We start from the raw sequence: 57671 nt of genomic DNA on the forward strand, positions 1-57671 counted from the left end.
AACCCCCAGGAGCCGAAACTGAATTACTCAGTCCAACTCCCGGGGGTCAGTTCACGGTGCTCCGAGGCATCCGCTCGTCCGGGGCATCCGCGCCCCGTCCACCGACCCGTTTCCTTGCTCAGGAAGATCGCCGCAGCGAACGGCGAGCCGCACGTTCGATCGCGGCGCGTCGCAGCATTCTTCCTGAGTGAGAAAAGCGCCCGCGGCCGCGGTCCGCGCGGGGGCACGTAACAATGCCGATCGTTCTGCCGATGTCCGCGAGAATCGAGAGCATGGACTGGCAGCGGATGGCGGAGGCGGAGCCCGCGCGGCGCGCACCCGCGCTGCCGACGCCGGTCGCGCCCGGCCGGGCTCCGGCGACGGGGGCCTGGCGCGAGGGTGACCCGGTCGGCCACCGCCGGTTCGTGCGCATCGGCGAGCTCGCGCTCGAGTCCGGCGCGACGCTGCCCGACGTGCGGATCGCGTACGAGTCCTGGGGCGAGCTCTCGCCGGCACGCGACAACGTGGTGCTCGTGCTGCACGCGCTCACGGGCGACGCCCACGTGCGCGGCCCGGCCGGGCCCGGCCACCCGACCGCGGGCTGGTGGTCCGGCATCGTCGGTCCCGGGCTCGCCATCGACACGGATCGCTGGTTCGTGGTCGCCGCCAACGTGCTCGGCGGCTGCCAGGGCACGACCGGCCCCTCGTCGTTCGCCCCCGACGGCGTCGAGTGGGGCCCACGCTTCCCGTTCCTCACGATCCGCGATCAGGTGCGCGCGCAGCAGCGGTTCGCCGAAGAGCTCGGCATCGACCGGTTCGCCGCCGTCGTCGGCGGCTCGATGGGCGCGATGCACGCGCTCGAGTGGGCCATCATGGCTCCAGAGGCCGTCGAGCGGGTCGCGGTGCTCGCCGCGCCGGCGGCCGCGACCGCCGACCAGATCGCCCACAACTCGATGCAGATCGAGGCGATCCGCGTCGACCCGGCGTTCCGGGGCGGCGCGTTCTACGACGCGATCGACGGCGACGGCCCGAGCCGTGGCCTCGCGCTCGCCCGCCGGCTCGCGATGCTGAACTACCGCACCGCGGCCGAGCTCGACGAACGCTTCGCGCGCAGCTGGCAGTCGAGCATCGATCCGCTCGGCGGCGGCGGCCGGTTCGCGGTCGAGTCGTACCTCGACTTCCACGGCAACCGGTTCACCCGTCGGTTCGACGCGAACAGCTACCTCGTCCTGACCGAGGCCATGAACTCGCACGACGTGGGCCGCGGCCGTGGCGGTGTGGCGAACGCCCTCGCCCGGGTCACGGCTGCGAGCCTCGTGCTCGGCATCGACAGCGACCGTTACTTCCCGCTCGCCGGTCAGCGCGAGATCGCCGCGCTGCTTCCGCGGAGCGTGCACGGCGACGAACCCGTCGTCGTCTCATCCGAGTTCGGACACGACGCGTTCCTGATCGAGGACGCCGCCGTCGGCCGAGCGCTCGGCGAGCTCTTCGCCGCGTGACGGGCGGACGTGCTTCTCCGCTTACCGACGGCGAGGTTGTACGCTCGGTCCAAGGGCGGCACTCGTCGGCGCCTCGATCGATCGCGCGTTTGGGGGTGTAGTGAAGCGCATCCACAAGGAACGCGACCGGCTGCTCCGGCGCGTCTCGCGGGTCACCGGGATCACCGGCGCCGCCGTCGCGCTCGCCTGCCTCCTCGTGCCCGGCACGCTCTCCGGTCTGCTCCTGCTCGCGGCCGCGGCTGCGGTCGCGGCGGTCGGCGCCTTCGTGTTCCTCGCGACGCAACGCGGCTCGCTCGTGCTGTCCGCAGCCGCGGTCGCGGCCTCGATTGCGGCGATCGCGTTCATCGGCAGCGACGCGGGCGCCGACCCGGTCGCGCTCGCCGCGATCTCGTCGATCGCGGGGGTCGCCGCGGCCTCGACCGCCATCCCCGTCATCGTGCGACGGCACGGCATCGCCCTCGCGGTCACGTTCGCGGTGTCCGTCATCGTGACCCTGTGGGTGCTCGCGCTCACGGGCGAACCGGTCGCCACGCCCATCCTCACCGCGATCGCGGGCTGGCTCGCGTGCGGCGCACTCGGGATCTGGATCGACCGCGCCATCGCGCGGACCGCCGAGCGCATCGCCGAGGTCGGGCGCGCGCACGAGGCCGAGCGGCTGGCGAGCGAGCTCGAGGCGCAGCAGCGGCAGGACGCGCGCGTGCTGCACGACACCGTCCTGGCGACGCTCAGCCTGCTCGCCCACTCGGGTGTCGGGGTCGGGCCGGCCGCGCTCCGCCAGCAGGCCGGCGACGATGCCCGGCTGCTGCGGCTGCTCAGGCTCGGAGCCCCGCTCGACAGCGGCGGCAGCTCGATGTTCTCGCCCGACCAGGACGCCGACGCACTCGGCACGACGTTCGAGTCGGTCCGTCAGCGGTTCGCCCGCATGGGGCTCGACGTGAACTGGCACGGTGCCGGTCAGCTGGTGCTCCCGCGGGACACGCTCGACGCGCTGCTCGGCGCACTCGGCGAGTGTCTCGAGAACGTCCGCCGGCACTCCGGCGTGAACGAGGCCGACGTCACCGTCACCGACGACGACCACACCGTGCGGGCGATGGTCTCGGACGCGGGGACCGGGTTCGAGCCCGCACTGATCGACTCGGGACGCCTCGGATTCGCCGAGTCGGTCGTGGGCCGGCTCACGTCGGTGGGCGGCCGCGCCCGGGTGTTCTCATCGCCGGGTGCGGGCACCACCGTCATGCTCGAGGTGCCGAAGCCATGACCGGCGGATTCGATGAGGCGACCGCCACGGCGGGCCGCGAGCAGAGCTTCCGGCGCCCCGCGCGTTCGGCGCGTGCGGCGGTCGACGCGTACGGCAGCCACGGCGGCACGCGGCTCGCGCTCGGTGCGGCGGTGGCCGCGGGCATCCTCATCGCCGCGCAGCTCGTGCATGCCGTGGCGATCGCCCCGTACTTCCCGCCCGGCCCTGGTCCGTGGCCCGCATGGATCGCGCTCGCAGTGGTGCTGGCCGCCGGCGTGACCACCGTCGCCGCGCTCTCCTACCGCGTGCCCGACTGGCTCTTCGGCCTGATCCTGGTCGCGCTGGCCGTGCCGGTCGTGCTCGATGTGGCGACGACCGCGACGCTGCTGCATGTCGGGGTGACCGCGACCGCGGCTCCCGCCGCGGCCATGGTGCTCATGCCGGTCGCGGCGCTTCGCGGCACGGCCGGCCCGCTCGCCGCGACGTCGGTGCTGGCGGGGGCGCTCGCGGTCGAGGCCCTGCTGCAGCTCCCGTCGGCGGGCCGGAGCGTGGTGTTCGGGCTCGCGGTCGCGGGCACGGCGCTGCTGCCGGTGGCGCTCACCGTGATGACGGTGCGCGGGTTCCGGCGGCTCGCGCGCCGCGAGGTCGACCTGTCGCTCGTGCAGTCGACGGTGGCCACGCCGCGCACCGCGGTGGGCATGCGTGCATCCGAGGAGCTCGCGCAGCTCGACTTCGACGCCGAGTCGCTGCTCGAGGACGTCGGTGCGGGGCGGGTGGCGATCCCGCTGCCCCCGGACAAGGCCGAGCTCGCGGGCCGGCTCGCGGCGCGACTGCGCATCCGGCTCATCGAGGGCCGGACCGATACGTGGCTGCGGCACGCGGTCGCCGAGTCCGCCTACCTGTCGGGGCGCGTCGAGGTCACCGACCCGAACGGGCTCGCCGGCAAGCTCACGCCGGCGCAGCGCGAAGGGTTGCTTTTCGCGCTCTGGCTCATCGTGGGCGAGCGCTCGCGACGGGCTTCGGCGCGCGCGACCGTGCGGGTGGGCCAGATCGACGCGCAGGCGGGACTGCCCGCCGGGTTCGCCGATGCCGGCGGCGCGCGCGGCGACGACCCGTACGGGGACCTCGGCATCGCGATCGGCATCTCGGGCGTCGCCCTGCGTCAGTTGGACGCGGCGATGTGGGATGCGGTCGAGAGCGTCGGGACCCACCGCACGACCACCGACGCCGAGCGCCTCCGCGTCGATATCCTCTGTCGAACCGACCAGCCGTCGCGCGCGTCCATCATGACGCGGGAACGCGGCGCGCGAACGAGGGAAACCTGAATGCCCGATTCCACCGCCCCCATCCGTCTGGCGATCGTCGACGACCACCGCATGCTGCTCGGCGCACTGAGCGAGTGGCTGCGCGGCGCAGCGCCCGACATCGACGTCGTCGCGGCCGTCCCGTCGTGGTCGGAGCTGCTCGCGCATCCCGCGTTCCCGGTCGATGTCGTGCTGCTCGACCTGGATCTGAAGGACAACATCCCGGTCTCGCTGAAGCTGTCGATGCTGAAGTCGGCGGACGTGCAGACCATGCTGATCAGCACCTACTCGGAGCCGGCCGTCGTACGTGAGGCGCTGAGCGCCGGGGCGCTCGGCTATCTGCCGAAATCGGAGCCGGTCGAGACGATCGTCGAGGCGATCCGGGCGGCGAAGCTCGGCGAGTCGTATCTCACGCCCGAGTTGCAGGCCACGCTCATCGAGGACGGTCTCGGCCCGAAGCTCTCGGCGCAGGAGCGCCGGGTCATGGCGCTCTACGGCGCGGGTCAGCCCGTCAAGGCGGTCGCGTTCCAGCTCGGCATCTCGGAGGAGACGGCGAAGAGCTACCTCAAGCGCATCCGCGAGAAGTACCGCGTCGCGGGCTACGACGTGGGCACCAAGGTCGCACTGCGCAAGCGCGCGATCGCCGACGGGATCCTGCTGCAGAGCGACTGACCGGGTCGAGCCGGCTCGCGTGGGCCGCCGCCGCGACGCCTAGTCCAGGGCGGGCGTCGCCGCGGTCGTCACCGACACCACGACCCCACGCCGACGGCGGGCCCGGTCGAGCCCGAAGCTCGCGACCGCGAGGCCCAGGCCGACGATGGTCAGCACCAGCCCGATCCACACCGGCGCGACGTACCCGAGGCCGCCCGCGATCGCGAGACCGCCGAGGAGCGCACCGAGGCTGTTGCCGATGTTCAGCGCCGAGTGGTTGAGTGCGGCGGCGAGCGATTGGCTGTCGCGAGCGACGTCCATGAGGCGCGCCTGAATGGTGGGCGAGAGCGCCGACGAGGCGCCCCCGATGAGGAACAACCCGGCGAACAGGCCCACCGGGTGAGCCGCGGTCAGGCCGAGCAGCACGAGCGCGCCCGCGAGCACGACGAAGAACACGTACATCGCGCGTCGCACGCTCCAGTCGGCGAGCCGGCCGCCGATGAGGTTGCCGATCGTCATGCCGAGCCCGACCGCGATGAGCGCGATCGGCACGAGGTCTTCGGCGAGTCCGGTGACGTCGGTCGCGAGCGGTGCGACGTAGCTGTACACGGCGAACAGCCCGCCGAACCCGATCGCGCCGATCCCGACGGCGAACCAGACCTGCGCGCGTCCGAACGCCGCGAGCTCGCGCCGCATCGTGGCTGCGGCGTCGCCCGGCTGCCATGGCACGGCGGCCAGCACGGCGACGAACGTGAGCGCGAAGATCGCCGCGACCGCGAGGTAGGCGACGCGCCATCCGGCGACCTGTCCGAGCCACGTGATCGCGGGCACGCCGATCACGTTCGCGATCGTGAGCCCCGAGAGCACGAGCGCGACCCCTCTGGCGCGTTTGCCGGGCCCCATGAGACTCGCCGCGACCAGCGAGGCGATGCCGAAGTATGCACCGTGCGGGAGCGCCGACACGAACCGCGCGATGAGGACGAGCTCGAAGCTCGGAAGCAGGGCCGACGCGACCGTGCCGAGCGCGAACGCCGTGATCAGCCACAGGAGCAGCCGCTTCCGCGGCCACCTGGCCGCGGCAGCCGCGATCGTGGGCGCGCCCACGACCACGCCGGCGGCGTAGGCGGAGATGATCCAGCCGGCTCGCGCGTTCGCCTCCTCGGGCGAGGTCGCGTAGAGCCCGGGCATGAGATCGGACGCGATGTTCGGCAGCAGGCCCATGGCGACGAACTCGGTCGCGCCGATGCCGAATCCGCCCAGGGCAAGCGCGAGCAGGGCGACACGAACACGGGCCGGCGACCACGTCGTCGGCCCGTCTGAGGTGAGGGTCACCGGTCGATCATCTCACGATTCGAATCGATTCGATCACGCCGAGGTTGGACGCCCCCGACGCGCATCGGCGCTCCGCCTCACCCGATCACGCGTCGAGTGCGGCCTCGAGTCGCTCGAGCTTCCCGTCGAGCTCACCGCGATACCCCGGCCGGATGTCGGCCTTCAGCACCAGCGAGACGCGCGAGCCGAACTCCCCGACCGCCTCGGTCGCGCGGCGCACGACGTCGAAGACCTCGTCCCACTCGCCCTCGATCGTCGTGAACATGGCGTCCGTGTGGTTCGGCAGGCCCGACTCGCGGACGATCCGGACGGCCGCGGCGACCGCGTCGTGCACGCTTCCGTCGGTGCGACCGGTGCCGCTCGGTGCCACAGAGAATGCGACCAGCATCATTCCTCCCCGGTGCGGACCGAGGCGGCCGGCCGAATGCCGCCGCCGGTCGCGGCCCGCTCGGTTCCAGCCTGCCACAGCGAGCGGATGCCCCAGCCGAGCAGGAGCACGAGGAGCGCCGACTTGCCCGTGAGCAGGAGCACCGAGCCCGGGCTCGCGGCCAGCAGCCACCCGTACCAGTAGGGGTAGATGAGGTGCGTGAACAGCGCGACGAGACCCGCGAGCACCGCGGGCAGGGTGAATCGCCGGGGCGCCGTCGCGAGCCCGAGCACGATCGGTGCGGCGAGCCAGGTGGCGAACTGGGGCGAGCCGACCTTGTTCGCGAGCATGAGCACGATGACGAGCGCAAGGGCGAGCGGAGCGAGGATGCGGCCGATCGGCGCGCCGCGCCTGACTGCGCGGATGCCCACGAGCGCGACGGCGAGCACGCCGAGCGCCATGAGCGGCGTCGTCAGCGCCGCGGCCGTCGCCACTCCGGGCCCGGTGATCTGGTAGGTCAGGATGTCGCGGTCGTACTCGATCTCCACGCCGCGCGTGCCGGCCACGATCTGCCAGAGCCAGGGCACGCCGATGGGCGCCTCGACCTGGAGCCCGCGCCCCGCCTGCTGTCCGATGAAACCGAAGACGTTCAGACCCGACCCCGCGAGCAGGCACACTCCGATGATGCCGACGCTGAGCGCGACGGCGACGGTCACGATCTCGAACCGACGCCGGTGCGCGATGACGAGCGCGGCGAGGAGGGCGGCCGGCCAGACCTTGACCCACGTCGCGACGGTGAGCAGAGCGGCGGCGACCCGCGGTCGCCCGGCGGCGAGCAGCAGCCCGACGAGCGCGATCGGCACCGTGACCGCATCGATGCGGCCGAGCGCGATCGGCCCGAGTGCGGCGAGGAAGCCGAGCCACCACCAGGCGGCGACCCGGCGCGGGCGCGACCAGCGTCGCCGGCCGAGCAGTACGGCGAACGCGATCGCGTCGAGGAGCGTCATGAGTGCGAGCCAGGTGACCGGGTACCAGGAGACTCCGAATGCGAGCGACGCCGTCATCGGTGCGAACGCGAGGATCGGGTAGACCCATGGCGCGTCGATGCCGACGCGCAGCCAGCCGTTCGCCGCCTGCTGCGTCCACATGAGGTAGACGCTCTCGACGTCGCCGAGCGGCCAGCCCGGCGCGAACAGGTTCAGCGCGGCGAGCGCCGCGTGCACGACCGCGAACGTGACCCAGAGCGCGGTGCGGCCGGCCAGCCCGCGGCGGATCACGCCCCGGTGCGGCGCGGCGGATGTCTCGCTCACGCCCCCTGCCGTCATGGCAGCGATCCTAACCGAGCCGGTTCCCGGCGATCGGATCGTCATATATCGCCGCGTGCCTTGCGCCGACGTCGAGTCTCGATGCGCGTCTTCGTGCCTCTGGCGCTACTCCACCGGCGTGGAGCTCGCGAGCAGCCGGCCGATCACGGACGGGACGGCCTCCGCGACGTCGAGCGCGGCGATGGGGCCGCCGTCGACGCGCTCGCTCGCGAGCCGGCCGGCCTCGCCGTGCACGAACGCGGCCGTCGCGGCGAGCCTGGTCAGCACCGTGGCATCCGTCATCACCTGATCGTGGTGGCTCGCGACGAGCGCGCCCAGCACGCCACCGAGCACGTCACCCGTGCCGGCCGTGGCGAGCCAGTGCGTCGGCGCGTGCACGCTGAGCCGGCGGCCGCCGGGGTCCGCGACGTGGGTCACGGCACCCTTCAGCAGGACGACGACGCCGAGCTCGCTCGCGGCGTGCGCCGCCCACCCTGCGGGGTTCTCGAGCACGGCGTCCTTGGTCGTGCGGATCTCGCGCGAGACCAGGAGCTTCGCGAGCTCCCGCGCGTGCGGCGTGATGACCGTCGGCCCGTTGTGCGTGCCGACCAGGTCGAGGCCGCCGGCATCGAGGACGACGGGCACACCGGAGGCGAGCGCGTGCTGCAGGTCGCCTGAGAGCACGAACGTGCGGTGCGAGGCATCCATGCCCGAGCCCAGCAGCCACGCCTGGACGCGACCCGACTGCGTGACCGTCTCGGGCCGCCGGAGCAGCACCGCGGCCCTGAGCGGTCGCGGGCCGATGTACCTGACCATGCCGATGCCCGCCCGGTGGGCGGCTTCGACGCCGAGCACCGCGGCGCCCGGGTACTCGGTCGATCCGGTGAGTACCCCGAGCACCCCGCGGCGGTACTTGTCGTCATCGGCCTCGGGTCGCCGGATCCAGCCGGCGGCGTCGGCCGCGGTCCATTCCTGCCACGCGGCGTCATCCATGCCACCACCCTATGGGCCGGGCGGCCGCGGCGGGCGGCGTCGCCGTCAGACCTGCACGCGATCCCCGATCGCGACGATGTTGCCCTCGCTGTCGGTGAACCAGGCGGTGCGGAGCCCGTCGACCTCGGCCACGTCATCGACCGTGGTCAGGCCCGGCAGGTCGTACTGGTTGAACTCGATCCCGAGCCCGCGGAGCCGCTCCATGTCGCCGTCGAGGTCGTCGCTCTCGATGCCGAGCACGGTGTTCTGCGCGGTCCCGGCGAACTGGGTGCGATACACCAGCACCCGGACCCCGCCGATCGTGATGAAGAACGCCTCGTCTTCGAGACTCATCTCGGGGTCGTTCCCGAGCAGGTCGGTCCAATACCGTCGAGCCCGGTCGAGGTCGGAGGCCGGCAACACCGCGTACGCTGACGCATTCTCGAACATGACTCACCCTCGATTCCTCGGGTCGGTCGGGAGTCTACGCCGGAGTCACCGCGTCCGCCTCAACGAGGGGTTCATCGGCGCCTCGTCGCGTCCTGCACCTCCCCCACCAGCTCCTCGATGATGTCCTCGAGGAAGATCACGCCCGTCGTCGCGCCCTGCTCGTCGAACGAGCGGGCGACGTGGGTGCCGAGCCGGCGCATGGTCGCGAGCGCGTCCTCGAGGTCGGTGCCGCCGAAGATGGACACCAGTCGCCGCACGCGCTTCGCGGGCAGCGGATGGTCGAACTCGCCGTTCTCGAGGTCGATCACGTCCTTGAGGTGGACGTACCCGGCCGGCTCGCCGTCGGCACCGAGCAGGACGTATCGCGAGAACCCGTGCCTGGCGACCGCACGCTCGACGTCGGCCGGCGTCGCCTCGGGCGGCAGGCTCACGAGCTGCGTCATCGGGACGGCGACGTCGCTCACGCGCTTAGTCGTGAACTCGAACGCCGCGGTGAGCGTGCCGCTCGCGTCGTCGAGCACGCCCTCACGCCGTGAACGGTCGACGATGGTCTGCACCTCTTCGAGCGTGAACGTCGAGTTGGCCTCGTTCTTCGGCTCGACGCCGAACAGCCGCAGCACGCCGTTCGCCGTGGCGTTCAGCGCGACGATCGCGGGCCGGAAGACGCGAGCGATGAACACCAGCGGCGGCGCGAGCAGGAGCACGGCCTTGTCGGGCAGCGAGAACGACAGGTTCTTCGGCACCATCTCGCCGAACACCACGTGCAGGTACGACACCAGCACGAGCGCGATCACGAACGCGATCGTGCCGATGACCTCCTCGGACCAGCCCGTCAGGTGCAACGGGATCTCGAGCAGGTGGTGGATCGCGGGCTCCGAGACGTTCAAGATCAGCAGCGAGCAGATCGTGATGCCGAGCTGGCTCATCGCGAGCATGAGCGTCGCGTGCTCCATCGCCCACAGCGCGGTCTTCGCCCGGCGGCTGCCGCGTTCGGCGAGCGGCTCGATCTGCGAGCGTCGTGCCGAGATGACGGCGAACTCGGCGCCGACGAAGAACGCGTTGCCCGCGAGCAGGACCACGAGCCAGGCGAGGCCGATCCAGTCGCTCATCGCAGCCCCTCCCGGGTGTCATCGGTCTCGTCGGGTGCGGGATCGGGGATGAACCTCAGCCGGTCGATCCGTCGGCCCTCCATGCGCTGCACCTCGAGCCGGCCGCCTTCGGCGGGCACCCCGTCGCCGACGACCGGCAACCGCCCGAGCTCACTCACGACGAAGCCGGCCACGGTCTCGTAGTCGCCGTCCTCCGGAACGCGGATCCCGGTCCGGTCGAGCAGCTCGTCGGGACGGAGGATGCCGGGGAAGCTGATCTCGTCGCCACGGCGTACGATGCCGGCTCGTGCCCGATCGTGCTCGTCGGCGACCTCGCCGACGAGCTCCTCGACGAGGTCTTCGAGCGTCACGACGCCCGCCGTCCCCCCGTACTCGTCGACCACGACCGCCATCTGATACCCACGACCGCGCAACTCGCCGAGCAGCGTGTCCAGGGTCATCGTCTCGGGGACGCGCACGACCTCGGTCTGCAGGGCCGACGCCGGCACGTCACTCCGGCGCTCGCGCGGCACCGAGACAGCCTGCTTCACGTGGACGACGCCGACGATGTCGTCGAGGTTCTCCTCGTAGACCGGGAATCGCGAGTACCCCGTCTGGCGTGCGAGATCGAGCACGACCTCGGTCGACTCGGAACGCTGCACGGCGGCGACGCTCGGCCGGGGCGTCATCACATCTGAGGCGTCGTGCTCGGAGAACCGCAGCGTCCGGCCGAGCAGGGTCGCCGTGTCCTGCTCGAGCAGCCCGGCGCTCGCCGAGCGCCGCACCAGGGACGACAGCTCCTCGGCCGAACGGGCGCCCGAGAGCTCCTCTTTCGGCTCGATGCCCATCGCGCGGAGGAGGGCGTTCGCCGATCCGTTCAGGAGCGAGATCGCGGGCCGGAAGACCCACGTGAACGCGGTCTGGAACGGGATGACGACCTTCGCCGTCGCGCGCGGCAGCGTGAGCGCGAAGTTCTTCGGCACCAGCTCGCCGATGACCATGGACAGGAGCGTGGCCACGACCATCGCGGTGATCGCCCCGATCGGGCGCACGAGCGCCTCGGTCAGACCGAGCGACGTGAGCGGCCCCGCGAGCAGCGACGAGATCGCCGGCTCCATGGTGTACCCCGTCAGCAGCGTCGTGAGGGTGATGCCGAGCTGCGCGCTGGACAGGTGCGTCGAGGTGATCTTCAGCGCGGCGATCGTGAGGCCGAGCCGCGTCTCGCCTTTGGCCCGCCGCGCCTCGAGGTCGGCGCGGTCGAGGTTCACGAGCGCGAACTCGCTCGCAACGAACAAGCCCGTGCCGATCGTGAGCAGGAGTCCGATGGCGAGCAGGATCCACTCAGACATCGGCGGCTGCCCGACCGGTCACGGGCGAGGGTCTGTGCCCGGGTGAGGTCGAAGAGGGAGGTTCGTCCATGGTCGCCTCAGTCTATCGAGTTCGCACGTCCCGAGACCGCGCGGTCACCAACTGACCGGCAGCGCCTTCCCCTCCTCGTACCCGGCCGCCGACTGGATGCCGACCCTGGCCCGCTCGCGGAACTCGGCGAGGGTGCGCGCGCCCGCGTACGTGAACGAGCTCCTGACGCCCGCGGTGATCATGTCAAGCAGGTCCTCGACCGACGGTCGCAGCGGATCGAGATAGATCGAGGACGACGAGATGCCTTCCGCGAAGAGCTCGCGGCGAGCCAGCTCGTACGGCGAGAGCCGATCGAACCGCTCGCGCACGGCCTTGGTCGACGCCATGCCCCAGCTCTCCTTGAACGCGCGGCCGGCGTCGTCGACGCGGAGCATGCCGGGCGCCTCGATGGTTCCGGCGAACCAGGACCCGACCATCACGGCGGAGGCACCGGCGGCCAGCGCGAGCGCGACGTCGCGCGGGTACCGCACGCCGCCGTCGGCCCACACGTGCGCGCCGAGTTCGCGCGCCGCCTCCGCCGTCTCGAGCACCGCGGAGAACTGCGGCCGGCCGACGGCCGTCATCATGCGCGTGGTGCACATCGCCCCGGGGCCGACGCCGACCTTGAGCATGCTCGCGCCGGCGTCCACGAGGTCGGCGACGCCGTCGGCGGTGACGATGTTGCCGGCCGCGATCGGCAGGCCGAGTCCGAGCTCGCGGACCGCGCGGATCGCGCGGAGCATCCCGTCCTGGTGCCCGTGCGCGGTGTCGACGACGAGCAGGTCGACACCCGCGTCGGCGAGGGCCTTGGCCTTGCCTGCGACGTCGCCGTTGATGCCGACCGCCGCAGCGACGCGCAGCCGCCCGTCCCGGTCGACGTTCGGCGCGTAGATGGTTCCGCGCAGCGCACTGCGCCGGCTCAGGGTGCCGACGATCCGGCCGTGGCGCAGCACGGGCGCGAACTCGAGACCGGCCTCGACCATGAGGTCGAACGCGGCCCGCGGCGAGTCGGCCTCGTCCGCGTCGATCGAGGCGAGCTCGCCGTGCACCAGGTCGCCGAGCCGGGCGTCGGGCAACGCGGTGCCCAGGCGTTCGGCCGGGATGCAGCCGGCGAAGCCGCCGGCGTCGTCCTCGAGCACGACCCCGTGGCCCGGCGCGGCGGGCAGCGCGAGCAGCACCTCCGCGGCGGACGCATCGGGCGAGAACACGTGCGGGGTGTCGTAGGCCACGGGCTGCGACTTGACCCACCGGATCGCCTGGGCCAACTCATCCACATGCAGATCCTGCGGGAGCACGCTGAGCCCGCCGCGCCGGGCCAGCGTCGCGGCCAGCCGGGGGCCCGTGACCGAGTTCATGTTGGCCGAGATCACGGGCACGCTCGCCCCCGAGCCGTCGTCGGTCGCGAGCGAGACGTCGAGCCGGCTCGACACCCCGGACCGGCTCGGCACCAGAAACACGTCGGAGTAGGTCAGATCGTGGGTCGGCGCCGTCCGGTAGAACTCCATGCATTCCACGCTACCTCGCCCGGTTGCGGACGCGGCGCGGCGCGGTGTGCCGAGGCGAGGCGGGCGGGGGTTAGGCTTGTTCATTGGGTGGTCGGGTCCAGCGCATCCGCGTGTCGTGGCTCATCGCCGTGTAGGCAACGAGCGTCAACGGAGAGAGTGGGCGAGAGGCTGTGTCGAGCCAATTGACCGGGTCGGGTTCTGAAGAACACACCGCGGCGGAGTTCGGAGCCAATGAATGGCTCGTGGACGAGATGTACGAGAAATACGTCGCTGATCCCTCGACGGTCGACCGGACCTGGTGGCCGGTCCTCGAGCAGTACCACCAGTCCAAGACGCAGGGCGCCGCCGACGGGCAGCCTGCCCCCACCTCGGCAGCCCCCGCCGAAGCATCCGCCCCGGCCGAGGCATCCGCCACCGAGGCCGCCGCCGCACCCGCGGCGAGCGACGCACCGGCCGCCGAGCCCGCCCCGATCACGGCGCCCGCGCCGGTCCTCGGGCAGGCGCCCGCCGCACGGACCACCTCGCAGGCCCCGCGCCCCGAGCCGGTCCCGGCCGATGTGCCCGTCACGAGCCCGCAGCCGGTCGTCGCCGACGAGGAGCGCCACGACGAGGTCGTGACCCTCAAGGGCATGCCGAAGGCGCTCGCGGCCAATATGGACGCGTCGCTCACGGTCCCGACCGCGACGAGCGTGCGCACCGTGCCCGCGAAGCTCATGATCGACAACCGGATCGTGATCAACAACCATCTGCGGCGTTCGCGCGGCGGCAAGATCTCGTTCACGCATCTCATCGGCTGGGCGCTGATCCAGGCGCTCAAGGAGTTCCCGAGCCAGAACGTCTACTACTCGGAGCCCGACGGCAAGCCGTCGCTGGTCCGCCCCGCGCACATCGGCCTCGGCATCGCGATCGACCTGCCGAAGCCCGACGGCACGCGCGCACTCCTCGTCCCGGCCATCAAGCGCGCCGAGACGATGACGTTCAACGAGTACCTCGCGGCGTACGAAGACCTCGTCTCGCGCGCCAGGAACAACAAGCTCAAGGCCGACGACTTCCAGGGTGCGACCATCTCGCTGACGAACCCCGGCGGCATCGGCACCGTGCACTCGGTCCCGCGCCTCATGAAGGGGCAGGGCTGCATCATCGGCGCCGGCGCCCTCGAGTACCCGGCCGAGTTCCAGGGCTCGAGCGAGAAGACGCTCGCGAACCTCGCCGTCGGCAAGACCATCACGCTCACGTCGACGTACGACCACCGCGTGATCCAGGGTGCCGGGTCCGGCGAGTTCCTGAAGAAGGTGCACGAGCTGCTCATCGGGCAGCGCAACTTCTACGAGGACATCTTCGCCGCGCTCCGGCTGCCCTACGAGCCGATCCGGTGGGCGCCCGACATCAACGTCGACCTGGCCAGCGCGATCGACAAGACCTCGCGTGTGCAGGAGCTCATCAACGCGTTCCGCGTGCGCGGCCACCTGATGGCCGACATCGACCCGCTCGAGTACGTGCAGCGCTCGCACCCCGACCTCGACCTCGAGAGCCACGGCCTCACGTTCTGGGACCTCGACCGCGAGTTCGTGACCGGCGGCTTCGGCGACACCCGCACGGCGCTGCTGCGCGACATCCTCGGCATCCTGCGCGACTCGTACTGCCGCACGATCGGCATCGAGTACATGCACATCCAGGACCCGGTGCAGCGCAAGTGGATCCAGCACCAGGTCGAGCGCAAGTACGAGAAGCCGAACCACAACGAGCAGATGCGGATCCTCCGCAAGCTCAACGAGGCCGAGGCGTTCGAGACGTTCCTGCAGACGAAGTACGTCGGCCAGAAGCGGTTCAGCCTCGAGGGCGGCGAGTCCGTGATCGCGCTGCTCGACGAGATCCTGCAGGGCGCGGCCAAGGAGGGCCTCGACGAGGTCGCCATCGGCATGGCGCACCGCGGCCGGCTGAACGTGCTCACGAACATCGCCGGCAAGACGTACGGTCAGGTCTTCCGCGAGTTCGAGGGCACCGCGAGCGCGCACGGGTCTGGCGACGTGAAGTACCACCTCGGCACCGAGGGCACCTTCACGGCCGACGAGGGCGAGCAGATCACCGTCTCGCTCGCGGCGAACCCGTCGCACCTCGAGGCCGTCGACGGCGTGCTCGAGGGCATCGTCCGCGCGAAGCAGGACCGCAAGCCCATCGGCACGTTCTCGACCCTGCCGATCCTCGTGCACGGCGACGCCGCGATGGCCGGTCAGGGCGTGGTCGTCGAGACCATGCAGATGTCGCAGCTGCGCGGCTACCGCACGGGCGGCACGATCCACGTGAACATCAACAACCAGGTCGGGTTCACGACCGTGCCGGGCGACGCGCGCTCCTCGATCTACTCGACCGACGTCGCGAAGACGATCCAGGCGCCCATCTTCCACGTGAACGGCGACGACCCCGAGGCCGTCGTCCGGGTGGCCGAGCTCGCGTTCCGCTACCGCCAGGAGTTCAAGCGCGACGTCGTCATCGACCTCGTCTGCTACCGCCGGCGCGGCCACAACGAGGGCGACGACCCGTCGATGACGCAGCCCCTCATGTACAACCTCATCGAGGCGAAGCGTTCGGTGCGCAAGCTCTACACCGAGGCGCTCGTGGGCCGCGGCGACATCACCGAGGCCGAGTACGAAGAGGCGCACCGCGACTTCCAGGACCGCATGGAACGCGCCTTCGCCGAGACGCACGCGGCGCAGACCGGGGCGATCCCGATCGTCGGCGGCTCGGGCGCCGACACCGACGGCGGCGCCGAGCCGGCCGCGGGCGAGCTCGAGACCACGGGCGTGCCCGTCGAGGTCGTGCACGCGATCGGCGATGCGTTCAACAACAAACCCGCCGGGTTCACCGTGCACCCGAAGATCCAGCAGCTGCTCACCAAGCGCTACGAGATGAGCCGCAACGGCAAGATCGACTGGGGCTTCGGCGAGCTGCTCGGACTCGGCTCGCTGCTGCTCGAGGGCACCCCGGTCCGGTTCGCCGGCCAGGACGCCCGGCGCGGGACGTTCGTGCAGCGCCACGCGGTCGTGCACGACCGTGCGAACGGCCAGGAATGGCTGCCGCTGCAGAACCTGTCGGAGAACCAGGCGAAGTTCTGGATCTACGACTCGCTGCTCAGCGAGTACGCCGCGATGGGCTTCGAGTACGGCTATTCGGTCGAGCGGGCCGACGCGCTCGTGCTGTGGGAGGCGCAGTTCGGCGACTTCGCCAACGGCGCGCAGATCATCATCGACGAGTTCATCTCGTCGGCCGAGCAGAAGTGGGGCCAGCGGTCGAGTGTCGTGCTGCTGCTCCCCCACGGGTACGAAGGCCAGGGCCCCGATCACTCGAGCGCACGCATCGAGCGGTACCTGCAGCTGTGCGCCGAGAACAACATGACCGTCGCGCGCCCGTCGACCCCTGCGTCGTACTTCCACCTGCTGCGCCGTCAGGCCTATGCGCGCCCGCGCCGCCCGCTCGTGGTGTTCACGCCCAAGGCGATGCTGCGGCTGCGCGGCGCGACGAGCGAGGTCGCGGACTTCACGACCGGCAAGTTCGAGCCGATCATCGACGACGCGCGCATCACCGATCGCGCGGCCGTGAAGCGGGTCGTGTTCCTCTCGGGCAAGCTCTACTACGACCTGCTCGCCGAGCTCGAGAAGAACCCGAACCCCGAGATCGCGCTCGTCCGCCTCGAGCAGCTGTACCCGCTCGCGGCGACCGAGCTGAAGGCGATCGCCGACTCGTACCCGAACGCGGAGCTGGTGTGGGCCCAGGACGAGCCCGAGAACCAGGGCGCGTGGCCGTACTTCATCATCGAGACGAACAAGCTCGGGCCGCGCGAGGTCCGCGTCGTGGCCCGCGCCGCGGCGGCCTCGCCCGCGACCGGGTCGGCCAAGCGCCACGCGGTCGAGCAGCAGGACATCGTGCGCCGCGCGCTCACCCTGTAGCGCGATACCACCACACGAAGAGAGCGGATGCCCCGGGGCATCCGCTCTCTTCGTCGGTCGAGTAGCGCGCGAGGAAGGTCTCGATACGGCGCTGGCGCGCCGAGATCTCGATACGCTGCGCTACTCGATCCGGCGCTCGACCGGCGAGGGGGCGCTCACTCTCTCGCGCTCGACCGGCGAGGGGCGCTTCCGGCTGAGCTTCGACGGCCACCAGATGACCCGCCCGAGGTCGTACGCGAGCGCCGGCACCAGCAGAGTGCGCACGAGGAACGTGTCGAGCAGCACACCGAACGCCACGATGAACGAGATCTGCACCAGGAACAGGATGGGCAGCACGCCGAGCGCGGCGAACGTCGCGGCGAGCACGAGGCCGGCCGAGGTGATCACGCCTCCGGTCAGGCGAAGGCCGCGGACGATCCCGGGACGGGTGCCGAGGAGCGCCGATTCCTCACGCACGCGGGTCATCAGGAAGATGTTGTAGTCCACGCCGAGCGCGACGAGGAACACGAACGCGAACAGAGGGACCGACGGATCGGCTCCCAGGAAGCCGAAGATCCCGTTGAACACGAGCGCCGAGACGCCGAGCGCCGCCGCGTACGACAGCACCACGCTCGCGATGAGCAGCACGGGCGCGACGATCGCGCGCAGCAGCAGCATGAGGATGAGCAGGATCGCGACGAGGACGAGCGGGATGATCAGCGTCCGGTCCGCGATCGACGCCTCGACGGTGTCGAGTGCGACCGCGGTCGGCCCGCCGACGAGCACGTTCTGACCGACCTCGTCGAGCTGCCGGCGGAGGTCGGCGACCGTCGCCTCGGCCTCGAGCGAGTCGGACGGGTCGGCGAGGGTGACCTGCAGCAGCACCTCCCCGTCGACGACGGTCGGTTCGGGCACGGGAGTGCCCGGAGGCCCGAACGCCTGGACGCCCTCGGCGGTGACGGGCGCCTGACCGGCGGGTGAGTCGGCGGCGAGCACCGCAACGGATTCGACCCCGTCGGCGTCGAGCGCGACGCCGGCCATGGCCTGCAGGTCGGCCTCGGGGCCGATGACGACCGCGGGCGTCCCCGAACCGGCCGGGAAGTGCTCACCGAGCAGCCGTTGTCCGTCGCGCGCCTGCGACTGCCCGAGCACGAACTCGCTCGACGCGACACCGTCGGCCTTCAGCTGCGGCAACCCGAGGCACATCGCCGCGAGCACGAGCACCGAGGCGATCCACACGGTCCGCGGGCGGCGGGAGACGAGGCGGCCGACGGCCGCCCAGACCCCGCGTTCACGGGCCTGCGCCCCGGCGTGGGCGCGGTCGGTGACGGGATCGATGACGGATGCCCCGCCCGGCGACTCGGCGAGGGATGCCCCGTCCGCGGCCGGCTCCGATGAGGCCTCGACCGAGGCATCCGCTCGCCCAACCTTGCGCGGCCAGAACGCGACCCGCCCGGCCCAGAGCAGCAGCGCCGGCAGCAGCGTGAGCGCCGCCAGGAGCGCGAAGACGATGCCGATCGCGGCGACCGGCCCGAGGATCTTGTTCGACGTCAGCTCGCTCGCGAGCAGGATGAGCAACCCGACGATGACCGTCCCGCCGGAGGCGACGATCGGCTCCCAGGCGCCCTTGAGGGCCGCCCAGGTCGCATCCCATTTCCGCTCGTGGTGTGCGAGGGCCTCCCGGTAGCGGGAGATGTACAGCAGCGCGTAGTCCGTCGCGGCGCCGATCACCAGGATGAACAGGATCCCCTGGGTCTGCCCCGAGATCGGCAGCACATCGGCGGCCGCAAGCGAGACCACGACCAGGACAGAGGCGCACAGCGCGGTGAGGCTCGTGAGCAGCACGATGAACGGCAGCAGCGGAGACCGGTACACGATCACGAGGATGACGAACACGGCGGCGAGCGCGACGGCGAGCAGCAGCCCGTCGATGCCGCTGAACGCGCCGGCCAGGTCGGCCGTGAAGCCCGCGGGACCCGTGACGGCCGCCTCGGTGCCCGGAACGGGTGACGTCTCGAGCAGTCCGCGCATCTCCTCCACGACGTCGCGGGGCCCGCCCTCGCCGTCGCCCGAGTCGATCGACGCGACGAACTGCGCCGCCTCACCGTCGTCGCTCACGATCACCGGTGAGGTCTCGTCGTCGACGACGCCCTCGATCTGCAGCACCTCGGCGCGAAGGTCGTCGACCGCCTGGAGCTGCGACTCGTCGAGCTCGTCTTCGGACGCCACGACCACGATCGCCGGGATCGCGTCGGAGTCGCGGAACGCGGCCTGCAGCTCGTTGACCTCGGTGGCCTCGGCGGACGCCGGCAGGAACTGGGCCTGATCGTTCTCGACGACATCGGAGAGCGAACCGAACGAGGCGCCTCCGGCGCCGAACAGCGCCAGCCACACGAGGATGAGCACGGCCGGGATCCCGGCTCGGAGCCAGACCGGCACGCGACCGGCTCGATGGCGGTGGTGCGGGTGGTGTTGGCGGTGCTCGGTCGTGTCCATCGGAGACGACGCTACGCGGAGTCAGCCGATCCGCGCCTCCACCGAACGGTTGAATGCGTCAGCCGGCTGAACGCGTCAGTCGACGACGAGGACGCCGTGCGCCTGGATCTCGCGGATCCGGGTGAGCACGACCGTGCGCAGCTCCTCGGGTGCGTTCTCGCGGCACGCGCGCTGCACCACCTCGGTGATGGTGATGCCCACCCGGAGCTCGGCCGAGCAGTCGGGGCAGTGCTCCATGTGCTCGCGGATGTCTGCCGCGTCCTCCCGGCACAGCTCGTTGTGCAGATACTCCTCGAGCTCGGCTCGGGCCTTCTCGCAACCGCAGTCGGTCATCTCTTGCTCCTGGTGGGTCGGTCGGCTACGGCGAACCCCTGGTCGCGGGCGTAGTCGGCGAGGGACTCGCGAAGCAGACGCCGGCCACGGTGCAGGCGGCTCATCACGGTCCCGATGGGGGTGTTCATCATGTCGGCGATCTCCTGGTAGGAGAAACCCTCGACGTCGGCGAAGTAGACGGCGAGGCGGAAGTCTTCGGGCAGCGCCTGCAGCGCGTCCTTCACCGCACTGTCGGGCAGGTGGTCGATCGCCTCGGCCTCGGCCGACCGGCTCGAACGCGCGGTCGTCGACTCGGCGCCGCCGAGCTGCCAGTCCTCGAGCTCGTCGATCGTGCCCTGGTACGGCTCGCGCTGCTTCTTGCGGTACGTGTTGATGAAGGTGTTCGTGAGAATGCGGTACAGCCACGCCTTGAGGTTCGTACCCTGGGTGAACTGGGCGAAGGCGGCGTACGCCTTCACGAACGTCTCCTGGACGAGGTCTTGCGCGTCTGCCGGGTTCTTCGTCATGCGGAGCGCCGCGGCATACAGCTGATCGAGGTAGGGCAGCGCCTGCTCCTCGAAGAGCTCGCCCAACGGGCGATCCGCTTCGGTCGCGACGGGCTCCGTCTGGTCGGCAGTCATCACCGGCCATCCTAGATCGTCCGGCGCCCGGAGACCCCGGACCGGCACGGTCGGCGAGGCCACCGACCGTTCGAGCACACTGATCGTCACCGGCACCGTTCCCTTCGTTCGCCTCGCGCTACTGTTGATAACCGATGCAGATTTCGAGGTATTCCGAACCAGAGTTCGATCCGTACGGCGACGCCCGGCAGACCGAGTCGGACGACGGCTGGCTCGCGCCCGTCGCGACCGGGCCGCTGCAGGCGGTCCTCTCGCTTCCCGGCTCGAAGTCGCTCACGAACCGCGAGCTCGTGCTCGCCGCGCTCGCAGACGGCCCCTCGACGCTGCACGCCCCGCTCTGGTCGCGCGACAGCGAGCTCATGATCGACGGTCTGCGTGCGCTCGGCACGCGCATCGAGCGAGCCGCGGGCTCGGGCGAGTTCGGCGACGACCTCGTGGTCACGCCCGCTGACGAGCTGACCGGGTCGACGACGATCGACTGCGGTCTGGCGGGCACCGTGATGCGGTTCCTGCCGCCGGTCGCCGCACTCGCACTCGGCCCGACGACGTTCGACGGCGACGAGTACGCCAGACGCCGGCCCATGAGCGGCGTGATCGAGGGTCTGCAGACGCTCGGCGTCGATCTCGCCGACGATCGCCGCGGCACGCTCCCGTTCACCGTGCACGGCACCGGGCGTGTGGGCGGCGGCGAACTCGAGATCGACGCCTCCGCGTCGAGCCAGTTCGTCTCCGCACTCCTGCTCTCGGCCGCGCGGTTCGAACGCGGCCTCGACCTCCGTCACCGCGGAGACCGGGTGCCGAGTCTCCCCCACATCGAGATGACCATCGCGACGCTCGCGGGTCACGACGTCGCCGTCGCGACACCCGAACCGGGCCGCTGGGTCGTCGAGCCCGGTCCGATCCGCGCCGCCGACATCGCGATCGAGCCCGACCTGTCGAACGCGGCGCCGTTCCTCATCGCCGCGCTCGTCGCGGGCGGTTCGGTGACGATCAGCGGCTGGCCCGCCGAGACGACGCAGGTCGGCGCACGACTCGCCGAGCTCCTGCCGCGATTCGGGGCACGCGTCGAACGCGCCGCCGACCGGCTGACCGTGCACGCGCCCGAGCGAGACGCGGCCGGGCGCGGCATCCGCGGTGTCGAGCTCGACCTCTCCGAGGCGGGCGAGCTCGTGCCGAACCTCGTCGCGCTCGCCGCGCTCGCGGACTCCCCGAGCACGTTCACGGGCATCGGCCACATCCGCCACCACGAGACCGACCGGCTCGCCGCGCTCGCGACCGAGCTCAACGGCCTCGGCGGCCGGGTGACCGAGCTCGACGACGGGCTGCACATCGAGCCGGCGCCGCTCACGGGCGGCCCGTGGCGCGCCTACGCCGACCATCGCATGGCGACCACCGGCGCCATCATCGGCCTCGCGGTGCCCGGCGTCGTGGTCGACGACATCGCCACCACCTCGAAGACCCTCCCCCAGTTCACCGAGCTCTGGGAGCGGCTCCGGGCATGAGCTGGTGGGACGCGGACGACGACGAGGACGACGAGGGCGAGTTCGACGAGTCCGACGTCCGCGTGCGGCCGAACCGGCGTGGCAGCCGTCCGCGCACCAAGGTGCGACCTGAGCACGCGGACGCGGTGCGCGGCGTCGTGCTCGGGGTGGATCGCGGGCGATACGCGGTCCTCGTCGACGAAGCGGGGCCTGCCGAGCGCGAGGTGACCGCCGCGCGTGCGAGCGAGCTGCGCCGGAAGTCGGTCGTGACCGGCGACCTGGTCGACCTCGTCGGCGACACGACCGCCGAGCCCGGCACGCTCGCGAGGATCGTGCGCATCGGCGAACGCAGCACGCTCCTGCGCCGCAGTGCGGACGACACCGACGAGGTCGAGCGCGTCATCGTCGCCAACGCCGATCAGATGCTCATCGTCATCGCCGCGGCCGACCCCGAACCGCGGGTGCGGCTCGTCGACCGCTACCTGGTCGCCGCGTACGACGCGGGCATCGTGCCGCTCATCTGCGTCACCAAGACCGACCTCGCCGATCCGGCACCCTTCCTCGAGAACTTCGCGGGTCTCGACATCCCCGTCTTCTTGAGTGGCCGCGAACGGATGCCTCTCGAGGCGATCGCCGAACGTCTCACCGGCCACCGCACGGTGTTCGTCGGCCATTCGGGCGTCGGCAAGTCCACACTCGTCAACGCCCTCGTCCCCGGCGCCGACCGCGCCACCGGTCGGGTGAACGTGGTCACCGGTCGTGGACGCCACACGTCGTCGTCGACGGTCTCCCTGCGTGTGCAGGTCGGCGAGCGGCACGGATGGGTCATCGACACGCCCGGCGTCCGCTCGTTCGGGCTCGGTCACATCGACCCGTCGAGCATCCTCGCCGCCTTCACCGACCTGGCACGTGTCGCCGAGGAGTGCCCGCGCGGGTGCACCCACCTCCCCGACGCCCCCGACTGCGCGATCGTCGAAGCCGTCGAGGCCGGTGAGCTCGGCGAGACCGGCCCGGCCCGGCTCGACTCGCTGCAGCGGTTGCTCGGCACGTTCGCGCCCGGACCGTGACCGCACTGCCTAGCATGGAGGCATGACCGAAGCTCGACTCGCCACCGGCGACCTCGCCCCCGACTTCACCCTCTCCGACCAGCACGGCTCGTCCGTGACGCTGTCGGACCTCCGCGGGTCGAAAGTCGTCCTGTACTTCTACCCCGAGGCCATGACCCCGGGGTGCACGACCGAGGCGTGCGACTTCCGCGACAACCTGAACTCGTTCGCGGCGGCGGGCGTGCGGGTGCTCGGCGTATCGAAGGACGACGTCGACAAGCTGCAGCGATTCGCCGAGCGCGACCGGCTGACGTTCACGCTGCTCTCCGACCCCGACCTCGCCGTGCAGCAGGAGTACGGGGTCTGGGGCGAGAAGTCGCTCTACGGCAAGATCGTCGTCGGCTCGATCCGCTCGACGTTCATCATCGACGAGAGCGGCCGGATCGAGAAGGCCATGTACAACGTCAAGGCGACGGGACACGTCGCGCGCCTGCGCCGAGAGCTCGGACTCGACTGAGCTCAGGCCACGCCGAGCCGGCCGGCAGACGGTCGGCCGGTCGGCAGACGGCCGGCCGGCAGCCTCACGACGTGGCCGTCTGCCGGCCGTCGTGCGAGTAGGCCTGCCGCACCGGCGGCCAGAGCAGCAGCCCGATGACCACGATCGCCGGCACGAGCAGTAGCCACCCGACATCCGGACGGGCGAAGAGGCCCTGGAACGCCCCGACGGCGATGGACAGCTGCAGCAGCTGCCACACGATCGACGACCCGCGCGACCATCCGGCGAGCCGGATCGCGCCCACCGCGTTCGCGGCCGCCCAGATCGCGCCGAGCGCCACGACCACGATCAGTGCGATGGCCGTCGCGTAGGACGACGGTCGGAGCACGAACAGGTCGACGATCAGCCAGCCGGTGACCGCGACCATGCCGGCAGCCTCGAGGACCAGCAGTGCTCGCACGACGCCGAGCGCCGCCCTCGGCCCCGCCGATCGACGCTCAGGACTGGATTCCGGAGCCGCATTCACAGCGATATCCCATGCACGACTATTGATTCGCCTTCCGCGCTATGCCAACATTTATGAGGCCGAATTGATGCTCACAGGGACGTGAGCCGATCAGTTCCTGATCCTACTTCCCGAGATTCGGCTTTCCCCCGCAGCACCCCGGAATCGGGGTGGCACGTGCGCGTGCCCGGGTCGGTGTGCCCGGGTCTGCGAAACGAAGTAAGCAAGGAGCATCTGCATGGATTGGCGCGACAAGGCCGCCTGCCTCACGGCCGACCCCGAACTCTTCTTCCCGGTCGGGAACACGGGTCCGGCCGTCGACCAGATCGAGAAGGCGAAGGCCGTCTGCGCCCGGTGCACCGTCACCGAGATCTGCCTGCAGTACGCCCTCGAGACCGGTCAGGACTCGGGCGTCTGGGGTGGCCTCAGCGAAGACGAGCGCCGCGCGCTCAAGCGCCGCGCCGCTCGCGCCCGCCGCGCGTCCTGAGCACCGAGCGGGGCGTCCCGCGAACCTCGCCGCACGCCCCGCACCCGCTCGCTCCCGCCGCGTTCGGCGGGTCAGCGCGAGGCGCAACCGCTTTTCGGCGGCCGCGCGTCAGCCCGTGATCCACCGAAGCGGGATCTCGATCGTCACCTCGGTCCCGCTCCCGACGATCGTGTGCCAGTCGATCGTGCCGCCGAGCTCGCCCTGGATGAGCGTGCGCACGATCTGCGTGCCGAGCCCCTCCCCGACCTTGCCCTCGGGCAGCCCGGACCCGGTGTCGCGGACCTCGACCGTCAGCATCTGATCGGATCTCGACGCGTTCACCGTGACCACGCCTTCTTGGCCGGCGAGTCCGTGCTCGACCGCGTTCGTCACGAGCTCGGTGAGTGCGAGCGCGAGCGGCGTCGCGTACTCGCTCGGCAGCACCCCGAACGTGCCCGTCTTCTTCGGATGTGCGGTCGTGTTGTGTGCGGCCGCCACCTCGGCGACGAGCAGCAGGGCGCGGTCGAACACCTCGTCGAAGTCGACGTTCTGCGTCAGCCCCTCCGAGAGCGTGTCGTGCACGACCGCGATCGCACCGACCCGGCGCATGGCCTGGGTGAGCGCCTCGCGCGCCTCGTCGGAGTGCGTCCGCCGGGCCTGGATGCGCAACAGCGACGCGACCGTCTGCAGGTTGTTCTTCACGCGATGGTGGATCTCACGGATCGTCGCGTCCTTGGTGATGAGCTCCTGCTCCTGATGCCGGAGCTCGGTGACGTCGCGGGTCAGGACGATCGCCCCGATGCGCTCGCCACGGTGCCGGATCGGGATGGTCCTGAGCGAGACGGTGACGCCGCGGGACTCCACATCGGTGCGCCACGGCGCACGCCCGGTGACCACGAGTGGCAGCGACTCGTCGACGACGAGCTTCCCGCTCAGGATCCGGGTCGTCACGCCGGCGAGCGTCTGCCCTTCGAGCTCGTCGTCGAAGCCCATGCGATTGAAGGCCGAGAGCGCGTTCGGACTCGCGAACGTCGTGACGCCGTCCACGTCGAGGCGGATCAGCCCGTCCGACGCGCGCGGCGCCCCTCGCCGGGGGCCCGTGGGCGCACCCAGGTCGGGGAAGTCGCCCGACGCGATCATCTGGAAGAGCTCGGTCGCGCAATCGTTGAACGTGAGCTCCTGGCGGCTCGGCGTGCGCGTCGCCCCGAGGTTCGTGTGCCGGGTGATCACCGCGACGGGCTCGGGGGCGAGCTGCGTGCCGGTCGTCGTGAGGCGGCGCATGACGGGCACCGCGCGCATGCGGGTCGGCATCTCCTCGTACCAGTCGGGCGACGACGAGTCGACGATGCGCGCGGTGTCGTACGCCTCGACGACGAGGTCGCGCCACTGCGCCTTGATGGCCTGACCGACGAAGTCGCGGTAGAACAGGGTGGCCGCGCTGGACGGCCGCGCATGCGCGACCGCGACGAAGTCGTCCTCGGCCGAAGGCACCCACAGGACGACGTCGGCGAAGGCGAGATCGGCGAGCAGCTGCAGATCGCCGACGAGCATGTGCAGCCAGTCGACATCGGCCTGACTGCTGCGGCCCTGGGCGAGGACGAGTTCACTGAGGGTCGACACGGATCCAGCGTAGTGCCGCTGCCTCACCGCGCTGACCCGCGCGGCGCGCGCGACCGGCCGAGCCCGGCGCGACGCCGCGAGGCGGCCTCGCGCGCAGTCAGGCGCTGGGCGGCGAAGTCGCGGATCGAGGCACGCAGCGTCGAGCGAGGCGCCGCATCGCGGAGCGTCTTCGCGATGCGGATCGCCGCATCGGCTGCGCGCGGTTCGTCCGCGAGGAGCGTGACGTCGCCGATGCCCGCGAAGCGACGCAGAGTGTGCCGGATCTGCACGTGCGCGTCGATGCCGAGAGTTCCGCTGCGCACCCGGTTCACGACGACCTCGACGCGCTCGGTCTCCACGTGCTCCGCGAGCTCGGCGTACCCTCGGACGAGTCGGGAGAGCCCGATCGGGTCGGCGAGCCCCACCGCGACGACGCGATCGGCGAGGCCGAGGGCGCTGAAGGTCGCGGCATTGCGGCGCGGCGCGAACTGGTCGCTCGTGAGCGCCTCGTCCCGCTCAAGGCTGAACCCGGTGTCGACGACCACCACGTCGAACCGGGCACGGATCTCGGTGAGCGCCGCGGAGACCCGATCGGCGCCGAGCTCGGGCCACCGGCTCGGGCCGACGAGCCCCGTGAACACGTCGAACGAGCCACGCGACGAGGAGTACCGCCTGGCGACGCGTTCGAGCTCGGCGCGGTCGAGCGCCCCCGACGCGGCCAGCCGGCACGCTGCGGCGAAACCCGGTGCCTCGTCGAGCAGTCCGAGCGCGGTGGCCACGGCACCGCCGTACGGGTCGGCGTCGACGAGCGCGACGTTTCGACCGGTCGCGGCGAGCTCGGCCGCGAAGTTGATCGCGAGCGTCGTACGCCCGGGCGCGCCCGCGGGGCCCCAGACGGACACCAGACGTACGGAGGCTGCGCGACCGCGGTCGCCGCCCGCCGGCGCCTGGCCGCTCGCGGGCTCCGCGCCGCCCGCACCGCGTCGTGGCGGCGCCGGCAGGCCGCCCCGGACGAGCCGCTCGAGCTCGCGCCAGTCGACGTCCGCGTCGAGCACCTCGTGCAGCCCGAGGCGTGTGGTCAGGGCACGGTCGCGGTCGTCGGCCGCGAGGGCGATGAGCCGGATGCCGCGCCGGTCGCAGCCATCGAGCAGTTCGGCGCTGAGCGTGCCGCGCCCGGCTCCGACGATGACCACGTCCGGTGCACCCTCGTCCAGCCGCTCGAGCACGTCGCGCCAGCCCACCACGCGCGCGAGCACCTGGTGGCCGGCTTCGACGAGGTCGGCGAGCACTCGGTCCTCGGTGCTGACGTCGAGGGCGACGATCAGCCGGGCCATTAGCCGACGGCCTCGGGCGGGGCGGCGGGGGGACGTTCGGCCTCCTCGAGCCGCGCAGCGATGAGGTCGAGCTCATCGCCGGCCGCGAGCGCAGTGAGCACGGGCCCCACCTGGTCGTGCGTCACGCTGAGCTCGACGGCGGCGTGATCGCTGGCGAGCAGACCGTCGGCGGTGACGACGGCGGCGATCTCGGCTCCCGCGATCAGCACCGCCGGCGCTCCGTGATCGCCGCCCTCGGTCGCCGGCGCACTCCAGACGTCGACGAGCGATCCGGGCCCGAGTCCCTTCGGGAGCGCCCCGCGCGTGGTGACCACGACGGTCGCGACGTCGGCGGCGTCTTCCGGCGCGACCGCGGACCAGGGTACGAGCTCGCCCTCCTGGATGGTGCGGGTCACGACCACGCCCTCGCCCGGGACCGAGCCCGGGGTCACGTAGCGCTCGAGCGTGCCGCCGAGCCGCACGGACCGCCGGACCAGGTCGGAGGCGTCGAGCCGGTGGCCGGGTGTGACGGTCGCGCGGACGGCGTAGACCTCGGAACCCGAGTCGAGCCCCGTCACCAGCACCCAGACGCCGGCGGTGGAGCCGACGACGAGGACGAGACCGATCGCGAGGCGCGGATCGAGACGACGACGGACGCGCTCACCTGTGGACGCTCGTGCCATGCCGCGGTCTCCGTTCTGCCAGCGCTCGGTGCACCCATCGTGACGGGTCGCGGGAGCGAGGGCGGCAAGTTATCCACATCGGCGGGTCCGCACAGAGGCAGCGACGATAATCGACGCATGACCATTCCTGGTTCGAGCGATCTCGGCCGTTTCCTCACGGTGGCCGAGGCCGCTGAACTGCTTTCGGTCGAAGTCACCACGGTCGATGGTCTGATCCGTTCCGGCGAGCTGCCCGCCATCCGCGTCGGCGACACAGGTCCGTGGCGCGTCGAGCTGACTCAGCTGCAGCTCTGGATCCAGGACCGCTACGAGGACACACGCCGGCACGCGCAGTGGCAGGAGGGCGAGTTCGCCACCGTGCTCGACCTCTCCGCAGCCGGCAGTCCCCCACCGCGGCTGCGTCCGGTCGACTGACGCCCCCACCTCAACGGAACGTGATCAGCCGGAGGCGCTCGAACGGCACGATCCGATAGCCCTGCAGGTTCTGCTCGCGCCTGGGCACGCCCGGCTCGTGCAACGCGAGGTCGATGTGGTCGCGCGCGACCCGGTCCAGCGTGCCGTGCAGATCGCCGTCCTCGGTCGTCACCGTGATCGCCGTGCGCCTCCGGCAGAGGTCCCGCAGCACGAACGAGAGCGAGATGCGGTCGACGAGGCCGGGCGACGCCGGCCCGGCCGAGTCGTCGATGCCGGGTTCGGCGATCTGCGTTCGGTCCGGGACGACCGCGGCGACCGAGGACAACGGCAGGATGCAGCTGCGAGCCGGTGCGCGTTCCACGAGGTCGGCGCTGAGCCAATCCCGCCCGAACGCCGCCGGCCGGACGCTGACCACCGTGCCGCCGCGGAGATGCACGCGGATGCCGCCGCCTTCACCGAGCGTGGCGCTGAGCGCCTGGAGGCGTTCGCGAAGCCCGAGCCGGCTGAGCCGAAGCCGCTCCTCCTCGAGCGCGAGCGCACGCTCCTCGGCCCGCTGCTCGAGATCGAGCTGCGAGGCGAGATCGTCGAAGAGCAGATCCCACCGCATGCGTGCGACGCTATCGATATGTCGCCCAGGATCCTGTGTATTGTCCACAGGCCTACTGGATATCCTTGACAGCGAAAAGCCCCGCACGTAGCGTTCCCTCTCGAGACACCCGGGCGATCCTCCCGTTCCGGGGGTGGTCTTGCGGGCGCCTGCCCGTTTCCATCCCCTCGACGGCGACAGGAGCCCGCCATATGCCTGCCTCAGCGGCCGCCACCTCGGCACAGCACGGATCGCGCAGCGCGCGACTCCGCAACGAAGACGACGACGATTTCTTCGCCCCGCAGCGAACGACCACGCGCGAGCTGCCCGATCCCGAGCCGCTGCTGCGCAATCTCACGTACTGCGCCATCGAGGCGCTCGCGGGAGCACGCGAGCTCGAGCAGCTGGCACGGTGGGTCACCGACGACGTGTACCGGCGCTTGCAGAAGCGCGTCATCCTCGCTGCACGCTCTCGCCGTGCGCGCGGCGTGAGCGCGCAGCGGCCCGTCTTCTCGGTGGGGCGCATCCACCGCTGCGAGCCCGCCGACGGCATCGTCGAAGCCGTCATCATCGTGCACCAGCGGCACCGCGTCCGATCGGTCGCGATCCGGCTGGAGGGCTTCGACACACGATGGCGCGCGAGCGTCATCGCCGTCCTCTAGCGTCGCCGTCTACATCTCCGCGCGTCTACGTCTCCGCGCGTCGCCGCCCGCTCGCGTCGCCGTCGTCGTGTGCCCGAGCCGCGTCAGCGGCGCCCCTGCGCCCGGCGCTGGGCGCGGTTCTGCGGCTGCTCCTCCGCCGGGGCATCCGTCACCTGACCGAACGCACCGCGCTGAGCCGGCGCTGCGGGCTGGCTCTGCGACTCTGCGACGGCGCGCCGGGCGCGCTCGGTCGCGGCCTGCTGCACCTGGCCCCGCTGATTCCGGACCTCGACCCCGCCCGAGTCGCTCGGCGCGGTGTAGCTGAGCTTCGCGGCGGGCGTCTCGGGACGGCCGAGGCCCTTGGCCTCGATCTTCGCGCCCTCGGTGCCCTGCGCGGCCACCTCGACCTCGAGGTTGAACAGGAACCCGACGGTCTCCTCGCGGATGGAGCCCATCATCTGCTGGAACATCGCATAACCCTCGCGCTGGTACTCGACCAGCGGGTCGCGCTGCGCCATGGCCCGAAGGCCGATCCCGTCCTTGAGGTAGTCCATCTCGTAGAGGTGGTCGCGCCAGCGACGATCGATCACCGACAGCACGACGCGTCGCTCGAGCTCACGCATGGCCGGGCTGCCGAGCTGTTCCTCACGGCGTTCGTAGGCCAGGTGCGCGTCCGACACGATCTCGCGCCGGATGAACTCGCGATCGACCTTGCCCTTGTCGCCGGCCTCGGCGAGCACCTCGTCGATCGTGATGTTGATCGGGTACAGCGTCTTCAGCTCGGTCCAGAGCGCGTCGAAGTCCCACTCGTCGGGGTTGCCCTCTGCGGTGTGCTGGTCGAGCACCTCGTCGATGACGTCGTCGAGGAAGCGCTGGGTGCGGTCATGCAGGTCGTCACCCTCGAGGATGTGCCGCCGGTCGGAGTAGATCGCCTCGCGCTGGCGGTTCAGCACGTCGTCGTACTTGAGGACGTTCTTGCGGATCTCGGCGTTGCGCGCCTCGACCTGCGACTGCGCCGAACGGATGGCCCTGGTCACGACCTTCGACTCGATGGCGACGTCGTCGGGCACGCCGCGGGCCATGAGGCTCTCGGCCGCACCCGCGTTGAACAGGCGCATGAGGTCGTCGGTCAGCGACAGGTAGAACCGGCTCTCACCGGGGTCGCCCTGACGGCCGGAGCGGCCTCGCAGCTGGTTGTCGATGCGTCGAGACTCGTGCCGCTCCGTCCCGAGGACGTACAGGCCGCCGGCCGCGAGCACCTTCTCGGCCTCGGTGGCGACCTCGTCCTTGAGCTCGGCAAAGACGCCGTCCCATTCGGCCTCGTACTGGTCGGGGGTGTCGACCGGAGACAGCCCCTTCTCGTGCATGCGCTGCACGGCCATGAACTCGGCGTTGCCGCCGAGCATGACGTCGGTGCCTCGACCGGCCATGTTCGTCGCGACCGTCACCGCGCCGAGCCGGCCGGCCTGCGCGACGATCGCCGCCTCGCGAGCGTGGTTCTTGGCGTTCAGCACCTCGTGCCGGACGCCCTTCTTGGCGAGGAGCCGCGAGAGGTACTCGCTCTTCTCGACGCTCGTGGTGCCGACGAGCACCGGCTGACCCTTCTGGTGCCGCTCGACGATGTCTTCGACGACCTGGGCGAACTTCGCCTCCTCGTTCTTGTAGACGAGGTCGGGCTGGTCGATGCGGACCATCGGCTTGTTGGTCGGAATCGGGACGACGCCGAGCTTGTAGGTCGACATGAACTCGGCCGCCTCGGTCTCGGCGGTACCGGTCATGCCGGAGAGCTTCTCGTAGAGCCGGAAGTAGTTCTGCAGGGTGACGGTGGCGAGCGTCTGGTTCTCGGCCTTGACCTGCACGCCTTCTTTCGCCTCGATCGCCTGGTGGATGCCCTCGTTGTACCGGCGGCCGGCGAGGATTCGCCCGGTGTGCTCGTCGACGATGAGGACCTCGCCGTTCATCACGACGTAGTCCTTGTCGCGCTTGAACAGTGCCCGCGCCTTGATCGAGTTGTTGAGGAACGAGATGAGCGGCGTGTTCGCCGACTCGTACAGGTTGTCGATGCCGAGGTAGTCCTCGACCTTCTCGATGCCGGGCTCGAGCACGCCCACGGTGCGCTTCTTCTCGTCGACCTCGAAGTCCTCCCCGGGCGTGAGCCGCTGCGCGAGGCGAGCGAACTCGGCGAACCAGCGGTTCGCCTCCCCCGATGCGGGCCCGGAGATGATGAGGGGTGTCCGCGCCTCGTCGATGAGGATGGAGTCGACCTCGTCGACGATGGCGAAGTAGTGCCCGCGCTGCACCATGTCGGAGGCCTGCCACGCCATGTTGTCGCGCAGGTAGTCGAAGCCGAACTCGTTGTTGGTGCCGTACGTGATGTCGGCCGCGTACTGCTCACGGCGCTCGGCCGGGGTCTGCCCGGCCACGATGCATCCGGTCGTCATGCCGAGCGCGCGGAACACGCGCCCCATGAGCTCGGACTGGTAGCTCGCGAGGAAGTCGTTCACCGTGATGACGTGGACGCCGCGGCTCGTGAGCGCGTTGAGATACGCCGCCGTCGTCGCGACGAGGGTCTTGCCCTCACCGGTCTTCATCTCGGCGATGTTGCCGAGGTGCAGGGCCGCGCCACCCATGAGCTGCACGTCGAAGTGCCGGAGGCCGAGCGTGCGCCGCGACGCTTCGCGGACCGCCGCAAAGGCCTCGGGAAGCAGGTCGTCGAGCGACTCGCCGTTCGCGTATCGCTCGCGCAGCTCGACGGTCTCGTGCTTCAGCTCGTCGTCGCTGAGGTCGCGGAAGTCGTCCTCGAGTGCGTTGATGGCCTTGGCGTAGTTCTCGAGCCGCTTCAGGGTTCGGCCCTCACCGACGCGGAGGACTTTTTCCAGAATCGAAGCCACGAATGCTCTCCTGTCATGGTCGGGCGTGCCGGCTCGGGCGGCCGGGCAGGCCTGGATGCCGCCCGGAAGACGGTCATCGTAGCCATGCTACTGGTCAGCGGCCTGACAAGAACCTCCAGATGCGCCGACCGGCGCGCTCCGCAGAGCGCGCCGGTCGATCGTCGCATCCGGTCAGCGGATGCCTCGGGCGGAACCCGATCCGCCCGAATGCGCTACACCGCGACCGTTTGACGTTCCCGAAGGCCGTCGGTCTGCTCCGAGCCGGCGTCGTCGTCGAGACCGATCAGACCGTAGTCCCAGCCCTTGCGCCGATATACCACGCTGGGCCGACCGCTCTCCTCGTCGACGAAGAGGTAGAAGTCGTGGCCGACGAGCTCCATGTAGTACAGCGCGTCGTCTACGCTCATGGGCGTCGCGGCGAAGACCTTGCGCCGGATGACGACCGGGCTGTACGCCTCGTCCTCGTCGGACCCGCCCTCGGGGTGCTCCGCGACGACGGGGATGCTGCCGGTGCGCACCGCCTCGAGCACGTCGGCACCCGCGGCCTGCACACCCACGCCCGCGAACCCGTCGTCCGCGGCCTCGCGGAGCGAGGTGGGGCGGCGCTGTCCGCCGCGATGGACTTTCCGGCGGTCCTTCGCCCGCCGGATGCGCTCGAGCAATCGGCCGAGTGCGACGTCGAACGCCGCGTACTTGTCGGAGCCCTCGGCCTCGGCACGTACGACGGGACCGCGTCCGATGAGCGTGAGCTCGACGCGATCGGGACCCGGGTTGCCGTTCTTCTCGCTGTTCCTGGTGAGGCGCACGTCGAGCGAGATCGCGCGCTCCGCGAGATGAGTGACCTTCTCCGCCTTCTCCTCGATATAGGCGCGGAATCGGTCCGTGATTCCCAGGCTGCGTCCGACGATGTTCAGTTCCATGACGACCTCCATCCGCCAGGCGTGTCACCCGTCTGAAGAAGGGTGGCTCGGACCACGCCTGTCCTGACACCGTACGCCGCGGGTCGTGAGATGTCACGGCACCCGGGCAACCTGGCCCGGGGCTGGCGAACGACGCGGGGTTTCCGCTATGACGGCCGCTCCGGCGACCTCCGCGCCGCCCGCTCGCAGCGCGCGCACCGCCTCCGCGACGGTCGCCCCCGTGGTCAGCACGTCGTCGACGACCACGAACCGCCGGCCGTGCAGGTCGCCGCGACGAGCCGCGAGCGAGCCGGCGGCGTTGAGCCGGCGAGCCTCGACGCCCAGTGCGGCCTGATCCTCGCGCCGCCGGACGATCCGGAGCTCGCGCGCCGGACGGAGCCGCACCCGTGCGAGAAGCCGGGGCACCGGGTCGTACCCGCGCGCCCGGCGCGCCTCGGGCGTCGCCGGGATCGTGCAGAGCTCGACCCGCGGCCCGGGGCCGGACGCGGCGAGCGCCGCGCGCACCGCGGCGAGCAGGGCGTGCGCGAGCGCGCCGGCCGCATCCGTGCGGCCGCCGTCCTTGAACGCGCCGATCGTGCGTGCCACCGCGCCGCCGTACTCGTGGGCCGCGCACACCTCGACCCCGGCTCGATCGATGCGGCGGACGTCCGGGGCGAGCTCGCGCACGCACGTCTCGCACACCGCCCGGTCGGGCCGTCCGCAGCCCGCGCAGGTGACGGGCAGGAGCACGGCCAGCGCGTCCCGGATCGCACCCCGGACCGGGCCGCGGACCGGGCCCGGCTCGGGATGCGGCGAGTGGCGCGTGATGAGCGGCGGCATCCCTGTATGGTCGCCGCTCCCACCGCCCGCCGTGGGCGGGCGGTGCGCATCGTGGGAGACGGGCGCCGAGTCGGCGCGCTGTGGAGGACGGGTCGATCGCCGTGCGTCACCGCGTCACCGCATCGGCGACTCGGGCATCTGCACCGAGACGAACCGGATCCCCGACGCCTGCACCTGCCAGCCCAGGCCGCTCTGCGTGTCGAGGTTGCCCTCCGCGGTGCGGACCCGGAGGTCGCGCATGCTGTTGCCGCCCAGGATCTGCACCCCGTCTTCGGGTCCCGCGCGGGGGGTGTCGAGTCCGCCGACCGTCTGCGTGATCACCTGCGTGCCCTGCGCGGTGGCCGTGAGCGATGCCACGGTGTGGTCGTCGAGCCAGGTGGCGTCGAGCGGCGTGCCGTCGACGTGGGCGAGCTCGAGCATCTCGGGGCCGAGGGCGACGGGCGTGCCGGCTTCGTCGCGCTCGACCGCGGTGACGAGGAACCGCGTGCGCGCGCCCTCCGCGAGCATCGCGATCACCCGTGTCCCGTCGCGGGACACTTCGAGGGCGGCGATCGAGGTCCCGATCCAGGGCACGGCGAGCTGGACGGTGGCCCCCTCAGCCGGGACGACGATGAGCTCATCGGGTCGCTCGCCGGGAACCGACCACACCGCTCCGTAGGCGTCAATGGCCGGGACGATCAGCCCGTCCCTGGGGTCGAGCGGGACCGGGTCCTCACCCGCGCGGATGCGTGACACGCCCTCGGCGTTCCGCACCGCAACCTCGTCGCCGCCCGGCCCGATCGCCGCACCGGTCGGCGCGAGCGCGACCGCCTGGGGCGAGATCCCCGCGAGCGGGATGACCTGGTCGCCGCCGGCGGGCAGATGGCCGAGCGCCGCGCCGTCGAAGACCACCGGCCGCGATGACACGCGCGGGTTCACCACCGGCTCGACCGCGAGATCGGGCACGTTCTGGATCGCGTCGTTCAGCGAGAGCTCGACGTCGGAGACGCTCCGCACCCCCTGCAGACTCGTCTTCAGCTGATAGTTCATGAGCTGGACGTCGCGGGGGGCCTCGGCCGAGACCCCGGCCAGATCGACCGTCGCGACCCCGCCCGACACGGGGACCGCGTCCGCCTCGAGCCGCGCCTCCTCGGGGAATGCGGAGACGACACCGGGGCGGAGCCACTCGACGGGACCCGCGAGCAGCGCGCGGACGACCTTGGTCTGCACCACCTCGCGTCCCGCGAACCAGCGCACGTCGGGCACGGCGTACTGCTCGGTGGGGTCGAGGAAGATGAGGGTGTGCGACCGGAACACGCGCGTGAAGTTCGACGACTCGATCAGGATTCCGGGTGGCGCGTTCGAGATACGCCACTGACCGTCGACCTGTTCGAAGTCGTAGGTGAGCGGGATCGGCGTCTGCGAGGCCGCGAGCTGGTACTCGCCGTTCGGGCCGAGCGATGCCGTGGGCACGACGTCGACGCGCATGCTCGCGGCGTCGATCGTCCGGAACTCGCGGTCGGCGAGCACGTCGATGGTCGCCCCCTGATCCGGCCGCCATTCGTCGGCGAACGCGGGCGTGAGGAAGTCCCTGGCCACCTGATAGTTGTTTCGGGCGTCGGTCGCGGCGTCGATGAACCCGCGGAGGATGGCCGCCTGGTCGGCGCCGGCCTGCGGTCCGGAGGCGAGCAGCTCCAGCTCGAGCGAGTCCGCGGGCGCCTGCTGGCGGCCCGCGTGCACGGAACCCGAGCTCGGGATGCCGGCGCAGCCGGCGAGCAGGGCGGCCACGAGGGCGGCGGATGCCCCGGCGAGCGTTCTACGCATCACGGACCTCCAGCGAACGGGTGTCGGGCGACGAGACCGGATCGGCCGGGCCGCTCGCGTCGGGGTCGTCGGGCTCGAGCGGCAGCGGCGACTCCCCCAGCGGCGCACCCGCTCGGCGTGGCAGCGTGAGCCGGAACACGGTCCCAGCGTCGGGCCGCGACCAGACGTCGAGGCGCCCGCCGTGCGCGACGGCGTCCTCGAGCGAGATCGCCAGCCCGAGGCCCGTGCCGCCGATCGTCCGGGTCCGGCTCGGGTCGGCCCGCCAGAATCGGTCGAACACCCGAGCCGCATCCTCCTCGGTCATGCCGAGACCGTAGTCGCGCACGCTCAGCGCGACCGCGCTCTCGTCGCTGTCCACCGAGACCACGATCGGCCGGCCCTCACCGTGCTCGATCGCGTTCCCCAGCAGGTTGCGCACGATGCGGCGGACGCGGCGGGGATCGACGTCGGCGTCGAGATATCCGCCGGGCGCCACCAGCCGGAGCTCGCTGCCGTGCTCGAGCGCGAGGTCGTGCATCGACTCGATGGCATCGCCCGCGAGATGCACGAGATTCGTCGGCTCGGTCGCGAGCTCGACCGAGCCCGCGTCGTACCGGCTGATCTCGAGCAGGTCGGCGAGCAGGCGCTCGAACCGCTCGGTCTGCGTGTGCAGGAGCTCGACCGTGCGCGAGGTCGGCGCCGGGAACTCGTCGCGCTGCCCGTAGAGCACGTCTCCCGCGAGCCGGATGGTGGTGAGCGGTGTGCGTAGCTCGTGCGAGACATCCGACACGAAGCGCTGCTGCATGACCGAGAGCTCGGCGAGCTCCCGGATGCGGGCCTGCAGGGTGTCGGCCATGCCGTTGAAGGACGCCGCCAGCGTCGCGAGCTCGTCCTCGCCCTTCTCGGGCATGCGGACGCCCAGGTCGCCGGCCGCGAGGCGCCGGCTCGTGGCCGCGACCGTGCGCACCGGCTCGATGACCCAGCGCACGACCAGGAGGGTGATCGCGCCGAGCAGCACGAGCAGCGCGATGGCGCCGATGATGCCCGTGGCCTCCATGAACGCGAGCGTCTGCTCGGCGCTGGCGAAGCTGTACCCGATGTAGAGCTCGTACCGGCCGGCCCCCGGCACGGCGAGATCGGTGCCCACGACGACCCCGGGGTCGACCTCCTCCTCGTCACCCAGCGAGACCGACTGCCAGAACTGGCCGTCGGGGTTCTCCTGCACGCTCGCCCGCAACTCGTCGCTGATCAGTCCGGTGAGGGCCGGCGTGATGCGGTCCTGCGGCGCGATGCTGCTGACCTCCTGGTCGGGCGAGCGGAGCACGGCGATCGCCGAACTGCCCGAGACCGTCTGCACCGTGCGCACCGCCTGGTCGAGGACCGACTGCAGCGCGCCGCGGTCGGCCGCCGCCGAGGACTCGAGCAGGGTCTGCGCGGCCGCGGCGGCGCTGTTCGACGAGTCGAGCGCGCGGTCGCGCTGCGACTCGAACAGGTTCGAGGCGATGCTGAACGTGATGTACAGCCCGATCACGAGGATCGCGAGCCCCGACAGGCCGATCGTGATCAGCACCGTGCGGAACTGGAGGGAATGCCGCCACAGCGCGCCGATCCGGCCGGTCACGGCGGCGCCGCGTTGCCGGATCGCCCGCCAGGCTCCGCCCGGGGGCACCGCGGGAGCTTCGTCGGTCATCCGCCCGCCTAGGTGGTCGTGCCCGCCCGGTAGCCGACGCCGCGGACGGTCTGCACGATGCGGGGATTGTCGGGGTCGTGCTCGACCTTGGCGCGCAGTCGCTGCACGTGCACGTTCACGAGCCGGGTATCGGCCTTGTAGTGGTAGCCCCAGACCTGCTCGAGCAACATCTCGCGGGTGAACACCTGCTGCGGTTTGGAGGCGAGCGCCAGCAGCAGGTCGAACTCGAGCGGGGTGAGGCTGATGCGCTCGGACCCGCGCCGGACCTCGTGGCCCGCCGCGTCGATCACGAGGTCGCCGATCGCGATCGTCTCGACGACCGGCTCAGGCGCCGGACGCAGCCTGGTTCGGATACGCGCGACCAGCTCCTTCGGGTTGAAGGGCTTCACCATGTAGTCGTCGGCGCCGGACTCGAGCCCGCGCACGACGTCGGCGGTGTCGGTCTTCGCGGTCAGCATGATGATCGGCGTGCCCGACTCGGCGCGGATCCGGCTGCACACCTCGATGCCGTCCATGCCCGGGAGCATGAGGTCGAGCAGCACGAGATCGGGCTTGCTGTCGCGGAACGCCTGAACCGCTCCCGCGCCGTCGGCGCAGAACGCGGGCTCGAAGCCTTCGGTGCGCAGCACGATGCCGATCATCTCGGCGAGGGCCGTGTCGTCGTCGACGACGAGTACGCGTGAAGTCATCGGTTCGTTCCCGCTCGTGGTGCCGGTCGCCCGCGCCGCAAGCTTCGCGGCTCGTGCCATTCGTCCCAGCGTAGCCGCTCCGGCCGTGGATTCCCCGGCAGGCCGGGCCTGTGAATGCGGATGCCTCACGCCGACGGGATGTGAAAGCATGGCAGGACCGGCGGAAGGAGTTGACGGCGCGTGTCCGATCGAGCTTGGCAGGCCCAGAACGGCGCGGGCGACGACTCCGGCTGGACCGCGCGCGGCGCGACGCCGCCACCGCCACCGGCCTGGGACCAGCCCCAGCCCGCCCCGCCCGTGGGCTCACCGTATCCCGGGGGCTACCCGGGCGGCAGCACGCCGCCTGGCGGTCGCACGCCACCGGGCGGCTGGGCGCCGCCGCCGAAACCCGGTCTCATCCCGCTCCGGCCGCTCAGCTTCGGCACACTGCTGTGGGCGCCGTTCCGGACCCTGCGACGCAACCCCGCGGCGACCTTCGGCAGCGGGCTCGTGGTGCAGCTGGCCTCGGCGCTGATCGCGGCAGGCGTGATCATCCCGGTCACGCTGTTCGTCACCACGCGGATCGCGCAGGCGCCCCGCGACGAGCTCGACGCCGTCGCGACCGGCTCGATCTCCATCCTGCTGCTCTCGACGCTCGTCCCGATCGCGGTGTCGATCGTCGCGAGCGCGTTCCTGCAGGGCGTCATGGTCGTCGACGTCGCCTCGGGCACCCTGGGCGACCGTCTCGGCTTCGGCGCGCTGTGGCGCCGGGCGGCTCGGCGCATCTGGCCGCTGATCGGCTGGACCGCACTCGTCGCGGTCGCGGTGATGCTGGTCGTCGGCCTCGCGTTCGCGGCGATCATCGTCGCGATCGTGATCGGCGATCCGTTGAGCATCGTGATCACCATCCTCCTGGTTTTCGCCGCCGCGCTCGGCGTCGCCGTGCTCGCGGCCTGGCTCGGGACGAAGCTCGCACTGGTGCCGAGCGTGATCGTGCTCGAGCACGCCGGCATCGGCACCGCCGTCCGACGTTCCTGGCGACTCACCGACGGGTACTTCTGGCGCACGCTCGGCACACTGCTCCTCGTGGGGCTCATGCTGAGCGTCGCCGCGCAGGTGGTCGTGCAACCCGTCTCGCTCGTGGGATCGCTGCTCGCAGTCGTGATCGACCCGACCGGCACCGGAGCCGCGATCGCGATCACGATCGTGACCACGGCGATCACCTTCCTCCTGTCGCTCGTCATCGGCGCCATCGCCTCGGTGGTGCAGGCGGCGCTCATCGCGGTGATCACGATCGACCTGCGCATGCGCAAAGAGGGGCTGGACCTCGAGCTGCAACGTCACGTCGAGGCACGCGAGGCCGGGCGGCCGGTCGGCGATCCGTACGCGAACGTGCCGCAGCAGGCGGGCGCTCCCGGCGCCACCGCACCCGCCGCGCCCCAGGCGCCCCCGGCCTGGCCGCAGTCGTAGCCCGTGCACGCCGCTGACGTCCCGGTCATCCCCGACGCGCCCGAGGCGCGCCGGTGGCTGCTCGACGAGTTGTCACGGCCCGAGTACCGCGAGGCCGAGCCGACCGCGTTCGATCTCGCCGCGCAAGCCGTACGCGACTGGCTCCTCGCGCTCCTGAGCGGCAGCGACGGCCTCCCGGGCCCGGTGCTCGCGCTGATCGTGGTGCTCGTGGTCGTCGCACTCGTGATCGTCGGGCTCCTCGTGTTCGGCCTGCCGCGGCGCCGGCGCCGGCGCGCGGCGCTCGTTCCGCTGTTCGACGACGGCGACACCCGCAGCCTCGACGAGCTCAGGCGCGCGGCGCGAGCCGCCGCGGCCGACGGACGGTTCGACGTCGCGATCGAGGAGCGGTTCCGGGCGATCGTGCGGGCCCTCGTCGACCGCGAGCTCGTGAGCGTGCATCCCGGGACCACCGCGCACGGCTTCGCCCGAGCTGCGGCGGCGGCGTTCCCGGCCGGCGGCGGGCGCCTCGAGGCCGCCGCCGGCACGTTCGACGCCGTGCGCTATCTCGGCCGGCCCGGCTCGCTCGACGAGGTGCGTGAGCTCGACGCCCTCGACGACGAGCTGGACGCGACCTCGCCCGCCCCTGCGCACGAGTCGCACGCGACGACGGAGGCGGCATCGTGAGCGCGCCCACGGCCACGCACCAGCGACCGGGTCCGCCGAGCTCCGCACCCGCCCGGACGCCGACGCTCCGCGCGGGCCTGCGCCGCCGGCGGATCTGGATCGTCCTCGCCGTCGTACTCGTCCTCGGCGGCGCCGCGCTCATCGCCGTCCGCGGCTTCGGCGGTGTCGGCAGGCAACCGCTCGGACCGGCCGATCCCTCGCCGGCCGGGGCGAAGGCGGTCGTCGAGGTGCTGCGCGGGCAGGGCGTCGACGTCATCGAGGCGCGCAGCCTCGAACGCGCCCTCGACGCCGCGCCCGGCGCGACCGTGCTCGTCTACGACGACACCGCGCTCCTCGGCGAGGACGCCCTCGACGAGCTCGCCGGAACCGCCGAAGGCCTCGTCGTCGTGGAGCCCGACTTCTCGGCACTCCGAACGCTCGCGCCCGGGGTCCGGCATGCGGGCGCCGCATCCGGACCGATCGACGACGCCGCCTGCGACCTGCCCGTCGCGACCCGGGCGGGCGGGCTCTCCGACCGACAGCGGCTGCTCACGATCGACGACGACGCCGCCGCGCGCGGCTGGACCGGGTGCTTCGGCGACGGTGACGCGTTCGCGCTGGTCTCGGGTTCGACGGAGCAGGGCGCTGAGCTCGCCATCGTCGGCGCCTCCACCGTCTTCGCGAACGGCAGCATCGACGAGTCCGGCAACGCCGCACTGGCGCTCGGCCTCGCCGGCGCCCGGCCGACGCTCGTGTGGTACCTCCCCGGCCCCGCCGACGCCGACTCGGCCGGGCCGTCGCTGGCCGAGCTCACCCCCGGATGGGTGAGCCCGTTCCTCGTGCTCGCGGTGGTCGTGACGATCGCGGCGGGCGTGTGGCGCGGGCGCCGGCTCGGCCGGCTCGTCGTCGAAGACCTCCCGGTCGAGGTACGCGCGGGTGAGACCGACGACGGACGCGCCCGCCTGTACGCGGCAGCCTCGTCGCGGACCCACGCGCTCGATCAGCTCCGCATCGGAGCGATCGGCCGGCTCCGCCGGACGCTCAGACTCCCGAGCTCTGCCACGGCGGCGGAAGTGGCGGGGGCAGCCGCCGCGGCCACCGGCGAGGAGGCCGGCGCGATTCGCCGGCTGCTGCTCGACGCGGAACCGGCCACGGACCGCGCGCTCGTCGATCTCGCAGTCGCGCTCGGCGCGTTCGAGCAGCGCGTCCGCGACGCCATCCGACCGGGCTCCGCCCGCACCGACCGGCCTCGCACCGATCCACCCGACTCCCCGACAGGAAGGCGATCATGACCGAAACGACCCCGACCGACGACGAGCTGCGCGCCGCGCTGCAGCGGGTGCGCGCCGAGGTGGGCAAGGCGGTCGTCGGCCAGGACGGCGCCGTCACCGGGCTGATCATCGCGCTGCTGTCGCACGGCCACGTCCTGCTCGAGGGCGTCCCCGGCGTGGCGAAGACGCTCCTGGTGCGCACCCTCAGTCGCACCCTCAGGCTCGAGACGCGGCGCGTGCAGTTCACACCCGACCTCATGCCGGGTGACGTCACCGGATCGCTCGCCTATGACCCCCGCAGCGGTGACTTCGCGTTCCGTGAGGGCCCGGTGTTCACGAACATCCTGCTCGCCGACGAGATCAACCGCACGCCCCCGAAGACGCAGTCGGCTTTGCTCGAGGCGATGGAGGAACGGCAGGTGTCGGCCGACGGCGTCACCCGCCCCCTCCCCGAGCCGTTCCTCGTGGCGGCCACGCAGAACCCGATCGAGTACGAGGGCACGTATGCGCTGCCCGAGGCGCAGCTCGACCGGTTCCTCCTGAAGCTGCTGCTCGAGGTCCCCGAACGCACCGCCGAGGTGTCGATGCTGCGACGGCACGCCGACGGGTTCGACCCGCACGATCTCGCCGCGGCCGGCGTCGAACCCGTGCTGGGGGCCGGTGAGCTCGCGCGCGCCCGCGCGGCGGCACAGCGGGTGGGCGTGAGCGACGACGTGCTCGGCTATCTCGTCGACCTGGCCAGGTCCACCCGGGTCAGCCCGTCGCTCAGGCTGGGCGTGAGCCCGCGCGGCGTCGCGGGTCTGCTCACGGCGGCGAAGTCGTGGGCCTGGCTCACGAGCTACGAGTCGCTGACGCCCGACCACGTGCAGGCCATGCTGCTACCGGTGTGGCGCCATCGCGTGCAGCTGCGGCCGGAGGCCGAGCTCGAGGGCGTCTCGGTCGACCAGGTGCTGCGCGGGATCGTGCAGCAGGTGCAGGTCCCGCTCTGATATGGCGGTCTCGGCCCGATTCGTGTGGCTCCTCGCGCTGGGCGTCGTCCCGGTGGTGGTCGCCGGGCTCGCCGACGCGTCGGCGGGGTGGCTCGCGCTCGCGGCCTGGCTGTTCATCGCGGCCGGGCTGGGGGCGGTCGACCTCTCGCTCGCGGCATCGCCGCGGGAGGTCGCGTTCGAGCGCGAGCTGCCGGATCGGGTCCGGCTCGGCGAGCCCGTGGAGGCGGTGCTGTTCGTCAGGAACCTCGGGCCACGGATGCTCCGCGCCACCGTCCGCGACGCATGGCAGCCGTCTGCCGGGGTGATCGGAGACGGCCGGGGCCGCCTCAGCATCCCACCGGGCGAACGACGCCGGCTGACGCTCCGTCTCGTGCCATGGCGACGCGGCGACCGGCGGGTCGACGACGTGACGGTCCGGTCGGCCGGACCGCTCGGCCTCTGGTCGCGACAGGCCACGCTCGCGGCGCCCGCGCGGCTGCGCGTGCTGCCGCCGTTCCACTCGCGCGTGCACCTTCCCGCGCGCATCACGCGGCTGCGGGAGCTCGACGGGCGCACACCGCTCCTCGTCCGAGGACAGGGCACCGAGTTCGACTCGATCCGCGAGTACGTGCGCGGCGACGACGTGCGCTCGATCGACTGGCGCGCGACCGCACGGCACCCCGACCCGGAGTCGCCGGGGGCGTCGAAGCTGATGGTGCGGACCTGGCGTCCCGAACGCGACCGGCGCATCGTGATCGTCGCCGACACGTCGCGTACATCGGCCGCGCGCATCGCCGACGAGCCACGGATCGACACCGCGTTCGAGGCCTCGCTGCTGCTCGCGGCCGTCGCGTCCTACGCGGGCGACCGTGTCGACTTCCTCGCCTGGGATCGCCGCGTGCGCGGCCGGGTGCACGGGACCTCGGGCGCGCCGCTGCTGGCCGGAATGGTCGATGCGATGGCCACCATCGACCCCGAGCTCATCGAGGCGGACTGGGCGGCCGTGCCCGCACAGGTCCGCGCGCTCACGAGTCATCGCGCGCTCGTCGTGCTGCTCACTTCGGCCGACTCCCCCGGCAGCGCGCGCGGTCTCCTCGCGGTGCTGCCCCAGCTCACCGCGAACCACACCGTCGTCGTGGCATCCGTGCTCGATCCCGACGCGGTCGCCGCCGCGAGGCGGCGTTCGGATCTCGATGAGGTCTACGGCGCCGCGGCCGCCGAACGCGGCCTGCTCGAGGCCGAGGGCGTCGCGGCCGCGATCCGGCGGCTCGGCGCCGAGGTCGTGAGCGCACCTCCGGCCGAGCTTCCTCCGGCGCTGGCCGACCGCTACCTCGACCTCAAGGCCGCCGGTCGCCTCTGAGCGGGAGACGTCAGCGGTGCGCGGCCCGACGGTCAGCCCGCGACGATGCGCCGCGCGCCGGCCTCGGACTCGGTGAGGTCGCCCGACTCACCCGCGAGACGGGCGCGGCGACCCAGCACGAGCATGTACGCGAGGAAGCCCGCGAGGGCGAGCACGCCGATGCCGATCTTGACCGGCCAGGGCCACGGGGCCGGGGTGACGAACGCCTCGATGATCCCTGAGACGAACAGGAAGAAGGCCAGACCGATCGCGACGCTGAAGAGCGCACGCGCGTCCTCGGCGAGCGCGTCGCTGCGGGTACGGCGACCCGGCGCGACCCACGACCAGAAGATGCGCAAGCCCGCGGCCGCCGCGACGAACACGCACGTGAGCTCGAGGAGGCCGTGCGGCGCGAGGTGCAGGAAGAACGTGTCGACCTCGTCGTACGCGACCATGACGGCACCGGTCGTGCCGAGGTTCATCGCGTTCTGCAGGATCACGTACGGCACCCACACGCCCGTGATGCCGAACGCGATGCATTGCGCGGCGATCCACGCGTTGTTGGTCCAGACGGAGCCCGCGAACGACGCAGCAGGGTTCTCGGAGTAGTACGCCACGAACCCCTCGTCGGCGAGCTGCTGCAGCTCGGCCTCGGTGCCCACGTTCGCCAGCGCCCGCGGGTCGGCGGCGAGCCACCAGGCCACGAGCGCCGACACGGCGAACGTGACCACCGTCACGGCGAGCGTCAGCCAGCGGACGCGGTACAGCGCAGCCGGCAGCGACGACACGACGAAATGCGTGAACTGGCCGAGCGGATTGCGCGGGGCTCCCGTGAACCGCAGCCTCGCCTTCGCGAGCGTGATCGAGAGCCGGTCGCCGAGCGCGGTCGAACCGGCGGTCGTCTGCATGAGCGAGAGATCGGATGCCCCGGCCTGATACCGCTCGATGAGCTCGTCGGCCTCGGGACCCGACAGGCGCCCGGATGCGCGCGCAAGCGCGTCGAGTCGCTGCCAGTCGTCGTGGCGGGCGGTGGCGAGGGCGTCGAGGTCCATCTGCTTGAATACTAGCCATGTCCGCTGACCGGCCCGTCACCCGCTCCGCCGACGACCCGCTGATCACCGGCGAGGCGGTCGCGCTCGACGTCCGACCGGCGAGCGCGGTGATCCGTGCGGGCGGCACCGCCATCGACGTGATCGTGAGCCTCCTGCTGCTGCTCGGGATCGCGCTCGCGCTCGCCGGACTTCAGGTCGACGAGGCCGCGACGCGCGCGATCCTGATCACGAGCACGGTCACGGTGCTCGTCATCGTGCCCACCGCGGTCGAGACCGCGACTCACGGCCGCTCGCTCGGCAAGCTCGTGATGGGCCTGCGCGTCGTCCGTGACGACGGCGGCGCGATCGGATTCCGGCACGCGTTCGTCCGCGCCCTGACGGGCGTCCTCGAGATATATCTCACGTTCGGCGGGCTCGCGGTGCTCGTGGGCTTCCTGAACCCGTCGTCGAAGCGCCTCGGCGACATCCTCGCGGGCACGCACGCGCAGATCGAGCGCGCGCCCAAGGTGCACACCCAGACGTTCGGGGTGCCCGCCGAGCTGACCGCGTGGGCGTCGACGGCCGACATCGGGCGGCTCCCCGACCCGCTGGCGCGTCGCGTCGCGGCGTTCTTCGCCAACGCGGCACACCTCATGCCCGCGAGCCGGCTTCGCGTCGCGGCATCCCTCGCCGACGAGGTCGCGCCCTACGTCGAGCCGCGCCCCGAGGCGCCGCCCGAACGCTTCCTGGCGGCGGTCGTGGCAATCCGTCGTGAGCGCGACCTCACCGCGCTACGACGTGAGGCCGACCGTCTCGCGGCCCTCGCGCCCGTGCTCGACCCGCGTCCGGCCGACTTCCCGCGCCGCTGACGACGGGTCTCGATACGCTCGCTGGCGCTCGCTACTCGACCAACGGGCCTCGTTGGTCGAGGAGCGCGCGAGGAACGAGCACGCGTATCGAGACCCGGCCGCTCAGTAGCGGTAGTGGTCGACCTTGTACGGCCCCTCGACGGGCACGCCGATGTACGCGGCCTGATCGGGCGTGAGCTCGGTCAGCTCGACGCCGAGCGCGTCGAGGTGCAGGCGCGCGACCTTCTCGTCGAGGTGCTTCGGCAGCACGTACACACCGACCGGGTACGCCTCGGGACGCGTCCAGAGCTCGATCTGCGCGAGGACCTGGTTGGTGAACGAGTTCGACATCACGAACGACGGATGCCCCGTAGCGTTGCCGAGGTTCATCAGCCGCCCCTCGGAGAGCACGAGGATGCTGCGCCCGGTCGGCAGCCGCCACTCGTGGACCTGCGGCTTGATCTCGACGCGCACGGCGCCCTCGAGCGACTCGAGACCCGCCATGTCGATCTCGTTGTCGAAGTGCCCGACGTTCGCGACGATCGCGAGGTGCTTGAGGCCGAGCAGGTGCTCGAGCCGCACCACGTCCTTGTTGCCCGTGCCGGTCACGAGGATGTCGATCTCGCCGATCACCGACTCGAGACGCGAGACCTGGTAGCCGTCCATGGCCGCCTGGAGCGCGTTGATCGGGTCGATCTCGGAGACGATGACGCGTGTGCCCTGGCCGCGGAGCGCCTCGGCCGCGCCCTTGCCGACGTCGCCGTAGCCGGCGACGAACGCGACCTTGCCGCCCATGAGCACATCGGTGGCGCGGTTCAGGCCGTCGGGCAGCGAGTGCCGGATGCCGTACTTGTTGTCGAACTTCGACTTGGTGACCGAGTCGTTGACATTGATCGCCGGGAAGCGCAGGCCGCCCTCGGCGTGCAGCTCGTAGAGCCGGTGCACGCCGGTCGTGGTCTCCTCGGTGACCCCGCGGATCTCGGCCGCGATGCGGGTCCAGCGGTCGGGCGAGACCGCGAGCGACGCGCGAAGCGTGTCGAGGATGACGCGGTACTCGTGGCTCGCGTTCTCCTCGGCCTTGGGTACCTCGCCGGCCGCCTCGAACCGCTCCCCCTCGTGCACGAGCAGCGTCGCGTCGCCACCGTCGTCGAGGATCATGTTCGGGCCGACCCAGTCCGCCCCGGCCTCGGCGGCCTCAGCCGTCCAGTCGAAGATGCGGTCGGTGCACCACCAGTACTCTTCGAGCGACTCGCCCTTCCACGCGAACACCGGGACGCCCTTCGGGTCGTCGGCGGTGCCCTCGGGCCCGACGACGATCGCGGCGGCGGCCTCGTCCTGCGTCGAGAAGATGTTGCAGCTCGCCCAGCGCACCTGCGCGCCGAGCGCCACGAGCGTCTCGATGAGCACCGCGGTCTGCACGGTCATGTGCAGGCTGCCGGCGATGCGGGCGCCCGCGAGCGGCTTCGACGCGCCGAACTCGGCGCGGAGCGCCATGAGGCCGGGCATTTCGTTCTCGGCGAGTCGGAGCTGGTGGCGGCCGGCTTCGGCGAGCGTGAGGTCGGCCACCTTGTACGGCAGCGCGGAGGTCGCGGTGAGGGTCATGGGTTCCATTCTCGCAGGCGGATGGTGCTCGGAAGTCCGGTGTCATCCGATCTTTCGCGTCGACGACGAACGGGGCCGGGGCGCATCGCGCCCCGGCCCCGTTCGGCCAGGCTCTGCCGGATTACTCCGAGTCGGCCTTCTTCTTGGTCGAGCGCTTCTTCGGGGCGGGCTTCTCGGCGGCCTCTTCGGCCGCCTCGGCCTCCTCGACGATCTCCTCGGCCTCTTCGACGACCTCGGCCTCAGCCTCGGCCTCTTCGTCGGCCACGGCCGTGAACTCGCTGAGGTCGACCGCGTTGCCCGAGGCATCCGTCACCTTGGCCTTGCCGAGCGCGATCGCGAGCGCCTTGTTGCGCGCGACCTCGCCGACCATCGCGGGGATCTGGCCCTGCTGGCTCAGGATCTGCACGAACTCGTTCGGGTCCATGCCGTACTGCGCGGCACCCTGCACGAGGTACTGGGTGAGCTCCTCCTGGCCGACCTTGACGTTCTCGGTCTCGGCGATCTTGTCGAGGATGATCTGCGTCTTGAACGCCTTCGTGCTCGACTCGGTGACCTCGGCGCGGTGCTCGTCGTCCTCGAGACGGTTCTCGGACTCGAGGTGACGGTGCACCTCGTCCTCGATGACGCTGTCGGCGACGGGGACGTCGACGAGCTCGAGGAGCTTCTCGACGAACGCGTCGCGCGCCTGCGTGCCCTGGCCGAAGCTCTTGTTACGCGCGACCTGCTCCTTGAGCGAGTCGGTGAGCTCGCCGATGGTGTCGAACTCGCTCGCGATCTGCGCGAAGTCGTCGTCGGCCTCGGGGAGCTCGCGCTCCTTCACGGCGGTGACCGTCACGGTGATCTCGGCGGTCTCGCCCTCGTGCTCGCCACCGAGCAGCTTCGAGTTGAACGTCGTGGTCTCACCGGCGGTGAGCGAGTCGAGCGCCTCGTCGATGCCCTCGAGCAGCTCGCCCGAGCCGACCTCGTAGGAGATGCCGTTGGCCGTGTCGACCTCGGCGCCCTCGATCGTCGCGACCAGGTCGAGCGTGACGAAGTCACCCGACGCCGCCGGGCGGTCGACGGTGATGAGCGTGCCGAACCGGCTGCGGAGCCGCTCGAGCTCCTCGTTGACCTCGTCGTCCTTGATCTCGACGTCGTCGACCGTGACCTCGAGGCCCTCGTAGGCGGGCAGCTCGATCTCGGGGCGCACGTCGACCTCGATGGCGAGGAGCAGGTCGCCCGAGAAGTCCTTCTCGTTCGGCCACTCGACGATGTCGGCCGACGGGCGGCCGAGCGGTCGCAGCTCGTGCTCGGCGACCGCGGCGCGGAAGAAGCCGTCGAGGCCCTCGTTGACCGCGTGCTCGAGCACGGCGGCCTTGCCGACCCGCTGGTCGATGATGGGCGGCGGAACCTTGCCCTTGCGGAAGCCCGGAACGTTGATCTGCTCGGCGATGTGCTCGTACGCGTGCGTGATGCTGGGCTTCAGCTCCTCAGGCGTCACCGTGATGGTGAGCTTGGCGCGCGTGGGGCTCAGCTTCTCAACCGAAGTGGTCGGCATGGGGAAGTTTCTCCTGATTGTTGGAAGTTCGTGTCGAGCCGGCGACTCGTCGGGGCGACAGGATTTGAACCTGCGACCTCCCGCTCCCAAAGCGGGCGCTCTAGCCAAGCTGAGCTACGCCCCGAGTCGCTACTCAACTCGTCGGGTCGCCCGCACGGCATGCCGGAGCAGACCGGGACGCGGGTGAACCCGGGAAAGTCTACTGCACGCGGGCCCGGCACTGCGGCGTCCGACGGTTCCTCCACAGGCCGCGACCGCGATGAAACGGATGACCCGCCAGAGGATCGTTCGATCCGCACCGCCGCGCACTGGCACGATGACGGCATGACCCACACGCCTGAGCGCTCGGCGCGCCCCGCCGGGCTGCGACGCTGGCCGGCCGACCCGGCGCTGCTCGCCGACACGTCGAGATGCCCCGGATGCCTCACCCCGCTCGCGGCGGCGGTCTGCACGGCCTGCGGCCTCGACCTCTCGGCCCCGCGGGCGGCCGAGGTGCTGGCGAGCGGACAGCGCATCGTGGCAGAAGAGCGGCGGCGCCAGGGACTGCTCGATGCGATGTTCGCCGCGCAGGCGGCGCGCGAGGCCTCGCCGATGATCGCGGTGGTGCCGCCGGTCGTCGCGGTGATCCCGGCGGAGATCGAGGTGCCGGCCACGGGTTCGCCGACCGCGGCTGTACCGCCCGCGGCTGCGGCGGCGGCATCCGACCCGCGGGTGGCGCTCGCGCCGCCGCCCGGCCTGCCGGTGACACCGCCGATCATGTCGCCGGTTGCGCCGCCGCATGGACAGCCGCAGGCTCCGCCGTCGGTGCCCGGTCAGGGTCCCAGCCAAGGGTCGCCTGCGGCGGCCGAGGTCGCCGGACGGCCGAAGCGGTCGGGCATGCAGGTGTTCCTGCTCACGCTCGGCGTGGTCCTGATCTCAGTGACCGCGATCGTCTTCCTGTTCGTGGCGTATCTCATCGCGAGCCTCGAGGTCCGCTCGGTCATCATCGCGCTCGCGAGTGTGCTCGTGCTCGGCGTCGCCGCACTGCTGCGACGGCGCAGGCTGCCGGGCACGGCCGAGGGCGTCGCGGTCGTCGCCGTCGTCCTGATGTTGCTCGACGTCTGGATCGTGCGGGCCAACGACCTGTTCGGCACGGGCGCGGCGAAGCCGACCGCCTACGCCGGCGTGGCGCTCCTCGTGCTCGCCGCGGCGCTCGGGGCGCTGCGCGCCGCCACGAGCATCCGCACGCTCGGCATCTCCGCCGCGGTGCTCGCGCCGGTGGCGTTGTTCCTCCTCGGCGTGGCGGCAGCGCCGACCGGAGAGCCGGCGACCGCGGCCTGGCTCGGGGGCCTCTTCGCCGGGATCGCGGCGGTCGGCGCAGCCGTGGTGCGGGTGCCCGGTGTGGAGCGGCACCTCGCGCTCGCGCTCGGCGTGGCCGGCGGCGGCATCGCCTGGTGTACGGCGGCGTTCGCGCTGCCCGAGCTGGCGTGGCATCCGCTCGTCACGTTCGGAGCGGTCGCCGTGCTCTGGAGCGCCGTCCTCGCGGCGCTCGCAACCCGTGGCCGCGAGCTCGGCGTCGCGTGGCAGTGGGTTGCTGCCGTCATGGTCGGCTCCGCGCTCGCGGCCGGACCGACCGTCGCGATCGTCGTCGAGCTCGACACGATGCCGGCGGCCTGGCTCGCGCCGATGATCGCCTCCGCGATCGCCGTCGTCCTCGTGGTCGCGTTCAGACTCACGACGTCGATCTCGCGGCGCGCCAGCTTGGGCGCGTTCGTGGGCGCATCCGTGATCGCCGTGGTCGCGGCACTCCCAGGCATGAGTGCCGGCGTCCTGGTGATCGGTCGAGTGCTGCTCGGCGTACGCGGGAATTGGCTCGGCGGCCAGGAGGCATGGTTCGAGCTGCCGGGTGAGCTCACCACGTCGGCCGTGATCGTGCCGCTGATGCTCGCCGTCGCGAGCGGGCTCAGCGCCGGCATGACCGGTCGCTTGCGCACGATCGGTGTGGTCCCTGTCAGCTTCGTCGGGTTCGGACTCCTCGTCGCTGCTGCGGCGCTCGACGACCTGCGATGGACCGCTGCCGCGCTACTGGCCATTGCGGGCTCCGGCCTCGCGATCGGCAGCGTGGTCCGGCGAATCCCGATCCGAGGACTCCTCCCCGTCGTCGCGGTGTTCGGTCCGCTCGCAGCTGCGATCGCCTGGGTGTCCGGATACAGCTCGACCGAAGTGTGGGCCTGGTCGACGGCCGGCGCCCTGGTGCTGACCTTCGCCGGATGGGTGCTCGCTCCCCGGATCTGGCGATCGCGCGCGAGCTCGGCCGCGACCGTGCACGCGCTCCTCGTCGCGCTGCAGCTCGTCGTACTCGGCCTGGCCATCGCGCCCTGGCTCTCGGCGGTCGGGGTCCCGCTGACCGCGGACTGGGCCGCGCCGACGGTGTGGGCCGCACTGATCACCGCGGCGCTGTTCGGTGCGGCAGCGGCAGTTCGGCTCCCCCAGTCGACCTGGCTCGCGCTGACCGCGCCGCTGCTCGCGGCGTCTACGATCGCGGTCGCGTCGCTCTTCCTCACCGGGGAGTCGGTGTTCCGCTGGCTGTGCGCGCTCGTCCTCGCGATCGCGGGCGCCGCGTGGACTTGGCGGGGCCGGTTGATCGTGATCGCGCCAGCGTCCGCCGCGATCGCACCGGTCATGGTCGGTGTCGCGGCCGCCTGGGTCACCGGCGATGCGTTCGGCGCGGGAGATCAGGCGGATGCCGCGGCAGCGGCCGCACTGCTCGTCGCCGCCGCGCTCGCGCACGTGGTGACCCGGCGGGGTGACAGGCTCGACCGCGCCGTGCGCGTCGCGTGGGTCGCGGGCACCGGGGCACTCTCGGTGATCGTCGCCGGCTCGGCCGTGCTGGCCGGCGATTGGCTTCCGCTCGCGCTGCTCGTGCCCGTCCCGGTCGTGCTCGCGGCGTTGTGGGGCGAACCGTTCGCCTCGACGTCGGCGGCGCGGCACCTCGCCTGGGCCTCGCCCGTGCTCGCCGTCGTCTCATGGTGGATCTGGCTCGTCGGCGAAGACGCCACGCTCGTCGAGCTGTTCACGCTTCCGGTGGCGGCGCTCTGCATCCTGCTCGGCGCGCTGATCGCCGTGCGCCGACCGCTCGACGCAAGCCGGTCGGGGCGCCTCACGCTCATCGCGACCGGTCTCGGCATCGCGGTCGTTCCGAGCGTCGCGGCCGCCGGCGACTCGGCCGCGCGCGCCTTGGTGCTCCTCTCGGCGGGCGCCGTCGTCCTGCTCTCGACCGCGTTCGCGCCGCACACGCTCCGAGGCATCCCGATCGGGGTGCTCGGGGTGAGCTCGGGAGCCGTGGCCGCGGTCGGCGGCGCGGCCGTCCATTCCGGCACGATCGCGGTCGAGTCCGGAAGCCTCACCGCCGAATGGTGGTCGCTCGCGGCGTTCGTCGTCGGGGTCGTCGCGTCGGTGTGGTGGGCGCGCGCAGGCCGCACTCCGGCCCGGATCGCGGACTGGCTCTACTCGGCGACGATCGCCGCGGCAACCCTGCCGACGATCCTGGCGATCGTCGCCGCGGTCCCGTCCGGGTTCGCGGCGATCGGCGGCGGTCTGCACGCCGAGATCAGAGCCGTGGTCCTGCTGCCGCTGCTGGCCGTCCTGCACGTGCTCGCGGCGAGCAACGCGCTGCGGCCGCTGGCCGGTCCGATCCCTCGTTGGACGACACTCGCCCTCCTCCTCGTCGCCGCGATCGCGGGCCTGGCCGCGCGCGTCGAACCGTTCGATCTCATGACCGCGTCGGTCGGTCTCGCGCTCATCGGCGCCGGCGTGTGCGACCTGCGGCGGCGACGTTCGCTCGGCAGCTGGCCCGCGCTCGGTCCGGGGCTTGCCGTGCTGCTCGTCCCGCCGCTGCTCGCCGACCTGTTCGACCCGCAGCTCTGGCGCCTCGTCGTACTCGGCGTCGGGGCCCTCGCGACCCTGCTCGCCGGCATCCGCTCGCGCCTGCAAGCACCGTTCGTCCTCGGCGGGGTCGTGCTGCTCGTGCACGCGGTCGCGCAGCTCTGGCCGTGGCTCACGTGGCTCTACGAGGCGGTCTGGTGGTGGATCTGGCTCGGCATCGCGGGCGTGCTCCTGGTCGTGATCGCGGCCACCTATGAGCGCCAACTGCGCACGGCTCGAGCAGCCGTGACCCGGCTCGCCGCGCTCCGCTGAGCTCGTTTCGGCCAAATCGGACGCATTCTGGTATACTAGCCTGATGCAACGGACTCCTGCCCTGGAACGTCGTCGTCGCACGCTGCTCGCCGTGCTCGCCGGGTGCCTCTGCATCGCAGCCCTCAGCTCGTGCGCTTCGCCACCAGACGGCGCCTCGGCGCCGACGACCGCACCGTCACCGCTCGAGACCCTCGTCAACCTCGCCGCCGAACGCCTCGGCAGCGCCGAGGACGCGGCGGCGTCGAAGTGGGGCACCGAGACCCGCATCGACGATCCCGCACGCGAACAGCAGGTCCTCGACAACGTACGAGTCCTCGCGGGCCAGCACGAGCTCTCCCCCGAGCTCGCCGAGCAGATCTTCTTCGACCAGATCCAGGCGACCGAGTCCATCCAGTACACACGATTCTCGGAATGGGTACTCGACCCGACGGCGGCGCCCGTCGAACGACCGGACCTGACCGGCGTCCGCTCGACGATCGACCGGCTCACCGAGGCCATGGTCCTCGAGCTGAGCGCGAACCAGCCGGTACTCCTGAGCGACGGATGCGGCGACGCCCGCGACCGTGCCGTGCGCTCGGTCGCGCGATCCCACCAGCTCGACGCCCTCTACGAACGCGCACTCGAACGGGCGACGAAGTCGTACTGCGTCGACGCGGCGACCCCCTGATCGACGCCGATCGCAACCAGGCTGGGCCGCCGTCGCGAACCAGCCGCGCACGTGCACTACTATGGTGCGAGTGCCCGGAGACGGGCACATCGGGGATGTAGCTCAATGGTAGAGCCTCAGTCTTCCAAACTGATTACGCGGGTTCGATTCCCGTCATCCCCTCTAAGCCGAAAGGCCTGGTAGATCGCGAGATCTATCGGGCCGCTCGGCTCAGTTAGAAGGCGAGTTAAGCCCCCTTCGTGGACTCCCGTGGACTCACGGGCTGAAAACAGGGGCTCAGATGACCGCCGACAACACCCGAATTCTCGCCCTCGCCGACGCCTACGCGCGCACCGCCGCCGAACGCGAAACGGCCAGCCGCGAACTCGTTGCGTGGGCTTTCGCCGACGCACACACCGAGTTCGTCACGGCACGCGCCGACCTCGACGCCGCGCTCGGCATCCCCGCCGACGCGCTGCCGCCGCTCGCCGACGCCACGACCGCGCTGGCCGAGGCGCTGCACGCCCGCGAGGTGACCGCGTGACCGGCCGCAAGGCACCCGCCGGCCGCAAGGCACCCGGCGCATGGGGCACCGTCGAGCAACTCCCGAGCGGGCGCTACCGTGCGTCGTACCGGAAGGACGGGCAGAAGTTCGCCGCCCCGGCCACGTTCGCGAGCAAGGATGACGCGAACGCCTGGCTTGCCGGCGAGCGCGCCGACCGGGCGCGTGGCGTCTGGGCCGACCCGAGGCAAGGCCGGGTCACCCTCGCCGACTACGCCGCGACCTGGATGGACTCGCGACCCGACCTCAGCGCGCGTACCCGCGACACCTACCAACGCGCGCTCACTCGTTGGGTGCTGCCGGCGGTTGGCAACCCGCGCCCCATCGAACTGGGCGCCCTCGACCTCGCCGACATCACGCAGAGTGTCGTACGCGCCTGGTATGCCGCGCTCTACGCTGCCGAGCGCGACGCCGCACAGGCACGCCTCGACCGCGACGCCGAACGTCGCGAGCACCCGGCCCGAGCCTGGGCGCGCGCCCGAGGCCTCGAAGTCGCCGTAACGGGGCGCCTCTCTCCCGCAATCGCGAAGGCATGGCGCGCCGCCGGCGAGCCCCGGCCGCACGTCCCGACACCCGAGGGACGGCTGACGCCCGACGACTCGGCGCGTAACGCAACCGCGCACGCCTACCGACTGCTGCGGGCAATGCTGAGCACAGCCGCGAAGGAAGGCGCCATCACCCACAACCCATGCCAGATTCCATCCGCCGGCGTCGTCCACCCGCGCGAACGCGGCACCGCCACACCCGCCGAGGTTGCTTCCCTTGCCGCCGCCATGCCCCGCGAGTACGCGGCAGCCGTCACCTTCGCGGCATGGTCGGGGCTGCGCTATGGCGAACTGTTCGCCCTCGCGCGACGACATGTTGACCTTGACGCCGGAACCGTCCGCGTTGAGCGGGCGCTCGTCTGCCTTCCCGGCCGGCCCATCACGTTCGGCAAGACCAAGACCACCAAGAGCCGGCGCACTGTGCACCTACCCGCGTTCGTACTGGAACGGCTGCGCGATCACCTCTCCGAGCACACCCCCAAGCATCCGGATGCCCTCGTGTTCGCCATGCCAGATGGAACGCCGGTCACGAGCGCCCGCCTGTCGTTCCTGTTCCGCCGCGCCCGGCAAACCATCGGCCGCGATGATCTGACCTGGCACGACCTGCGCCACACCGGTGCCACGCTCGCCTACCGGGCCGGCGCCAGCGTCCCCGAAGTCCAGGCCCGGCTCGGCCACGCCACCATGCGCGCCGCCATGATCTACGCGCACGCCGCCGACGACTCAGACCGAGTGCTCGCCGACCGCCTCGACGCGATGTACGCCGGCACCACGGCGCCGCCGCGCCTGCGCGTCGTCTGAGCGCATCCAGCTTCTTGAGGTTCTAAATTTTGGAACTCGTACCATTGGCGACCGTTGATAACTTACTGAGCCCCTAGCGTTCCTTGAGTTCCACCGTTTTACTCGAAAGCTGGACATGACCACCGAGCCGACCGTTTCCGCCGCGCGCGAGCTACTGAGCGCGCGCGGCCCGCTGCATCGGCTCGACCTGCTCACCCTCGCCCGGCTGCGCTTTGACCTGATCGACGCTGCAACGCCAGACCCGGCAGCCCTGGCACTGCTGGGCGACCCCAGCCCGTTCCACGACCTCGCCGCGCTCGAATCGGCCGCGACCGCCGACCCTGCTGCCGCGCTCGCCCTCCGCATGCTCGACGCACTCAAGCCGAGCCTGCGGAGTCTCACCGACCGCCTTACACTCGCCTCCGCCGATTACAGCCAAACGCTCTTCCAGGCGCTCTCGCACGAACTGGATGGCGACCCCGACAACGAGCCCGCGACCGCCTGTGAACAGATCGAAGAAGCCGAGCGCGAACTCAGCTACCTCCAGCTCGTGAACGCGCCCGCCAAGATGATCGAGGCAGCCCGAACGCGCCTCGCCGCTGCTGCCGCACCTGAACCCGAACCCGAACCCGACCAGATAACACCCCCGGATGATGAGGCGCTCGTGCGCGACCATCATCGTCTCTCGACGGCATCCGTGCTGGCCGGGATACTCGCCCTGATCGCGCTGCTGATCCTGCTGGCCTCCGTTGCCACCCGCGGCGCGCTTCGCCCACAGCGAACAATCGAACCCGCCCTACGGATCGGAGCCCAGTCGATCCGCCGTGCTCGCCTGCTCCTATCGGCCCCCGGCGCCCCGTCGCGCTCGTTGGCCGCTGCGCCCCGAGCTGTGGCACCCCGCCACTGACGACGAGCCGACCACCGAGCCGCACATCACGACGCCGCCCGACCTGGGCAGCGCCAAACGCTCGCAACCAACCCGACGCCCCATCCGGCCAGCCCGGTAGCGTCCGCTCGACCTGTCGCGTAGCCGCCAACCACCCTCGACCCACCCTGATGGAACGTCGGTGAAAGCGAAGCCACCATGGCTACAACACCCGCACGCCGCGGAACCCTGCTCAACATCGAAGAGGTCGCCGAGTACCTCAACACCACCGTTCGCAATGTGCGCCGCATCACCCAGGCGCGCGCGGTGCCCACCGTCATCATCGGTCGCCGCGTCATGGTGTGGACCCACGACCTCGACACATACATTGAGGCGAACACCCGCCCGGCGGTGACCCGATGACCGCCCCCGACCGGCGTTCGGCCTGGCCGGTTCACTGCACGCCCTCCACGAGCCGACATGTCTACGACCTCGAATCAGGCTGGTGCATCAAGTGCGGACGTGTGCGCGACGACGGCCAACGCGCCGGCATCGCCGGCAGCGGGCGCTTCGCCCCAGCGCCCCAGCCGCTCGCCGGACTCCAGGTTGAGGGCGGCAGCCGGTGACCGCCGCCCCGTCCGCCCCGGAACTGCTGGCAGAACTGCGCGACCGCCTCGCCACCCTGCCCGGCCCCGCTGGGCGTGTGCCCTCCAGCGCTGTGCAGCTCGTGTACGTCGCGCTCCGCCGCTTCCCCGAGCACGTCGCCCGCCACCCTGGCAGCCGCGGATTCAGAGCGGCACTCGGCAGCGTCACTGAGCGCGCCCCACTGCCGTGCAGGCTCAGCCGGAAGGAGATCGACAGCGCAATCGGTTGGCTCGGTTCACGAGGCCTGCTGCCGGGCCACGTCGTGTGGCATGGCCCGGCCCGATCG

The 57671-nt window shown here is 71.6% G+C and carries 48 protein-coding genes and 2 tRNA genes; 24 read left to right on the plus strand and 26 right to left on the minus strand.

Annotated elements, in window-relative coordinates; all coding sequences use genetic code 11:
- The first annotated feature begins 272 nt into the window (after positions 1-272).
- The 4 genes from metX to RH864_RS08175 all read left to right on the plus strand — a co-directional run bounded on the left by metX (position 273) and on the right by RH864_RS08175 (position 4691).
- Positions 273-1478: a homoserine O-acetyltransferase MetX gene (metX, locus tag RH864_RS08160; RefSeq protein WP_396129955.1), complete on the plus strand. Its 1206-nt coding sequence runs from the start codon at positions 273-275 to the stop codon at positions 1476-1478.
- 100 nt (positions 1479-1578) lie between these two features.
- Entirely contained in the window at positions 1579-2736 is a 1158-nt protein-coding gene (locus RH864_RS08165) for a sensor histidine kinase (RefSeq protein ID WP_310517045.1), read from the plus strand.
- Positions 2733-4040 (plus strand): hypothetical protein, encoded by a 1308-nt coding sequence (locus RH864_RS08170; protein WP_310517046.1) that lies wholly within the window; start codon positions 2733-2735, stop codon positions 4038-4040. The genes RH864_RS08165 and RH864_RS08170 overlap by 4 nt, the downstream gene beginning before the upstream one ends.
- Positions 4041-4691: a response regulator transcription factor gene (locus tag RH864_RS08175; RefSeq protein WP_310517047.1), complete on the plus strand. Its 651-nt coding sequence runs from the start codon at positions 4041-4043 to the stop codon at positions 4689-4691.
- A gap of 39 nt (positions 4692-4730) precedes the next feature.
- Here RH864_RS08175 and RH864_RS08180 read toward each other — a convergent pair whose 3' ends face one another.
- The 8 genes from RH864_RS08180 to guaB1 form a co-directional block, all read right to left on the minus strand.
- Positions 4731-6002: an MFS transporter gene (locus tag RH864_RS08180; RefSeq protein WP_310517048.1), complete on the minus strand. Its 1272-nt coding sequence runs from the start codon at positions 6000-6002 to the stop codon at positions 4731-4733.
- Between the two features lie 85 nt (positions 6003-6087).
- A complete protein-coding gene (locus RH864_RS08185; RefSeq protein WP_310517049.1) occupies positions 6088-6390 on the minus strand; it encodes a thiamine-binding protein in 303 nt (100 codons plus the stop codon).
- The gene (locus RH864_RS08190; protein WP_310517050.1) at positions 6390-7694 is read right to left on the minus strand and encodes a glycosyltransferase 87 family protein; all 1305 of its coding nucleotides are present in this window, start codon (positions 7692-7694) and stop codon (positions 6390-6392) included. Before RH864_RS08190 ends, RH864_RS08185 begins: the two co-directional genes overlap by 1 nt.
- 105 nt (positions 7695-7799) lie before the next feature.
- Positions 7800-8666 (minus strand): ADP-dependent NAD(P)H-hydrate dehydratase, encoded by an 867-nt coding sequence (locus tag RH864_RS08195; RefSeq protein ID WP_310517051.1) that lies wholly within the window; start codon positions 8664-8666, stop codon positions 7800-7802.
- Between the two features lie 45 nt (positions 8667-8711).
- Entirely contained in the window at positions 8712-9095 is a 384-nt protein-coding gene (locus RH864_RS08200; protein ID WP_310517052.1) for a VOC family protein, read from the minus strand.
- A 71-nt stretch (positions 9096-9166) separates the two neighbouring features.
- Entirely contained in the window at positions 9167-10204 is a 1038-nt protein-coding gene (locus RH864_RS08205) for a hemolysin family protein (RefSeq protein WP_310517053.1), read from the minus strand.
- Entirely contained in the window at positions 10201-11532 is a 1332-nt protein-coding gene (locus tag RH864_RS08210) for a hemolysin family protein (protein WP_310517054.1), read from the minus strand. The genes RH864_RS08205 and RH864_RS08210 overlap by 4 nt, the downstream gene beginning before the upstream one ends.
- Positions 11533-11646: 114 nt before the next feature.
- Complete coding sequence (gene guaB1, locus RH864_RS08215) at positions 11647-13086, minus strand: GMP reductase (RefSeq protein WP_310517055.1); 1440 nt, start codon at positions 13084-13086, stop codon at positions 11647-11649.
- Between the two features lie 170 nt (positions 13087-13256).
- Between guaB1 and RH864_RS08220 the strand changes: the two genes are divergently transcribed.
- Positions 13257-17030: a multifunctional oxoglutarate decarboxylase/oxoglutarate dehydrogenase thiamine pyrophosphate-binding subunit/dihydrolipoyllysine-residue succinyltransferase subunit gene (locus tag RH864_RS08220; RefSeq protein WP_310517056.1), complete on the plus strand. Its 3774-nt coding sequence runs from the start codon at positions 13257-13259 to the stop codon at positions 17028-17030.
- Between the two features lie 120 nt (positions 17031-17150).
- Here the strand turns inward: RH864_RS08220 and RH864_RS08225 are convergent, their stop codons facing one another.
- The 3 genes from RH864_RS08225 to RH864_RS08235 form a co-directional block, all read right to left on the minus strand.
- Complete coding sequence (locus tag RH864_RS08225; RefSeq protein ID WP_310517057.1) at positions 17151-19505, minus strand: MMPL family transporter; 2355 nt, start codon at positions 19503-19505, stop codon at positions 17151-17153.
- Positions 19506-19580: 75 nt separating this feature from the next.
- Entirely contained in the window at positions 19581-19838 is a 258-nt protein-coding gene (rsrA, locus tag RH864_RS08230; protein WP_310517058.1) for a mycothiol system anti-sigma-R factor, read from the minus strand.
- Positions 19835-20458, minus strand: a complete 624-nt coding sequence (locus tag RH864_RS08235) for a sigma-70 family RNA polymerase sigma factor (RefSeq protein WP_310517059.1) — start codon at positions 20456-20458, stop codon at positions 19835-19837. Before RH864_RS08235 ends, rsrA begins: the two co-directional genes overlap by 4 nt.
- Positions 20459-20592: 134 nt before the next feature.
- Here RH864_RS08235 and aroA point away from each other — a divergent pair, with 134 nt between their 5' ends.
- Genes aroA through bcp form a run of 3 tightly spaced genes read left to right on the plus strand, consistent with a single transcriptional unit; the run spans position 20593 to position 23502 of the window.
- Positions 20593-21960 (plus strand): 3-phosphoshikimate 1-carboxyvinyltransferase, encoded by a 1368-nt coding sequence (gene aroA, locus RH864_RS08240; RefSeq protein ID WP_310517060.1) that lies wholly within the window; start codon positions 20593-20595, stop codon positions 21958-21960.
- The gene (gene rsgA, locus RH864_RS08245) at positions 21957-23006 is read left to right on the plus strand and encodes a ribosome small subunit-dependent GTPase A (RefSeq protein WP_310517061.1); all 1050 of its coding nucleotides are present in this window, start codon (positions 21957-21959) and stop codon (positions 23004-23006) included. The genes aroA and rsgA overlap by 4 nt, the downstream gene beginning before the upstream one ends.
- 22 nt (positions 23007-23028) lie before the next feature.
- Entirely contained in the window at positions 23029-23502 is a 474-nt protein-coding gene (gene bcp, locus RH864_RS08250) for a thioredoxin-dependent thiol peroxidase (RefSeq protein ID WP_310517062.1), read from the plus strand.
- A gap of 64 nt (positions 23503-23566) precedes the next feature.
- Here bcp and RH864_RS08255 read toward each other — a convergent pair whose 3' ends face one another.
- Positions 23567-23908, minus strand: a complete 342-nt coding sequence (locus tag RH864_RS08255; RefSeq protein WP_310517063.1) for a hypothetical protein — start codon at positions 23906-23908, stop codon at positions 23567-23569.
- A gap of 316 nt (positions 23909-24224) precedes the next feature.
- Between RH864_RS08255 and RH864_RS08260 the strand changes: the two genes are divergently transcribed.
- Complete coding sequence (locus tag RH864_RS08260; protein WP_056730333.1) at positions 24225-24473, plus strand: WhiB family transcriptional regulator; 249 nt, start codon at positions 24225-24227, stop codon at positions 24471-24473.
- Between the two features lie 108 nt (positions 24474-24581).
- Here the strand turns inward: RH864_RS08260 and RH864_RS08265 are convergent, their stop codons facing one another.
- The 3 genes from RH864_RS08265 to RH864_RS08275 are packed head-to-tail and all read right to left on the minus strand — an operon-like array spanning position 24582 to position 28047.
- Positions 24582-26072, minus strand: coding sequence for a sensor histidine kinase (locus tag RH864_RS08265; RefSeq protein WP_310517064.1), 1491 nt, complete (start codon positions 26070-26072; stop codon positions 24582-24584).
- Between the two features lie 23 nt (positions 26073-26095).
- A complete protein-coding gene (locus tag RH864_RS08270) occupies positions 26096-27385 on the minus strand; it encodes an AAA family ATPase (protein WP_310517065.1) in 1290 nt (429 codons plus the stop codon).
- Complete coding sequence (locus RH864_RS08275) at positions 27385-28047, minus strand: hypothetical protein (RefSeq protein ID WP_310517066.1); 663 nt, start codon at positions 28045-28047, stop codon at positions 27385-27387. The genes RH864_RS08270 and RH864_RS08275 overlap by 1 nt, the downstream gene beginning before the upstream one ends.
- 117 nt (positions 28048-28164) lie before the next feature.
- Here RH864_RS08275 and RH864_RS08280 point away from each other — a divergent pair, with 117 nt between their 5' ends.
- Complete coding sequence (locus RH864_RS08280; protein ID WP_310517067.1) at positions 28165-28461, plus strand: helix-turn-helix domain-containing protein; 297 nt, start codon at positions 28165-28167, stop codon at positions 28459-28461.
- A 10-nt stretch (positions 28462-28471) separates the two neighbouring features.
- Here the strand turns inward: RH864_RS08280 and RH864_RS08285 are convergent, their stop codons facing one another.
- Entirely contained in the window at positions 28472-29068 is a 597-nt protein-coding gene (locus RH864_RS08285) for a hypothetical protein (protein ID WP_310517068.1), read from the minus strand.
- Positions 29069-29259: 191 nt separating this feature from the next.
- On the opposite strand from RH864_RS08285, the gene RH864_RS08290 reads away from it, so the two are divergent.
- A complete protein-coding gene (locus RH864_RS08290; protein ID WP_310517069.1) occupies positions 29260-29709 on the plus strand; it encodes an Rv3235 family protein in 450 nt (149 codons plus the stop codon).
- A gap of 83 nt (positions 29710-29792) precedes the next feature.
- On the opposite strand, the gene secA is transcribed toward RH864_RS08290, so the two are convergent.
- The 6 genes from secA to mtrA form a co-directional block, all read right to left on the minus strand.
- Positions 29793-32579 (minus strand): preprotein translocase subunit SecA, encoded by a 2787-nt coding sequence (gene secA, locus RH864_RS08295; RefSeq protein ID WP_310517070.1) that lies wholly within the window; start codon positions 32577-32579, stop codon positions 29793-29795.
- Positions 32580-32791: 212 nt separating this feature from the next.
- Complete coding sequence (hpf, locus tag RH864_RS08300; RefSeq protein ID WP_310517071.1) at positions 32792-33499, minus strand: ribosome hibernation-promoting factor, HPF/YfiA family; 708 nt, start codon at positions 33497-33499, stop codon at positions 32792-32794.
- 93 nt (positions 33500-33592) lie between these two features.
- Entirely contained in the window at positions 33593-34318 is a 726-nt protein-coding gene (locus RH864_RS08305) for a ComF family protein (protein WP_310517072.1), read from the minus strand.
- A 114-nt stretch (positions 34319-34432) separates the two neighbouring features.
- The gene (locus tag RH864_RS08310) at positions 34433-36121 is read right to left on the minus strand and encodes an LpqB family beta-propeller domain-containing protein (RefSeq protein WP_310517073.1); all 1689 of its coding nucleotides are present in this window, start codon (positions 36119-36121) and stop codon (positions 34433-34435) included.
- Positions 36114-37790 carry an MtrAB system histidine kinase MtrB gene (gene mtrB / locus RH864_RS08315; RefSeq protein ID WP_310517074.1) on the minus strand — a complete coding sequence of 559 codons (1677 nt, stop codon included), beginning with the start codon at positions 37788-37790 and terminating at the stop codon, positions 36114-36116. The genes RH864_RS08310 and mtrB overlap by 8 nt, the downstream gene beginning before the upstream one ends.
- Before the next feature lie 8 nt (positions 37791-37798).
- On the minus strand, positions 37799-38479 hold the full coding sequence (mtrA, locus tag RH864_RS08320; RefSeq protein WP_310517075.1) for an MtrAB system response regulator MtrA: 681 nt from the start codon (positions 38477-38479) through the stop codon (positions 37799-37801).
- A gap of 180 nt (positions 38480-38659) precedes the next feature.
- Between mtrA and RH864_RS08325 the strand changes: the two genes are divergently transcribed.
- Genes RH864_RS08325 through RH864_RS08345 form a run of 5 tightly spaced genes read left to right on the plus strand, consistent with a single transcriptional unit; the run spans position 38660 to position 44169 of the window.
- On the plus strand, positions 38660-39928 hold the full coding sequence (locus RH864_RS08325) for a hypothetical protein (protein WP_310517076.1): 1269 nt from the start codon (positions 38660-38662) through the stop codon (positions 39926-39928).
- 3 nt (positions 39929-39931) lie between these two features.
- Positions 39932-40591: a DUF4129 domain-containing protein gene (locus tag RH864_RS08330; RefSeq protein ID WP_310517077.1), complete on the plus strand. Its 660-nt coding sequence runs from the start codon at positions 39932-39934 to the stop codon at positions 40589-40591.
- A complete protein-coding gene (locus tag RH864_RS08335) occupies positions 40588-41862 on the plus strand; it encodes a DUF4350 domain-containing protein (RefSeq protein WP_310517078.1) in 1275 nt (424 codons plus the stop codon). The genes RH864_RS08330 and RH864_RS08335 overlap by 4 nt, the downstream gene beginning before the upstream one ends.
- Positions 41859-42830, plus strand: coding sequence for an AAA family ATPase (locus RH864_RS08340; protein ID WP_310517079.1), 972 nt, complete (start codon positions 41859-41861; stop codon positions 42828-42830). The genes RH864_RS08335 and RH864_RS08340 overlap by 4 nt, the downstream gene beginning before the upstream one ends.
- A 1-nt stretch (position 42831) precedes the next feature.
- On the plus strand, positions 42832-44169 hold the full coding sequence (locus RH864_RS08345) for a DUF58 domain-containing protein (protein ID WP_310517080.1): 1338 nt from the start codon (positions 42832-42834) through the stop codon (positions 44167-44169).
- A gap of 32 nt (positions 44170-44201) precedes the next feature.
- Here the strand turns inward: RH864_RS08345 and RH864_RS08350 are convergent, their stop codons facing one another.
- A complete protein-coding gene (locus tag RH864_RS08350; protein WP_310517081.1) occupies positions 44202-45200 on the minus strand; it encodes a stage II sporulation protein M in 999 nt (332 codons plus the stop codon).
- A gap of 17 nt (positions 45201-45217) precedes the next feature.
- On the opposite strand from RH864_RS08350, the gene RH864_RS08355 reads away from it, so the two are divergent.
- Positions 45218-46048 carry an RDD family protein gene (locus RH864_RS08355; RefSeq protein WP_310517082.1) on the plus strand — a complete coding sequence of 277 codons (831 nt, stop codon included), beginning with the start codon at positions 45218-45220 and terminating at the stop codon, positions 46046-46048.
- A 102-nt stretch (positions 46049-46150) separates the two neighbouring features.
- On the opposite strand, the gene ahcY is transcribed toward RH864_RS08355, so the two are convergent.
- The 3 genes from ahcY to RH864_RS08370 all read right to left on the minus strand — a co-directional run bounded on the left by ahcY (position 46151) and on the right by RH864_RS08370 (position 49290).
- Positions 46151-47629, minus strand: coding sequence for an adenosylhomocysteinase (gene ahcY, locus RH864_RS08360; protein ID WP_310517083.1), 1479 nt, complete (start codon positions 47627-47629; stop codon positions 46151-46153).
- Between the two features lie 121 nt (positions 47630-47750).
- Positions 47751-49166, minus strand: a complete 1416-nt coding sequence (tig, locus tag RH864_RS08365) for a trigger factor (protein ID WP_310517084.1) — start codon at positions 49164-49166, stop codon at positions 47751-47753.
- A gap of 49 nt (positions 49167-49215) precedes the next feature.
- A tRNA-Pro gene (locus tag RH864_RS08370) sits at positions 49216-49290 on the minus strand.
- Positions 49291-49490: 200 nt separating this feature from the next.
- On the opposite strand from RH864_RS08370, the gene RH864_RS08375 reads away from it, so the two are divergent.
- The 7 genes from RH864_RS08375 (at position 49491) to RH864_RS08405 (ending at position 57163) form a co-directional block, all read left to right on the plus strand.
- Positions 49491-53342 (plus strand): SCO7613 C-terminal domain-containing membrane protein, encoded by a 3852-nt coding sequence (locus RH864_RS08375; RefSeq protein WP_310517085.1) that lies wholly within the window; start codon positions 49491-49493, stop codon positions 53340-53342.
- Positions 53343-53385: 43 nt separating this feature from the next.
- Positions 53386-54009, plus strand: coding sequence for a chorismate mutase (locus tag RH864_RS08380; protein ID WP_310517086.1), 624 nt, complete (start codon positions 53386-53388; stop codon positions 54007-54009).
- Positions 54010-54100: 91 nt separating this feature from the next.
- A tRNA-Gly gene (locus RH864_RS08385) sits at positions 54101-54171 on the plus strand.
- A gap of 118 nt (positions 54172-54289) precedes the next feature.
- Entirely contained in the window at positions 54290-54532 is a 243-nt protein-coding gene (locus RH864_RS08390; protein WP_310517087.1) for a hypothetical protein, read from the plus strand.
- Entirely contained in the window at positions 54529-55896 is a 1368-nt protein-coding gene (locus RH864_RS08395; RefSeq protein WP_310517088.1) for a tyrosine-type recombinase/integrase, read from the plus strand. Before RH864_RS08390 ends, RH864_RS08395 begins: the two co-directional genes overlap by 4 nt.
- A 115-nt stretch (positions 55897-56011) precedes the next feature.
- Positions 56012-56782, plus strand: coding sequence for a hypothetical protein (locus RH864_RS08400; RefSeq protein WP_310517089.1), 771 nt, complete (start codon positions 56012-56014; stop codon positions 56780-56782).
- Positions 56783-56959: 177 nt separating this feature from the next.
- A complete protein-coding gene (locus RH864_RS08405; protein WP_310517090.1) occupies positions 56960-57163 on the plus strand; it encodes a helix-turn-helix domain-containing protein in 204 nt (67 codons plus the stop codon).
- Positions 57164-57671 lie beyond the last annotated feature (508 nt).

The sequence above is a fragment of the Agromyces aerolatus genome, from assembly GCF_031432255.1.
In the GTDB taxonomy this organism is placed as follows: domain Bacteria; phylum Actinomycetota; class Actinomycetes; order Actinomycetales; family Microbacteriaceae; genus Agromyces.

Bases quoted from the DNA above. Each gene is read 5' to 3' on its own strand.
- metX (WP_396129955.1), top strand. From the start codon at position 273: ATGGACTGGCAGCGGATGGCGGAGGCGGAGCCCGCGCGGCGCGCACCC.
- RH864_RS08170 (WP_310517046.1), top strand. From the start codon at position 2,733: ATGACCGGCGGATTCGATGAGGCGACCGCCACGGCGGGCCGCGAGCAG.
- RH864_RS08175 (WP_310517047.1), top strand. From the start codon at position 4,041: ATGCCCGATTCCACCGCCCCCATCCGTCTGGCGATCGTCGACGACCAC.
- RH864_RS08185 (WP_310517049.1), bottom strand. From the start codon at position 6,390: ATGCTGGTCGCATTCTCTGTGGCACCGAGCGGCACCGGTCGCACCGAC.
- RH864_RS08190 (WP_310517050.1), bottom strand. From the start codon at position 7,694: ATGACGGCAGGGGGCGTGAGCGAGACATCCGCCGCGCCGCACCGGGGC.
- RH864_RS08195 (WP_310517051.1), bottom strand. From the start codon at position 8,666: ATGGATGACGCCGCGTGGCAGGAATGGACCGCGGCCGACGCCGCCGGC.
- RH864_RS08200 (WP_310517052.1), bottom strand. From the start codon at position 9,095: ATGTTCGAGAATGCGTCAGCGTACGCGGTGTTGCCGGCCTCCGACCTC.
- RH864_RS08205 (WP_310517053.1), bottom strand. From the start codon at position 10,204: ATGAGCGACTGGATCGGCCTCGCCTGGCTCGTGGTCCTGCTCGCGGGC.
- RH864_RS08210 (WP_310517054.1), bottom strand. From the start codon at position 11,532: ATGTCTGAGTGGATCCTGCTCGCCATCGGACTCCTGCTCACGATCGGC.
- guaB1 (WP_310517055.1), bottom strand. From the start codon at position 13,086: ATGGAGTTCTACCGGACGGCGCCGACCCACGATCTGACCTACTCCGAC.
- RH864_RS08225 (WP_310517057.1), bottom strand. From the start codon at position 19,505: ATGGACACGACCGAGCACCGCCAACACCACCCGCACCACCGCCATCGA.
- rsrA (WP_310517058.1), bottom strand. From the start codon at position 19,838: ATGACCGACTGCGGTTGCGAGAAGGCCCGAGCCGAGCTCGAGGAGTAT.
- RH864_RS08235 (WP_310517059.1), bottom strand. From the start codon at position 20,458: ATGACTGCCGACCAGACGGAGCCCGTCGCGACCGAAGCGGATCGCCCG.
- aroA (WP_310517060.1), top strand. From the start codon at position 20,593: ATGCAGATTTCGAGGTATTCCGAACCAGAGTTCGATCCGTACGGCGAC.
- rsgA (WP_310517061.1), top strand. From the start codon at position 21,957: ATGAGCTGGTGGGACGCGGACGACGACGAGGACGACGAGGGCGAGTTC.
- bcp (WP_310517062.1), top strand. From the start codon at position 23,029: ATGACCGAAGCTCGACTCGCCACCGGCGACCTCGCCCCCGACTTCACC.
- RH864_RS08255 (WP_310517063.1), bottom strand. From the start codon at position 23,908: ATGGTCGCGGTCACCGGCTGGCTGATCGTCGACCTGTTCGTGCTCCGA.
- RH864_RS08260 (WP_056730333.1), top strand. From the start codon at position 24,225: ATGGATTGGCGCGACAAGGCCGCCTGCCTCACGGCCGACCCCGAACTC.
- RH864_RS08270 (WP_310517065.1), bottom strand. From the start codon at position 27,385: ATGGCCCGGCTGATCGTCGCCCTCGACGTCAGCACCGAGGACCGAGTG.
- RH864_RS08275 (WP_310517066.1), bottom strand. From the start codon at position 28,047: ATGGCACGAGCGTCCACAGGTGAGCGCGTCCGTCGTCGTCTCGATCCG.
- RH864_RS08280 (WP_310517067.1), top strand. From the start codon at position 28,165: ATGACCATTCCTGGTTCGAGCGATCTCGGCCGTTTCCTCACGGTGGCC.
- RH864_RS08285 (WP_310517068.1), bottom strand. From the start codon at position 29,068: ATGCGGTGGGATCTGCTCTTCGACGATCTCGCCTCGCAGCTCGATCTC.
- RH864_RS08290 (WP_310517069.1), top strand. From the start codon at position 29,260: ATGCCTGCCTCAGCGGCCGCCACCTCGGCACAGCACGGATCGCGCAGC.
- hpf (WP_310517071.1), bottom strand. From the start codon at position 33,499: ATGGAACTGAACATCGTCGGACGCAGCCTGGGAATCACGGACCGATTC.
- RH864_RS08305 (WP_310517072.1), bottom strand. From the start codon at position 34,318: ATGCCGCCGCTCATCACGCGCCACTCGCCGCATCCCGAGCCGGGCCCG.
- RH864_RS08310 (WP_310517073.1), bottom strand. From the start codon at position 36,121: ATGCGTAGAACGCTCGCCGGGGCATCCGCCGCCCTCGTGGCCGCCCTG.
- mtrB (WP_310517074.1), bottom strand. From the start codon at position 37,790: ATGACCGACGAAGCTCCCGCGGTGCCCCCGGGCGGAGCCTGGCGGGCG.
- mtrA (WP_310517075.1), bottom strand. From the start codon at position 38,479: ATGACTTCACGCGTACTCGTCGTCGACGACGACACGGCCCTCGCCGAG.
- RH864_RS08340 (WP_310517079.1), top strand. From the start codon at position 41,859: ATGACCGAAACGACCCCGACCGACGACGAGCTGCGCGCCGCGCTGCAG.
- RH864_RS08345 (WP_310517080.1), top strand. From the start codon at position 42,832: ATGGCGGTCTCGGCCCGATTCGTGTGGCTCCTCGCGCTGGGCGTCGTC.
- RH864_RS08350 (WP_310517081.1), bottom strand. From the start codon at position 45,200: ATGGACCTCGACGCCCTCGCCACCGCCCGCCACGACGACTGGCAGCGA.
- RH864_RS08355 (WP_310517082.1), top strand. From the start codon at position 45,218: ATGTCCGCTGACCGGCCCGTCACCCGCTCCGCCGACGACCCGCTGATC.
- ahcY (WP_310517083.1), bottom strand. From the start codon at position 47,629: ATGACCCTCACCGCGACCTCCGCGCTGCCGTACAAGGTGGCCGACCTC.
- tig (WP_310517084.1), bottom strand. From the start codon at position 49,166: ATGCCGACCACTTCGGTTGAGAAGCTGAGCCCCACGCGCGCCAAGCTC.
- RH864_RS08375 (WP_310517085.1), top strand. From the start codon at position 49,491: ATGACCCACACGCCTGAGCGCTCGGCGCGCCCCGCCGGGCTGCGACGC.
- RH864_RS08380 (WP_310517086.1), top strand. From the start codon at position 53,386: ATGCAACGGACTCCTGCCCTGGAACGTCGTCGTCGCACGCTGCTCGCC.
- RH864_RS08390 (WP_310517087.1), top strand. From the start codon at position 54,290: ATGACCGCCGACAACACCCGAATTCTCGCCCTCGCCGACGCCTACGCG.
- RH864_RS08400 (WP_310517089.1), top strand. From the start codon at position 56,012: ATGACCACCGAGCCGACCGTTTCCGCCGCGCGCGAGCTACTGAGCGCG.
- RH864_RS08405 (WP_310517090.1), top strand. From the start codon at position 56,960: ATGGCTACAACACCCGCACGCCGCGGAACCCTGCTCAACATCGAAGAG.